We start from the raw sequence: 57,671 nt of genomic DNA on the forward strand, positions 1-57,671 counted from the left end.
GCAGATCAAGTGGCAAACTAAGACAGAAGCGCTCCCCCGTTTTTATTTCCGCCGCGGCAGCGAGAATTTTCTCCGGCGTAATAAGGTTCAGGCGACCTATCTGATCATTTTCTCCAAAATCGCCCCAGTTTGATCCATTCGGTCGTTTCTGCCATCTAGCCATCTTTTTTTTCCTTATGTTATTATTTTCCCGTCAGCATACCTGCAAGACGGTCGCCTGCAAAGCCCTACTGCGACACGAATTGACCTTGGGCGCGCAACCTGCTAGCTCTAATAAAAATAGGTTCGGGCGCGATAAAAATGAAAAACGAAACAACCATCGCCGTCAAGCTCATCACGACACTGTCGATTGTTTATGTCGCGAGCAATTTTTACCGCTCTTCTATCGCCGTAATTGCGCCGAATATGATGGATGAGCTTGGGCTCACTCATGAGGAGCTCGGCGTTGTAGGTGGCACTTTTTTTATTGCGTTTGCCATTTTCCAGGTTCCAGTCGGTATTTTCCTTGACCGCTACGGCCCCCGAAAGACCATATGTGGCTTGATGTTTTTTGCGGTACTGGGATCTGCTGGATTTGCCATGGCCTCGGATTTTCTTGAACTCACCGCGGCCCGCTTCTTTATCGGTGTTGGCTGCGCCCCCGTTCTAATGGGCTCTCTTGTTATCATATCAAGATGGTTATCGGCTGAAAGGTTCGCCTTTTATACGTCACTTATCGTTGGCATAGGCGGGCTTGGCAATATTCTGGCAACAACGCCAACAGCAATCCTGACGGACATGATTGGTTGGCGTGATGTTTTCTGGGTCGCGAGCCTGTTCAGTGCCGTATCCATTATCTTTGGATATTTAATCATCAAGGATGCCCCCGCAGATCATGCTTTCCACTCTAGAAAGGTAGAGAGCATGAAGGACACATTGGGAGGGGTGATTGGCATAATAAGGGATCGCCAGTTTCAGCTCGTTTTTACCATTAATCTTGTTATCTACGGGACGATCATGTCGATTGTCGGTTTGTGGGGTGGAAATTTTCTGCGGGATGTCTACGGGCTCGATTTAACGGCACGCGGCAATATTCTTTTCTGGATGACTGTTGCGGTTATTGGCGGTGCGTTCTTTTATGGCTACTTGGATGGTGTGTGCAAGTCCCGCAAAAAGCTGGTGGCGACTGCAGCGATCACTACAATAATTCTGCTGGTCATACTTGGTTCAATTCCCGTGGTTTCGGTCTGGCAAATATCTGCGCTTTTGATCCTCTTCAGCTTTTTTGGGAACTATGGCGTCCTGATAATGTCCCAAGGCCGTTCCATTTTTCCGGAAAGGCTATTGGGACGCGGTATCGCGACATTGAATACAGCCGTGTTTCTGGGTGTATTCCTGCTACAGTCCATGGGCGGATTTATAATTGGCACCTTTGCCACAGAAGATGGCACCGCACCACTTGAGGCCTACCGGGTTCTCTATTTAAGCCTCGCGGCAATTGTCGGCGTCGCATTGCTGATTTACAGCCGATCGAAGGAATCTAAAACGCCCAAAGAAAAAGCGCCGGAAGCTGCTTGAACAGGCAGGTCCGGCGCCGGTAACTCTAAGCTCAAATGCTCTCTGATCAGTCGCGGTAATTCGCTCCCTTGCGATCGAGAAGACGCAGGAGGCCCGGCCATTCAAGACCTGACTGAGAGGCACTGATTTTAAACTGGGAGGCGGCATGCTCGCAGACTTCACGGGAAGGAAGAATCAATTCGGAGTCCCCCGCAAGCGCCTTGATTTGTGATTCACAAGACTTCTCAAGATAGAAAATCCGGCGGAAAGCTTCTGAAGGCGTTGCCCCAACCGTCAGCAGTCCGTGATTACGCAGGATCATTGCAATGCTGTCACCCATATCGCGAACCAGACGTTCGCGTTCATCGAGATCCAGCGCGATGCCTTCATACCCATGATAGGCCAGACGGCCATAGAACATCATCGAGTGCTGGCTCATTGGCAGCAAACCCTGCTTCTGCGCGGCAACGGCCATACCGGCCGTCGTATGCGTATGGAGAACGCAGCCCACATCCTCGCGCGCGCCGTGGATGGCGCTGTGGATTGTGTATCCCGCGGGGTTAATGAAAAACGGCGTATCATCGAGAATATTTCCGTCGATATCGACCTTGATCAAGCTTGACGCCGTAATTTCGTCGAAGAAGAGGCCATAGGGATTGATCAGGAAGTGATGATCACTGCCCGGGACACGTGCAGAAATATGAGTGAAGACAAGATCACTCATGCCGTAATGAGCGACGAGATGATAGCAGGCCGCGAGATTGACGCGCGTTTCCCATTCCTCATCGCTGACCTTGCCCTGCAGGCTGGGTACCATTTTATTTATCTTATCAACACCCATATCGATATTCCCTTTTTCAGTTTTTAATTTGTATGTGATTTCAGCATGTTGCGAGCGATGACAAGTTGCTGAATTTGCGTTGTCCCTTCATAAAGCCGTAGTAACCGAACATCTCTATAAAAACGTTCAACCTTATATTCCGACATATAGCCTGCGCCACCGTGGATCTGTACCGCCCGGTCCGCGATTTTCCCCGCTGCTTCAGTTGTAAACATCTTGCAGCAGGCTGCCAGCATCGAGATATCTTCATCATTATCATATTTATTGGCTGCATCCAATGTCATTGCTTTGCCTGCGAAAAGTTCTGCCTGGCTATCAGCGAGGAGAGCCTGTACCAATTGGAACTCACCAATCACGGTGCCGAACTGCTTGCGTTCAGCCGCGTATGAAAGACCCTCTTGTAGAATTCGTTCCGATATGCCGGTGGAGACGGAACTTAAATGTAATCTGCCGCGGTCCAAAACTTTCATGGCGGTATAGAACCCCTGCCCCTCAACTCCGCCAAGCAGGGCAGATGCAGGAATACGGGCATCCTCAAAAATAACATCACTGGTTTTTGTGCCCCGCTGTCCCATTTTTTCATCAGCTTTGGCAATCGTGATTCCCGGCGTACTGGGGTCGACGATAAAGGCCGAGATGCCGGATGCCCCTTTTTTTGACGAGTCGGTTCGCGCCATGACGGTCAGCATGCCCGCCCGCAGTGCGTTGGTGATATAACGTTTGGTTCCGTTCAGCACGTAATCATCGCCATCCTTTACGGCAACGGTCCGCAAGGAAGCAGCATCAGAGCCCGCCTCCGGTTCAGTCAGGCAAAAGGAAGACATAATCTCTCCGGAAGCAAGGCGCGGCAGATACTGCTCCTTCTGCGCCTCCGTCCCAGTCATGACAAGGCCCTGGCTACCAATGCCGACAGTAGTCCCGATCACCGAACGAAACGCCAACGACGCATTGCAAAGCTCATGTATAATCTGGCATTCCTGCGCCATACTAAGACCGAGCCCGCCATATTCCTCCGGTATCGACAAACCGAAAAGACCAAGCTCGCGCATTTCCTGAATAATCTCTTCCGGCACGTCATTGGTCTCTTCCACCGTGTCTTCGGCGGGGATAAGTTTCTCTCGAACAAAGCGCGTCACTGCGTCTTTCATTAATTCGAATGTCTCAGTGTCCAGAGCCATCTTCTTTCCTTCTACTTTCTTATTTTTGTTTGCAATTAGTCTATCCCGCACATTACCTCGATGCTTCTTGCCAAACCAACGAGGCGGGGGCCAACTTCTTCCCGCAGGGTCGCTTCTGTTACCAGATAAGCGGAGCCACCGCAATTAAAGGCGACAACGTCGCCTGTTGAATTATCCCGAGCAGCCACGCCAACCGCGTGAAAGCTCGATTGCCAGTCACCAATTGAAAGGCAATAACCAAAATCTGCGTAGTCCTTCAGCGCCGCTTCAAACTCCTTTTTTATTGTTGGCCATTCATCCGCAAATTTCCGCCGAACATGGTCTAGAAGAAAATCTCTCTCTCCTTCCGGGAGTTTACAAAGAAACGCGCGGCCAATTGCAGTTTTCGCAATCGGTAAAAAAGAACCAACCTCTAGTCGAAGCGTGCTTTCATCCGCGCCCCGGGCCGTTTCAACATACATCATATTCAGCTGTACTCGCGTTGCTAGGGCAACTCCAAGTCCAGCCTGTTTTGCAAGATCATGCATCAACGGGCGGGACATCAAGCGAATCTTGTTATTTGCAAGGAATGTATAGCCTAGGGAAAGAACCGCCGGTGAAGGCTCGTATTTGCCGAGACTCTTGCGATAAATCAAGTAGCCAAGCTGTAGCAAGGTACTTGTGAGGCGTGAAACCGTCGAACGCGGCAATCCCGTTCTCTTGGCAAGCTCATTGTTACCAAGCGCGCCCTCCCCTGGACGAAAGGCCTGCAATATTTCAAGGCCACGTGCCAGAGAAGTCACAAAATGCCGATTGTTATCCGGCGTTGACACCCCCCCAACGAATGTATTGTCTTTTAGCATTTTCTAACAATGGTTTAAATTGGATTTCTCAGGAAAAAAACTTGCAGAATTCCATTCCACTATGCAGAATGCGGCCCTATCTGGAAACAAAAAAATCCATATTAAGTTTTCTTGGGAGAAAATAATGAGAATTAAGCTAGGATTGTGCGCGGCTGCAACGGCAGCGGCGTTTACTTTTTCGACTGCGGCATTTGCCGACGACGTAAAACTACCCAGCACAATCGCATGGAGTGCCTATAACACTGGAACCACCGGTTATAACCAGTCGGTTGCCATCGGCAAGGCGTTGAAAGATAAGTATGGCGTCGATCTTCGGGTTGTTCCGGGCAAAAATGATATTTCTCGTATGGGTCCGTTACGCTCAGACAAAGTTCAGTTCGTAGCAAACGGTGCCGGCACTTTTTACGCCTCTGAGGGTGTTTTTAACTTTGCCGCCCCGAGTTGGGGACCTCAGAAGGTACAGGTCCTGATGACCTCCACCTCCAACGCCGGCCTTCTCCAAGCCGCGACGGTCGAATCAGGTGTTAAGTCTTTAGCGGAGCTTAAAGGAAAACCCGTCGGTGTCGTTCGTAGTTCTCCTGCAGTGACAATTGCGACGGAAGCTTATCTTGCATTTGCCGGGCTGACGTTCGACGATGTTGAGGTTGTAGAATTTGGTGGCTATGGCGCCATGTGGAAGGCTATGGAAACCGGGCAGATTGTTTCTGCTTTCGGATCAACCGTGACTGGACCTGCCAAAAAGCTGGAAGCAACGCCAAAAGGTATTTACTGGCTGGAAACACCAGCGGCGGACAAAGAAGGCTGGAAGCGTCTTCAGAAAGTCGCACCCTATATAGTTCCTCATACCATTACTTTGGGCACGGGCAATATCACCAAAGAAACACCAATGGACGGTGCTGCCTATCCCTACCCAATCTTGATCACGCGTGCTGACCAGGATCCGGAGTTGGTATATTCAATGGTGAAAGCCGTACATTCAGAATATGACAACTACAAGGATGCGTTGCCTGCCATGATTGGCTGGGCTCTTGACCGCCAACAGTTTGAATGGGCCGTTCCTTACCATCTTTCCGCTGTAAAGTACTGGAAAGAAGTAGGCGTTTGGACAGACGAAATGGAAGCGCATAACAACAACCTTCTAAAGCGTCAGGACATATTGGCCGAAGCCTGGGCAACCATGGAAGCCAAGAATCTTGACGGTGAAGAGTTCAAGGTCGAATGGATGAAAACCCGTGCGGATGCGCTTGAATCTGCCGGCATGGATCCAATTTTTAAGTGATTGATCACATCAATGAATGATCTCAAGTCAAAAGAGAATGATGCGGTGGCGGCTACTCCGGTAGTCCGCCACCGAAATCTTTCTACCGTGTGGCGGGCAATCCTTATTGCCGTAACACTTATTGTTGTTGGATTAGCAATAAACCAGCTTTTCAATTTTAGGTTCTTCGTCGGCCATACTTGGCTTGATAATGAATATCAATATGCACTTGTAGGACTCCTGGTCCCACTCGTATTTCTAATTTTTCCGGCATCCGGCAAAGCCACATTCGAAAAGGTGCCTTGGTACGATACTGTACTCGCAGCTGCGACCTTTGGCTTGGTTCTCTTCTTCTTCGTCAATGCAGAGAAAATCATTGATAACGGCTGGGAGATGGGTGCGCCAAATAATATTATCATCCCGGGATTTTTCCTTTGGTTGTTAATCCTCGAGGCAACTCGCCGCGCCGGTGGTACAGCATTGGTTGTCATCGTTACCCTGATTTCGCTCTATCCGCTTTATGCCGATATTATGCCTGGTCCAATTTCGGGGTTAAGCAGTTCCCTCTCAGATACCGTCGCATACCACACGCTGAGTGCAGAGAGTATGCTTGGCATCCCCTTGCGGGCGCTCGCGAACCTCGTTATCGGATTTCTGGTTTTTGGTGTTGCTCTCACCCAGACCGGCGGTGGTAAATTCTTCATTGATCTGGCATTTGCGGCGCTTGGACATGTGCGTGGCGGACCGGCAAAGGTTGCTATTTTCTCTTCCGGCCTTATGGGTTCGATGAGCGGTAGTGTGATTTCGAACGTTATCACCACCGGTGTCATGACAATCCCGGCGATGCGGAAAACAGGCTTCCGTCCCTCTTACGCCGCAGGTGTTGAAGCCTGTGCGTCAACGGGCGGTGTTCTAATGCCACCGATCATGGGTTCAACTGCCTTTATTATGGCCGTGTTCCTGAACATCCCATACATCACAATTGCCGTCGCGGCCATCATTCCATCGGTCCTTTACTATCTGGCACTGTTCATACAGATTGATGCCTATGCTGCCCGGCACAACATGCCAGGTCTGCCACGGGATCAACTTCCAAAACTGGGAGAGACCTTCCGTCAAGGGTGGCATTTCGTAGCCGTATTTATTCTGCTTATTGTCATGCTTGTTTACTTGCAGCAGGAAGTACTTGCGCCTTTCTATGCAACGGCATTGCTACTTGTCATCAACCAGATTTTCTCATCAAACCGGTGGGGAATGAATGAGTTCTGGGAATTTGTCCTTGCTACCGGCAAACTGCTCGCAGAGATTGCCGCCATTCTGGTCGGTGTTGGACTGATTGTTGGCGCCTTATCCATTACGGGTATGGCGGGCACATTGGTCAATGATTTGATCTTTATGGCTGGCGGCGACATTCTCGTTCTTCTGTTCATGGGCGCGGTTACGAGCTTCATCATGGGCATCGGTATGACTGTGACTGCCGCTTACATCTTCCTTGCCATTGTCCTTGCTCCTGCTCTTGTGCAGGGCGGCCTGGATCCGCTGTCGGTGCATCTGTTCATCCTCTATTGGGGTATGGTGTCATTCATTACGCCGCCTGTTGCACTGGGAGCCTTTGCGGCTGCGTCTATTGCTGGGGCTAACCCTATGCGCACAGGTTTCGAGGCAATGCGGTTGGGTTCAATCATTTATTTTGTGCCCTTCTTCTTCGTTCTCGATCCGGCCTTTATTTTCCGCGGAGAGTTGAGCCAGACGGCAATATTGTTTGTCTCAGCTGTGGCAGGCGTCGTCCTGATCGCAAGCTCTTTGCAAGGGTATCTTGTATGGATTGGTAATCTGCACCGCCATGCCGTACTGGGCTGGCCAATCAGAGGCCTTATCCTTATCGGAGGTCTGGCACTGGCGACACCAGGCGGGAGCGATCTGATTCCGTTTAGCAATCTGGAATTAGCGCTCTTTGCGTTGGTCACCGCTGGCTCTGGGGCAGCTATGGCTTACTTTATTGATAAGCGCGCAAAAGCGACAACGGCTATTTAGGTAGCCTGTCTAACACGATAAGGCGCCCGCTCAGTTATCTGGGCGGGCGCTTTTTTTATTGCCGTATTGGAAAGTTCGATAAAAGCCTGTAGCGCTTGCGATGCTCCGCGCCTCAGCGTATTGTGCCGCCCAATTATCCATTTACCAGAAACGGTGAGACATATGAGACGTGGCCTGACAATCGCAATGATCGGGATAGTCATACTTTTTTGCGCGGCGATCATCACCGTGTATCTCTCGATTGGATCAGTCATTACCACAACCGTTGAAGATTATGGGTCGGCAATTACGGGAACAAAAGTTTCCGTAACTGAGACAGAATTTTCTCCAACATCAGGTGACGCAGAATTACTCGGGCTGAGAGTAGAAAGCCCGAAACCATATGACGCGCAACCGGCTTTTCTGGCATCCCGCGTCAAAATACAAATCGATCCTAAGACAATCAATAGCGATACCGTCATCATTAAACGCATAGAAATAGAAGCGCCGGAAGTTACCTACGAGATTACAGATACCGGCGACAATCTGAGGGCAATCCGGGCCCATATAACAGAGGCAATGGCTGTCGAAATGAACGGCCCACTCCCAAGCAACCGCCCAAACCGCGCCAAAAAGTTCATCATAAATGAGCTTTATATAACGAATGCGGTTGTCATCGTTCAGGCCGAGGACCTGACCGGAGAAAGAACGACTGCAGTACTTAAAAATATCCATCTCGAAAATCTCGGACGCGAAGAAAAAGGCCTCTATCCAGCTGCTTTACTCGAACAAATATTTAAACCCGTTCTTCAAGCCGCGACACTCGCCGCACTCACAACGGACCTCAACTTTTCGGACCAGGCTCTCAATATCCTGCGCGGCGCCAGCGATCAGACGGAGGAAGTGATCAATCACCTTCAAAAACTACTGGAAAAATAAAGTTGCCGCTAATCGTCGAAGCGGGCATAACAGCAATTGTAACAACTGTTTGTTAGGACCAGTACGTGGCTGAAAATACACGAACACGTGAGGAAGGTCTTCACCGGAGCGATAATCGACGGCAAGAGTTAATGGCGGCAGCGGCGCACCTGTTTAATCAGCGGGGCTATGACGCGACGTCAATGCGGGATATCGCCCGTGAAGCCGGGATGCTGGCGGGCTCCATGTATTATCATTTCTCGTCCAAGGATGACCTGATCATCGCAACCTATGAAGAAGGGAAGCGGCTTATCAGCACAGCGGTCCTGGAGGCAATTGAGGGAGTCGACGAACCATGGGAGCGATTAACTCAGGCTGCAATTGCCCATATGAACACGTTGTTCGGTGGCAATAATTTTTCAATCCTGCTTTGCGCCGATATATCCCGGACAGCCCCGACCCTTCGAAGCCGCCTGATCGAAATAAGAGACAGTTATGATAAGCTGTTCATGGATTTGATCGAGGATCTACCGCTGCCTGACGATATTGACAAAGGGTTGCTGCGTCTAAGCTTGCTGGGATCACTGAACTGGTCGAGCAGCTGGTATCGCCCTGGCGGTCAGACACCTTCTCAAATTGGTGCCTTTTTTGTAAGAGTTATGAAAGAGGGTCTAACATGAGTAAAACGAAAAACTATTTCACATATTATTTATGTGGTTAAATTATTTTACAAAACAAACAAGAAAATAATGTTGCACTCCCCACAAAATTCCCTATATCTAATGTCAGTATGACAGGGATCTTCCCTTTCATATTGTTGAAGGCATGGTAGTGGCAAATTAGCGTCTAGCAATTGTTGTTATTATATAAAATGATAATATAGGCCGTTGATTGCTGGGCCGAAGTATGGCTAAACTAAAGGCATTGGCGGGATTCAGAACGATACTCTCCCCCTCTTTTGCACAACGCGGGTAAGAAAGTTGAACGAACTAAAAATCAAGACGGACCCAGTTCCGAGGAAAGAAATATCTTCTGTCGTTATTCGGTTCGCGGGTGACTCAGGTGATGGCATTCAAATCACCGGCAGCCGGTTTACTGATACAACAGCACTGGCTGGTAACGATCTTGCTACCTTTCCTGATTTCCCAGCTGAAATTCGTGCCCCAATCGGAACGACCTTCGGTGTCTCTGCTTTTCAGATCAATTTCGGCTCACGACGGATTGAAACGGCAGGCGATGACCCCGATGTCCTTGTCGCCCTGAACCCAGCGGCTCTAATGGTCAACATCGCCCGCCTAAAGCCTGGCGGGATGATCATTGTTGATAGTGGCACATTTACGGACCGCAATCTGAAGAAGGCTGGGTATATCAATAATCCGCTCGATGATCACTCTCTGGAAGCTTATACAGTTCTGGATATCAATATCACGAAACTCGTGCTTGAGGCGGTCAAGGAGTTCGGTCTTTCCCAGAAAGAAGGCTTACGCTGTAAAAACTTCTGGGTTCTTGGCCTGGCTTACTGGATTTATGGTCGTGATCGCAGTGACACAATAGACTGGCTCAAGCGTAAATTCGCTAAGCGCCCGGACATTGCGGATGCGAATATCGCCGCGTTGAATGCGGGCCACATTTATGGTGAAGCTTCAGAGGTTGCAGGACTAACGCAACTTTATGCAATCCCTCCCGCAACGATGCCTCACGGTCTCTATCGTACCGTCACTGGCGGCGAAGCTCTTGCCTGGGGATTGGTTGCTGGGGCGGAGCTGGCAAATCTGAAAATATTTTTTGGGTCTTACCCTATTACCCCTGCATCTCCCGTGCTGCATTCACTTGCGAAGATGAAACAATTCGGCGTCAAAACCTTTCAGGCCGAAGATGAAATCGCCGCGATCTGTTCTGCAATTGGTGCCTCCTATGCTGGTTCGCTTGGCATTACGTCTTCTTCTGGCCCGGGCATCGCCCTGAAAGGTGAAGCCATTGGCCTTGCCATTTCAACGGAACTGCCACTGATTATATTGAATTCGCAGCGGGCCGGCCCATCGACCGGCCTCCCGACGAAAACCGAGCAGTCTGATCTTTATCAGGCCGTATATGGTCGCAATGGCGACGCACCACTTGTGGTTTTGGCTACACATGGCCCATCGGACTGTTTTGAAGTCGCGATCGAAGCCTGCCGTCTTGCCACCAAGTACATGACGCCCGTTATGCTGCTAACAGACGGTTATATTGGCAATGCGGCGGAACCCTGGCTGATCCCGAGTATTGAAGATCGGGAGCCATTCCCGGTAACGTTTGAAACGAATGCGGAGGGCTTTGAGCCGTTTAAACGCAACCCCGAGACGCTGGCGCGGCATTGGGCCGTTCCAGGAACGCCCGGGCTTGAGCATCGCATTGGCGGGATTGAGAAAGAAGATGGTTCGGGTAATATATCTTACGAACCCGCCAATCATCAGAAAATGACCGATCTGCGACGGGACAAGATACTTAATATCGCGAATGATATTCCCGAGCAAACTGTTGAAAATGGAGCGTCGAGCGGTAAATTAGCAATTGTCGGATGGGGATCGACATATGGCCCGATTAGCCGCGCTGTCGACAACAAGTTATCGGAAGGCAAGGAAGTCTCGCATATACATTTACGCCACATTTGGCCCCTACCGCGAAACTTAGGCGACCTGCTTCGCGGATTTGATAAGGTTATCGTACCGGAAATGAATGACGGACAACTCAAAACAGTACTGCGCGATCAATATCTGATTGCCGCGCAACCTTTGACCAAGGTAACCGGCCAGCCATTCAAAATTTCTGAAATTGAGCGTGCAATCGATGCGGCGTTGGAGAATTGAGATGAATGTTGCCGTTACAAAAGATAAATTGAAACCCGCAGATTTTGCGTCTGACCAGGAGGTACGCTGGTGCCCCGGTTGTGGCGACTATGCGATCCTGAAAGCAGTTCAAAGAACACTGCCCGATCTAGAAACGCTGAAAGAAAACTACGTTTTTGTCTCTGGTATCGGCTGTTCATCGCGGTTTCCCTATTACATGTCTACCTATGGGTTTCACACGATCCATGGCCGGGCACCTGCATTTGCAACAGGCATTAAAATTGCTAATCCGGAGCTGGACGTCTGGATGATTACCGGTGATGGTGACGGTTTCAGCATTGGCGGAAATCACATGCTGCATGTATTGCGCAGAAATGTCGATTTGCAGATCCTACTTTGCAACAATGAAATTTATGGCCTGACGAAGGGACAATACTCCCCGACATCGGAAGTTGGCCTGCGCACCCCCTCCTCCCCGGACGGATCAGTCGATACGCCGTTAAAGCCGCTCGTATTTACGCTTGGTGCTGGCGCAAGATTTGCAGCTCGCGCCTATGACACGCAAAAGACACTTCCTGAAATACTGAAACGTGCCCATGCTCATAAGGGAACGTCTTTGGTCGAGATTCTACAAAACTGTATTGTTTATAATGACGCAGTTTTTGATAATGTCCTGGCCCGGAATGTCGCCGCTGAAAAGCAACTTCATGTAGAACATGGCAAGCCGATGTTATTTGGCGCTGAAATGAATAAAGGTATCCGGTTGAACACTCAATCCTTGACGTTGGAGGCTGTCACCATCGGCGAAAACGGGATTACGGAGAAAGATATCCTCGTTCATGACGAAACTAACCGGTCGCTCGCGACATTGATCGCTGATATGGACGGCCACGACCTGCCGGTCGCCTTTGGCGTCATTTACTGTAATCCGGCGGCAACATATGAAGCTGGAATAACGCAAAAGATCGAGGCTGCAGAAGCCGAGGGGACGCCATCTCTGGATGCACTTTTGCGCCAAGGCCACACCTGGGAGGCTTAAAACCGGTTCCAGTAATTTTAAAGGCAAAGGCTGGTCTATACTGACCGGCCTTTTCTTTGCATGCGGCTGGATAATGACGTAGCTTGTATTCATGACAGAGAAAAGTCCGAAAGAAAGCCTGCTGGCTCGCCGGGAAAAGTTACTCGCTGTAATGAAATTAAATGCCGATGATAGCCGCCCTGTGGAACTGGACCAGACCCGATTAGGTCGGCTTTCCCGTATGGATGCGCTGCAAGGTCAGGCAATGGCGCAAGAGACAGAGCGACGACGGAAGAACGAACTACAACGGATTGACGCAGCCCTGGTTCGCGTTGAAGAAGGTGACTATGGATATTGCGTCACCTGCGGCGAAGAAATCTCAGAAAAACGCCTTGCCCTAGACCCAAGCACACCGCTTTGCATTGATTGCGCAAGCGGGTAGCGACTTACGATCTAGTCCTGCTTTTTAGAAGAGGAAGACATACTCCGCCGACTTTTCCGCTGAAGATAGTTTAGGCCGAAAACAATCGCCCAGATAGGAATGACAATAACCGCTCCCAGCAGGATATAATCCGCCGCCCAGCGCACAGTATTAAGCGCCGTTGAGTAAATCTGCCCGATAGTTCCCGTCAGATCCTTCAACAGATCAAGCGGTGTAATATCAAACAAGGTTAGTCCCCAACCGACAATAAAAGAGAAGACAACTAATTTTATAATCAGTGAGCCGATATTCTTTGGCATTTAAAATCCTTAAATAAGTCGTACAACGCTCTGTTCAGGGCGTTCCAACATGAGTGATCATATAGTTTACCGCCAGCTCATGACCAGAAATTAATTACTCTTCACGTTAAAACGCCCGAAAATCAAATAATCCTGTATAAGAATACAATCCTATTTTGCACAATTTGTGACTATTGTTATAGTAGTCGGTGTGGTCCCTATCTGGAGACGAGTTCCATGTCCTTAAAGTTTCGTATTCCCGTCGGCGAGAAAATTGTTGTCAATGGCGCTGTTCTGACAAACACCGGCAACAAAGCCATGCATTTTTCGCTGGAAAATGACGCATCTATCATGCGTGAAAGAGACATTCTTCTTCCAGACGATGTCAAAACACCGCTGGAGAATGTTTATCTCTTCGTACAGCTGATGTATATCGAGCCTGGCAGTCACGACACGCATCACAAAAGCTTTCAGGACTCGGCACAGATAGCCTTTCTCTCTACCGCAGATAATGAGGAACGGAACCTGGTTTTTGAAGTAGTGGGCCTTGTTGGCGAGAAAAACTATTATTCAGCCCTCAAACTGCTTCAAAAATATTTTAAAGCCATTGAATCAGCGGCGGAAGAATCTACTAAATAACCCGGCTATATCACACTGATCGGGGCACTGATTCAGTCCTTTTATGCGCTTCAACCGGATAAAATTAGGCGCGCAGCCAAAAACATTCCTTACTTTTTCTAGAATAATCGATCCTTCCCAAGTTGCGGAAAATATCAGTTTTCCGGGCTTTCCGACGTCATATCCAACATCTTTAGAAACATTCACCAAGCTAAATGCAGCTAAAGAAATATGCATTAATCTTTTGTTAGGGTTTCAGAGAGATAGTCGTTTCACGGTTTCGAAGTAGACCGGGGCTCAAAAAGAGCTGATACGTCGCAGATGCGACAACTCTAGAAAGAGGAATTAAATTATGGCTTCTATCAACACAAACTCTTCTTCCATGGCTGCTCTGCGTACTCTCAACATGACGCAGAACTCTCTCGGCAAAGTTCAATCTCAGCTCGAATCCGGCTTGCGCGTCAGCAGCGCTAAAGATGCTCCCGCAACTTTCGTTATTGCCCAGGGCATGCGTGCTGATATCGGCGCTCTGAACGCCATTGATGAAGGTATCTCTTTCGGTCAGGCAACAATCGGCATGGCTATGGCTGGTGCAACGGCCATATCCGAACAGTTGACCACGCTGAAAGGTCTGTTTACTCAGGCTAAGAATGAAGGCCTCGACGGCGCTGTCATCCAGGGTCAGGTTACTGAAATTCTTGCTCAGATTGATGCAATTACCAGCACGTCTGCTTTCAACGGTGTGAACCTTCTGACCGCGACTGCAACAACGCTTACCGTTGCAACAGGTCTTGGGGCGACAGACAACGTTACGTTTACCAACATAGACGTGACGTCAACTACAGGTCTTGCCCTGAATACGATTGATGCAACGGATACTGCAAACCTCGATACACATCTGGCCACCATTGATGCAGCAATTGGTACTATTGGTGGAGCATTGACCAGTATCGGTACTTTCTCCAGCCGCCTTGATGACCAGAGCGAATTTACCCAGCTTCTGGTTGACACCATGAAGGAAGGCCTTGGCGTTCTTGTCGATGCTGATATGGCTGAAGTTTCCGCTGAACTGACAGCGCTTCAGACTAAAGAACAGCTCAACATCCAGTCACTAAGCATTGCGAATTCTGCGCCGCGGACAATTCTGGCATTGTTTCAGTAATAGTGATCTGAACTAAGAAAAGGCGGCCCTTTCGGGTCGCCTTTTTCGTTAACCTCCTGTTCACATTCTATCTGTTAGAATGAACTAATTTAATTCATGAACCATCAGGTGTTGCCATGCAAGTATCTGCAGATAGTTCGCTTCTTTGGTACAAGCTCGCCAATAGCTTAAAAGATTCGCATATGAAAGCGTTCGAGGCGCAGCCTACTACAACGCGCGACATGGCGAAATTCCAGGAACAGATTGGCGACATCAAATCTGTTGATGACTTGATGCAAAATCGCACCGTTCTGACCATGGTTCTTTCTGCATTTCAGCTAGAAGGTGAAGTCGGCAAAACGGCGATGGTCAAGAAGATACTGACCGAGAATCCCGCTGATGAAGATAGTTTAGTCAACAAGCTGGCTGAGCCGCGCTGGTCAAAACTGGCAAGCGCCCTCTATGGCTTGAATAGCGATCCTGACTTCTTTCAGAAACAATCCAATGTCGATGCCATACTCACGGGGTACAAAACCAACGAGTTCGAGAAATTCGAGGGCGAGAATGCAGATGGCGTTCGAGAAGCTCTCTATTTTCAACGCTTGGCTAGCGACATCGAAACGCTACCACAGGTCATGGCAGATTCGACGTTAATGCATGTCGTACGGGTCAGCCTGGGATTGCCAGAGAGCTTTCAAAGTCTAGAGTATTCTCAGCAGAAAGATCGTCTCGAGAAGCAATTCAATGTTGAAGATCTGCAGGACCCGGAGAAGGTCGAGAAAATCATTCAACGGTTTCTGGTCTATACGGAAATCAACAATTCGGATCCCACTGCTAATCCAATGTTAGCTCTATTTAATCCGATCTCAACAAGTAACGAATATGTCGGTCCGACGCCGATCCAGATAGATCTGTTTGTCTAAACTTGTCGACATATGAATACCAGCCTTACCTATCCAAGTAGGGCAGATCTTTCTCATCTAAGAAATTTATGCCTATTCCTGGCAAGATGAGCACCATCCTTTCCTAGTAAAAATTGCAACAACACCACCCGAAACCCGCAGTTTTCTGCGGGTTTTTAAGTTGGCACGACCCTTGCTTCTGTAGTGCTGAGTGAATTTGCGTTTTTGGTGACGCAGGAAACTACAGGAGAGATATAATGACTTCTTTTTCTATTAATACCAACGCGACGGCGATGGCAGCGCTTCGAACATTGTCCCTGACACAGTCAGCGCTAAGCCACACACAGCGCCAGGTCGAAACAGGTTTGAAAGTTGCCGAACCTAAAGACAACCCGGCATCCTTTACAATCGCACAGGCGATGCGCGGCGACATCTCGGCCATGGACGCCATTGAAGAAGGCCTGACTTTCGGACAGGCAACGGTTAGCATGGCAAATGCAGGCGCGCTGCAGATTTCTAATATTGTTATCGATATCAACCAGAAAGTGACTCAAGCTTTTAACGATGGTCTTGATGTTACCGTGCTGCAGGAGGAAGTCGATGCCCTCCTTGCTCAGATTACGGCTGTTGTCGGTTCAAGTGTTTTTAACGGCGTCAACCTGATTGACGGTGTAAGTGCCGACCTAGACGTTTTGACAGGCCTCGGTGGTGTTACACAAACTATTGCCGCACAAGACCTGCGTTTGGCCACTTTGGGCCTGGTCGGGCTTGACCTGACGAACCCGGCGACCGCTCTCGCCGCAGTTGACGCCGCTGAAGTTATCATCGGCGATGTGATTACCACATTAGGTACCGCAGCGAATCGCCTCGACAGTCAGGCAGAATTTACCCAACTTTTAACGGATAAGCTTAAAGAAGGCCTTGGTATCCTGGTTGATGCCAACCTTGCTGAAGCCAGTGCAGAGCTGCAAGCGCTACAGACCAAGGAACAGCTTGGCATCCAGTCACTTTCGATCGCCAACTCACGCCCTCAGTCAATTCTTCAACTTTTTCAGTAATTAGTAAGAGTATCGTAAGGATTTTCGTAAATAGTAGATTTTACTATCGAAAGTATATGAGAAGAAGATATGTCTGTAGCAGCTTACCAAAAAGCCAGTCAGAATTCCGAAGGGCCCCGTCAAACAGAATACCGGGCGTTCGCTATATTCACTCGTGCTATGGAAGAAGCTGACAGTAAAGATGATGCCATGGAAAGAATCCGGGCGGTTGCCAATAACCGACGGCTGTGGCTTACCATGCAAATGGATCTTCTGTCAGAGGAGAATGCTCTCCCCGACGACTTAAAGGGTCGGCTTCTCTCCATTGCATTCTGGGTTGGTCGCTATAGTCTACAGGCCATGAAAGGTGAAGCTTCAGTTGCTCCGCTTATCGCGGTGAACAAGCAGATCATGGACGGCATGAAACCTAAAGATCCGAAAAAAGCCTCGCAACCAAATTCCACGCAGCCCCAGCTGGGGACGAAATTATCCCTCTAGGCCAGCCTCGCTGACATCTCACGAATGGACATCTGCAAAGCCGCAGCCAAATAGTTGTAGTGGAAACAACAGGTTTCTTTAGTCCGGTAAGGTCAAAAATCCGTCATTTGCGCGGTAACACCCACTCAGCTGAACTTTGGCGTTCTTGAACCCTATCTCGATGAACTCACAGCGTCTATACTCCGCAAAAGGTTAAACCTACGCGGGGTACGGAAGATATGAGTTGGGAAAAAGAAGCCGAAGAAATAAAAAGAATGCGCATTGCGGCGAAGGCCCAAGGAGGGGAAGAGGCCATCAAATCCCAGCATGCGAAAGGTCGCCTTACCATCAGGGAGCGGATTAGCGGCATTCTGGATAACGAAAGCTTTCAGGAACAAGGACGGATAGCGGGTTCGGCAGAACGGGACCAAAATGGCAATATCACGGATTTCTCTCCTGCCAACTATATTACCGGCCTAGGGACAATTGACGGCAGACGTGTGGCAATCGGCGGTGAGGATTTTACGCTGAAGGGTGGCTCTCCCAACGCTGCCGGTCTTCGCAAGAGTGTCTTTGCAGAAGAACTAGCCTCCCAGTACAAGGTACCGCTTGTCAGGATGCTGGAAGGCGGCGGTGGCAGTGTTGCCAAAGGCAAAGGCGGCGGTACAGTCGGTAGTCCCGCCTACGAAAAACCAAGATTCCTCTCAATTGCTAAACTGCTTGGCGAAGTCCCGGTCGCCTCCGCCGCTTTAGGGCCCGTGGCCGGTTTCCCCGCAGCGCGTTTCGCCGCCTCGCATTTTTCAGTAATGACACGTGACACAGCCCAGCTTTTGATTGCCGGTCCGGCATTGGTTGAACGCGCGTTAAATATCAAGATTACCAAAGAAGAACTCGGTGGCGCGCAGATCCATAGCCGAAATGCCGTTGCCGCCAATATCGCAACGGATGAAGCGGATGCATTTTCGCAAATCCGGCGCTTCCTAAGCTTCCTTCCCAACAATGTCTGGGAATTGGCGGCACGGCAAAAATCAAATGATCCTGTGGACAGGGTGGAAGAAGAGTTGCTCAGCATTGTCCCGAAGAACCGGCGCCTTCCCTTTAAAATACGAAACCTGATCCAGATGGTCGTTGACCGGGACAGCTTCTTTGAGATGGGCAAGAATTACGGCCGCGGCCTACTTACCGGCTTTGCCCGCCTTAACGGACAATCTGTCGGCGTAATAGCTAACGATAGCCTTTATTATGCTGGCGCCATGGGGGCGGATGCCGCGCAAAAGGTCCGCCGGTTTATCGAACTTTGCGACACTTTCCATATTCCGATCGTCAATTTCACGGACGAGCCAGGTTTTATGATCGGCCCGGATTCTGAAAAGGACGGCACCATCAAGTTCGGCACCTCAGCAGTTGCTGCAGCTGTCATGTCTGTGGTTCCCTGGGCAACAGTAATTGTAAAGAAAGCTTTTGGCGTCGCCGCGGCGGCACATTTCAGCGAGAATGGCTATGTTCTCGCCTGGCCTAGCGCAGAGATGGGACCCCTTCCCGTCGAAGGCGGAGTAGCTGTTGCCTATCGCCGACAACTGGCAGAGGCGGAGAATCCGGAAAAACTGAGAGCTGAACTCGAAGAACAGCTCGCAGCGCAACAATCCCCCTTCCCGCGCGCAGAAAGCTTCAGCGTACATGACATTATTGATCCAAGGGAGACCCGCCCTGCGCTCTGTCAGTGGGTCGACTGGATTCAACCCCAACTCGAATGTCTTAAGGGACCCGTGAGCTTTTCCTTCCGCCCCTAAACCATTTACCTCCGTTGGTGGCTTTGTTAAAATCAGGCGCCCATAGCACAATAAAATGAGGAACGACATATCATGACGGCAGCATTAAAAGTAAAAATCGATGGTTGGGAAAATGGCGGGACTATCCCGGGTAAATTCGCCTTCGGTGTGCCTGCCGCAGAAGGACATGTCGCACTTAGCGATAACAAAAGCCCGGCGATCACCTGGTCCGATGTTCCTGAAGGGACCAAGTCCTTCGCAATCATCTGTCATGATCCGGATGTCCCCTCCTCCGGTGAAGACGTCAATCAGGAAGGAAAGACAGTTCCGGCAGATCTCCCACGTGTTGATTTTTATCACTGGGTTCAGGTTGATATACCTATGGAGTATACTAACCTCGCAGAAGGAGAAATCAGCGACGGGATAACAGCCAAAGGCAAAGCACCCGGCAAGCGCTCCTATGGCGTCACCGGTATCAATAACTATACTGACTGGTTCGCAGACGATCCAGATATGGCGGGGAACTATGGCGGATATGACGGCCCGTGCCCGCCCTGGAATGACAGTATCATTCATCACTATCATTTCACGGTTTATGCGCTGGATGTGGAAAGTCTCGGCCTGTCGGGTATTTTTGGCGGTCCAGAGGCGCTCTCAGCAATGGAAGGTCATATTCTTGCAAGCGGATCTTACGTCGGCACCTATAGCCTTAACCCGGATGTTCCGGCCTAACGCAATATTGCTGTTTACGGCACCTAAACCGGTGCATTCACTTATATTTTTCGCGGTATATCCTTTTAAAATAAAATAGGAAAAGGATTTTCATTGCCTTGAAAGTAGGGTCCTAAAACGGCTTGTTTCGCTTTCCCATGCCAACGCAAGAACTTTTAAACGCGAACAAACTTAGCAAGATGTCTTCGGCGCTTATCTCGGCCCAGCTGCCACCCTGCAACTCATAGAAGGGAAGAAACAGCGCGGTGATGGCGATATCATTAAGGCTGTTATCTGTATTTGCGACCTAAGCGGCTCCAGCACGCTTGCCAACCCACTCTCACAATGGCCAGCCGATAGCAGGACCTGGCCAAGACGCTCAATGCAAGCCTGTTGATATCATCCGCGATTGCTGATCACCTCCCGAATAACTGGCAGCGGTTCCCACAACAAACCGTTCCGGGGCTTAAATATCCGATTGACGTATTTATGCCCGCTCGGTCAACGCAAGACGTATCGCTAGCCCGATAAATATTGTTCCCGATATCCGCGAGACCCATTTGGCTGTTCCCGGCCGTTGCAGCAGAAGCCGCCCCGCGCCGCCGGAAAAGAGGCCAACACCGCCATTACAGAGCAAACCCGTTAAATTGAACAGGAGACCCAAAATCAGAATTTGCAGAGCGATAGAACCTGCGTCGATGGACACAAACTGCGGCAAGAAGGCGATAAAAAAGAGCGCGACTTTGGGATTAATTATATTAGTAAGCATGCCGCGACGAAAAACAATGATCATATCAGCCGTCTTCACATGTGGCCGGCTGAGATCTCCACCGCGCGCCGAAAAGCTGCGGATTCCAATCCACAAGAGATAAGCCGCGCCCGCAAAACGCAGGACATCGAACGCAAGCTCGGATGTCTTGAAAATTGCCGTGACACCAATGATCGCCAGCAGTACATGAACCAAGGAGCCAGCGGAAATACCCAGCGCTGCCACCACACCGGCGCGAGGTCCTTGCTTGAGGCCGCTCGCAGTCGTGAAGAGCATGTCTGGTCCAGGCGTCAGATTAAGCGCCAGCCCGGAAAGAATAAATAAACCCAGCGCTCCCGGCTCAATCAACATTTCAGGTGCCTCGCAAGACGTCCGGCCTAACCACGGCCTGCGCGACAAGCATCTGGTTCTTATTGGGATCAAACGTCGCAGAGGGAGAGCCGTACAGTATATATCCTTCCGCGAGGGCCTTGCTCACCCGAACACAGAAGTCATGCGTATCTTCGCCCGTCAACAATCGGTAGTCAGGTTTTTCTTCAGCCATTCGTCGCCTCACACCTCAATAACTAAATGGTCTTTCTTCGTTCCCTTATCAGGAGAAGAACGCCAAGGCCAAAACATACAACACCAGCAATCAGATAGGGAATTCTCAGGGGCTCTACATTTCGTCGCAGGGAAATCGCCCCGCTAATAACCTTGGCCTTATCCGGTATAATCCGCCAATCCAACACATAATCGCCGGGCGCGGGAACCGCAAATGTTTTAAGAACCTGTTCCAAATTTTTTGTCGCATATTCCGGGGTGTTGTCTTCACGTTTATCCCGTTGCTGCCCCTCTGCTGTGAACGCAGTAAGGCCGCCCGGTCCGGTCAACATTATGGAATAATCGAATGCGGTCGCACTGCCAGCCAAAAGCTCGATTTCATACGTTACACTCAACAGCGCCCGCATCGAATTCAAGGAGGGCTCAAGACTAATGAGATCCGTACTTCCCGCCTCACCTGTCAGTTCAAACCGGGCGAACTCCTCCCCGCTGGTGGAGTAGTCATACCCAACCCAGCCGGTCAGACCCAACCCGAGGAGGATAAGTAAAATGAGAAATTTACGCACGAGGGTTTAGCGTCTTTCATGAAAGGAATGATTTTCCTCAATCTACTTAAACCATCGGGGGGAGAGCAAGAAAATAACACGCCCCCCTAAACCCTCGATGACACCCCTAGCGCCGTTTCGTAAATCCTTGCACATACGCACTTACAGCGCGTTTCTCCGGGACCTTGGCTGGCATTCGTATTCTCATATTGTTGAACGGCATTTCCAGATACCGGTAACTTAAATGCGCCAGGAAAACTGTAAGAAACATGCCTAATAGCAACAACGCGGTACCTAACATTGGGTCCACCAGCAAAAATGGATTACCTGTTTCTGGATCTTCGACCATTTTGTACATGAATATTTTTTCCATTACGAGCGCAATGGCATAATATACGGCCGCATGGATCATATATATTCCATAACTTACAGTGCCGAGAAATACCAGTTTTGGTGCGCTCAAAATCCTCTTTATTATCGAGTCGCCCGACCATAATAACGATAGAAAAATAAAGGAATATGTAAACGGCGTCAGTAAGCTCGAAACAAAATTTCCATAATACCAACATGTAAACATTAAGATAAAACTTAAATAAACATATATCGGCGCCACTTTTATTTTGAAATTACTGTAAACATAAAAAAGCAAAACACCCAAGTAGTAGGAATACATGCATCTGAATATTGCAGTTTGGGTTTCCGGATAAACGCTATTTGTAATATACAGCGTTATCCCCGACGCAATAACCAGCACTATGCTCGTAATAATTCTCAACGACTTGGACGCAAAAAGGAAGAACACCAGTGCAAAAGTGGCATAGCTATAAAACTCGATAGACACTGACCAGCTAGGATAGTTATAGCTAAGGCATTTGTCGAGAATACCGTTAGTTAGAAGTATATTGTTGATAAATTCAGATGCATCAAAGCTGGTAAAACTATGGCTCAGACATACTTTTGCTTCTTCATTGAATGAAAAAAGCTCGGTCCAAACGCCAGAAAAATCAAACTTAGAAAACGCCGACTGACCTTCTGTATTCCCGACGAATAAGTCCTTGATAAACTTAATCAACGGAAATCCGACCGCAAAAACTAAAAATGTTACGATATGGAGTGGGTAAACTCTCAGTAACCTGTTGAACTGAAATACGGCGGCAGAGGAAAAACTATGGATGCGGTCAGCATAGTTGTAGGCAATTACGAATCCGCTCAATTGAAAAAACAGGTCAATTAGCATCCTGCTGTTTTCAAAGAACATGCCTCCCAACAAGAAAGACGTGTGTCCGACAACGTCACCATGAACGAAAACAACTACAAGCGCAAAAATGCCTCGTAAGGGCTCTAGGAATAGAAACTTCTCTTTAGACGCCATAAAAATCTCTTAACACGCGAACGCGGCTCTTCTTGCGGGCACCTCCACCCAGGTTGCAGTAAATGTTATCATAACAAATACATACGATAATCTTAAAAAAAATTTACGATGAGGGAAATTATAGCGACCGGATTCTGGGCGAATGGTGCCGCCGGACAGATTTGAACTGTCGGCCTCTCCCTTACCAAGGGAGTGCTCTACCCCTGAGCTACGGCGGCAAAATGGGTCGACGCGCGGCGGAATATATAGGGATTTCAAACCATGTCAAAGAGTTTCATCCGCAGAGTCAAAAAAGCCTCCCAAAAAAGGGAAGAATGCCCAACTCCAAAATTAATCTCTATGGCGGACTACTGACACAAAACTGAAATCTGCCTTCGGTAACGTAATGCAGCTTGTACGCCGGACCGCCGGATACAGACAGAAACTTAATCTTCCAGGAGCCAGAAATGTCCGCACCAATTACCGATGATATATCCTTTGATGAATTCGATGAAATCCGTTCGCCCAAAAAGGAAGCAACGGATTTTGAGAAAATTTCTCAAACCGTCCTTTCCCGGCGCAGCTTACTCGGTAAAGGCGTTGCCTTTGGTGCCACAGCCTTCGTCATGGGTACAACAGGCCTCTCCCCCATTATGGCGCGAGCTGAAAGCAGCAGCCGTCTTAAATTTGAGCAGGTCGCCGCGAACGATCTTGATACAATCACTGTGCCGAAGGAGTTTGACTGGCATATCGTCAGCACCTGGGGCGAGCCGCTCTGGTCAAACAGCATTCCCTTCGATCAGACGACACGCGGAACTGCCGCCAGTCAGGAGCTTTCCGTCGGGGATAATAACGACGGTATGGCCCTGTTTCAGGATGGCGATAAGAACATTCTCGTCTCAAATAACGAGTATGTTAACCAGTCCATTATTTACGGCAACCGTGAAAGCAGGAAGCCAGAGACGGCAGATGATGTAAATAAGGGCATGGCAGGGCATGGCATGACGGTCACCGAAATTGCCTTGCATGACGGTAAATGGGCCATTGTTGTCGACAGTCCGTACAACCGCCGGATCACCGCCAATACGCCAATTGAAATTTCCGGACCCGCCCGCGGTCATGCGATGATGAAGACAGCCGCTGACCCTGAAGGTGTACTCGCTCTTGGTACCTGGAACAACTGCGGCAACGGCCGGACACCTTGGGGGACTTATCTTACCTGTGAGGAAAACTTCAATGGGTACTTCTCCTCCAGCGATGAAAATTACCAGCCGTCCGCCGACTTAAAGCGGTATGGCGTCGGCAATAAAGACTGGGGGTATGCCTGGGCCACCGTCGATGATCGTTTTGATATCAGCAAAAATCCGACGGAACCAAACCGCTTTGGCTATGTTGTCGAATTTGATCCGTCCAACCCGAAATCGGCTCTCAAAAAGCGCACGGCCCTTGGCCGCTTCAAGCATGAAAATGCGGAACTGGTTGTTGCAGATAATGGCCAGGTTGTCGTTTACCTCGGCGATGATGAACGTGGTGAGTTCCTCTATAAATTTATTTCTGCTGCAAAATTCATCGAAGGAGGCGACAACAGCAGCCTTCTTGATGACGGCACGCTTTATGTCGCGAAATTCGATGACGACATGACCGGCAAATGGCTGCCCATGACGCCAGAGACGACTGGCATGACCCGGGCGGAAATCAGCATCCTGACACGGCAGGCTGCCTCAAAGGTCGGCGCCACAACCATGGACAGGCCGGAATGGGTCGCGGTTAATCCAAACAAAACCGAAGCCTTTGTCGCACTGACCAACAACAAGAATCGCGGCAAGAAGCCGAATGCGGGCGGGGATGAAGCTCCTGTTGGCGGCCCGAACCCACGCGCAGAAAACCAATATGGGCAGATCGTTCGCTGGACACCAGCGAACGCAGATCATACGGCCGACAGCTTCGAGTGGGATCTCTTTGTTGTCGCGGGAAATCCAGCCGTGCATGGCGATGCCTATGCCGGATCAAAGAATATAACTGCAGAAAATATGTTCAACTCCCCGGATGGGTTGGCTTTCGATGCAAGCGGACTTCTCTGGATTCAGACAGATGGCAACTATTCCAACAAGAAGGATTTTGCCGGCATGGGAAATAACCAGATGCTTCTCGCTGATCCAGAAACCGGAGACATCAAGCGCTTCATGGTAGGGCCGAAAGAATGCGAAGTAACAGGCTTTGCCTGGAGCGCTGACCGGAAGACCGTCTTCGTCGCCATCCAGCATCCCGGCGAAAAAGGGAATAGCCACTATCCCGAAGGCGGCACAACGGTACCGCGGTCAACTGTGATTGGCATTTCCCGAAAAGATGGCGACGCCATCAGCTAAACTAAATAATAACAAAATCAAAATACAACTGGGGAGCCTATTGGCTCCCTTTTTTGATGATTTGCGTTAAAGGGAAATACGGTTTATTGACTTAAGATTGATAGAATCTGGTGCAAATGACATAGCGAAATGACCGATAAAAAAGCGGATAACAAAAGCCTCAAGGAACAACAGCAAGCAGAGAAAAACGAGCGGCTTGCCTCAGCTTTGAGGAACAATTTACGCAAACGCAAAGATTTGCAGCGTAATCGCGGCGCGACCGCACCAGACGCGATCAAGAACCGTGACCGGCTAACCGATTAACATTCGAGCATTTAATCTTGGCCCGCGGTGCCACAATCTATAGTATGCCGGTCGAGTTAGGCTGTTTTAGCGGAGAAAATTTGTATGTCCATTCTGTCCGATAAATGGATCAGATCAAAGACCCTGGAAACAGGAATGATTGAACCTTTTGTGGAAAGCCAGAAACGTGAAGGAACCATTTCCTATGGTCTTTCTTCATATGGCTATGACGCGCGGGTTTCTGATGAATTCAAGATATTCACCAATATCGATTCGGCAACCGTAGATCCAAAGGCCTTCTCCAGCTCAAGTTTTGTTGACAGGAAGACAGACGTTTGTGTTATTCCGCCAAATTCTTTTGTTCTTGCGCGAACTGTCGAATATTTTCGAATCCCACGTGATGTCCTGGTAATTTGTCTGGGCAAATCTACTTACGCCCGCTGTGGAATTATTGTTAATGTGACACCGCTGGAGCCTGAATGGGAGGGACATGTCACTCTCGAGTTTTCAAATACAACGCCTTTGCCTGCCAAAATTTATGCGAACGAAGGGGCCTGCCAGTTCCTTTTCCTTAAAGGCAACGAGCCTTGTGAAGTCTCCTATAAAGATCGCGCAGGAAAATACATGAGGCAAGAAGGCGTTACACTTCCAAAACTATAGTCTCGCGCCTCAGATCTCCTATTGAAACGCTCGAATATCAACTTTTAGAAGAATAATCACCTGCCAAATTCTTTTCATTATTGTGAAAAATGAGATAATAGCCGCTCTTTCGACAAATTTTCATGGTCGAGTCATTGCGAATTGGAACTTGACCCGCCGTAAGCGGTTAGAAAGATAAAAGAGTAATTTAATATGGATAGCATACGCATCAGAGGCGGCAAACCGCTTCAGGGTAAGATTGAAATCAGCGGCGCTAAGAATGCGGCCTTGCCGCTGATGGTTGCAAGCCTGTTGACGGAGGATACCCTTACCCTTTCCAACCTGCCCCATGTGGCGGACATCTCGACCCTGACCACATTGCTCTGTCAGCACGGTGCAACTGCGGTAATGAACGGGGAAAGTACCAACGGTGGCGGAAGCGACGGACGATCGTTGGCGATCACCGCGAAATCGATTACCAGCACGGAAGCGCCTTATGATATCGTGCGTAAAATGCGCGCTGGTGCCCTGGTCATGGGGCCGCTTTTAGCCCGTATTGGCAAAGCCCGGGTCTCGCTACCCGGCGGCTGCGCCATCGGCACGCGGCCAATGAACCTGCATGTCGATGGGCTTGAACAGATGGGCGCAAAAATTTCTATCGTCGGTGGTTACATGGAAGCAGAGGCACCAGACGGTTTGAAAGGAGCAGAAATACGCTTCGAGACTGTCTCCGTTGGTGCAACCGAGAATTTGCTGATGGCTGCTACCCTTGCAAAAGGGACAACGATCCTCGAAAACGCTGCGAAAGAGCCAGAAATTACCGATCTTGTCAGGCTCCTCTGTCAGATGGGTGCAGAAATAGAAGGCGAAGGCACCGAGAAGCTGGTCATACATGGGGTCGATAAACTCCATGGCACGAATTACCGGGTGATGCCCGACAGAATCGAAACCGGTACCTATGCTATTGCGGCTGTCATTACAGGCGGAAAGATTGAACTTACCAATACGCAGGCTGACTTGATCCGATCCGTGCTGGACGCCCTGACTGAAGCCGGTGCAGAAGTTGAGGAAACAGAGAACGGGTTTATCATTTCCCGTAAAGCTGAAACTGTTCGTGGCGTTGACATCATGACTCTGCCCTATCCCGGCTATCCCACGGATATGCAGGCGCAGTTCATGGCACTGATGACAATTGCCGATGGTGCCGCCATGATCACGGAGACCATTTTCGAGAATCGCTTCATGCATGTACCGGAACTGGCGCGCCTCGGTGCCAATATAACGGTTCACGGACATTCCGCCCTTATCCGAGGGGCGGATCATCTCGTCGGAGCGCCGGTTATGGCAACCGATCTGCGCGCATCCGTCTCATTAGTGCTTGCGGGCTTGGCAGCAGAAGGAGAAACCGTTATCAATCGTGTATACCATCTTGACCGGGGCTATGAGCGGCTGGAGGAGAAACTGGCTGCTTGTGGTGCAGAAATTGAGCGTATTCATGCGAGTTGATTAAAAAGCAACAACAGGACGAAGAAATGCCCAAGGCCCTGAAACTTATTGCTGCTGAAGCTGAGGATATGGAGATCCTCTCTGCAGCATTGGAAGGGATGATCACAAGCCCTGGAGAGATGAGCTATCTCAAATCAATGCGGGCTTTTACGGTTATGGGCTCCCGCTTTAAATGGGAAGATGCAACAGGCCCCTCGAAGAGTGATAAAAATTGGTTCCGTATTCGCACAGGAATATTTTTCGGCGATGTGATGAGCATCAAATCCGCCGGTATTACGCAGGCTAATCCAAAGGAAGTACTTGAACTTCTCAGTCTTTCGACACATGTCGGTGAAGATGCGCAAGCGGAAATAAGACTTAATTTTGCGGGCGGGGGTACTCTTTCTCTTGCGACAGAATGCATTAATGTAACCCTGACCGATACGGGCGAGCCTTGGACCACCGAGCTAAAGCCCGGGCATGATGACGCCCCTTCGGCGGAATAGGAAAACTGAAAGAGAATGGAGCGATCGCGTGCCATCGAGTGAAGAGTTGGTTATTGCCCTGCCTAAGGGCCGGATACTGAAAGAAGTGATGCCATTGATCCGAGCGGCCGGTATTGAGCCTGAACCGGCGTTCGACGATCCGGCAAGCCGCCTGTTGCAGTTCCGGACAAACCATCCCAATATTTCGATTATCCGTGTCCGTTCCTTCGATGTAGCAACATTCGTCGCCTTTGGCGCCGCTCAGCTTGGCGTTGCCGGCAATGATGTCTTGCTGGAGTTCGACTATCCAGAGATTTATGCGCCCGTCGACCTGGATATCGGGCACTGCCATATCGCCGTCGCTCAACCAAAAGAACTGGAAGAGGACCGGGATCCCAGCCGCTGGAGCCATATTCGTATCGCAACAAAATACCCGAATCTGACCCATAAATTCTTCGCCGAGGCGGGCATTCAGGCAGAATGTATCAAACTCTCCGGCGCCATGGAGCTCGCGCCGGGCCTCGGGCTCTGCCGACGCATCGTTGATCTTGTCTCGACAGGCGCAACGCTGGAAGCCAACGGACTTGTTGAGGTCGAGAGAATTCTCGATATAAGCTCCCGTCTCGTTGTTAATCGGGCGGCCCTTAAAACACGGTCTGTCGAATTGAATGGCTGGATAGAAAAGTTTAGAGAGGTCGTCAATGCCGCTTAAACTAAATTCGAAAAGTGCGGGGTTTGAGGAAGCGTTCAAAGCCCTGCTTAATCAAAAGCGGGATGAAGACAGAAATGTCGATATGGTTGCTGCCGACATCCTTACTGATGTTCGCAAACGCGGCGATGCTGCACTCCTTGACTATACTCGAAAATTTGATCGGCTGGTCCTCAGCGATACCACTAAACTACGCGTGACAGCAGCAGAAATTAAGAATGCGGTTACCTCTTGTGACGCGACGACACTCGAAGCCCTGAAAGTCGCTGCTGCCCGCATTGAGGATTATCATCGCCGGCAACTGCCTGAAGATCAGATGTACAAGGATACAGCGGGCGTTTCCCTTGGGTATCGCTGGACGGCAATTGAGAACGTTGGCCTTTATGTGCCAGGTGGCAGGGCGACCTATCCTTCCTCTGTCCTGATGAACGCTATCCCCGCGAAAGTCGCCGGTGCTAAACGCCTCGTCATGGTCGTCCCCATGCCGGACGGCATAATCAATCCGATGGTATTGGCCGCAGCCGATCTATGCGGCGTTAACGAAATCTATCGTATTGGCGGCGCGCAGGCTGTTGGCGCGCTTGCTTATGGCACTGAAACAATTGCCCCAGTTGATAAAATTGTTGGACCAGGGAATGCCTATGTCGCCAGCGCCAAGAAGCAGGTCTTCGGCACAGTTGGTATTGATATGATCGCGGGTCCTTCTGAAATTCTGGTGGTTGCCGATGGGCAGAATGACCCAGCCTGGATTGCCGCCGATCTTTTAAGCCAGGCGGAACATGACCCGGTCGCGCAAAGTATCCTTATTACAGATGATGAGGATTTTGCCAAAGCCGTTGAAGCCGCCATTGAAAGCCATCTTGAAAATCTCAACCGCGCGGAGATCGCACGAGCGAGCTGGCAGGATTATGGAGCCGTGATCATTGTGAAGGATCTTGAAGATGCTCCTTCCCTGGTTGATCAAATCGCACCGGAACATCTGGAACTCTGTGTCGATAATCCGGAAAGCCTCGCGGCTAGCATCCATCACGCGGGGGCTATTTTTCTCGGCCGCTATAGTCCTGAAGCCATCGGTGATTATGTAGCTGGGCCAAACCATGTTCTCCCGACCTCGCGGACAGCACGGTTTTCCTCGGGGCTATCGACATTAGATTTCGTAAAGCGTACATCGTTGATGAAATTGGATGCAGATAGTCTCCACAGGATTGGGCCGGCCGCCGTGGCGCTTGCGGAATCGGAGGGATTAGACGCCCACGCCCTTTCCGTCTCAATTCGGTTAAACTAGGAAACTGTGTAAAGGAGCCGCAACGCCATGCCCGACACACAGCATATCGCTAAAATTGCGCTCGACGAAAAAACAGTTGTCCGCCGCAACGCGGATATTGAGCATGAACGAAAGGTTGCCATTTTCGATATTCTCGACCAGAACAGCTTTGTTGTGATTGGTTATGAGAACCAAGGCCCCTATTCCTTACACCTGAGCATTGAAGATAACCGATTAATTTTTGATATCCGAACAGAAGATGATGCGGCCGAACTCGTTCGCATTCCACTGCCCGTAATATCCTTCCGCCGCATAATTAAAGATTATTTCCATGTTTGTGAGAGCTATTTTGACGCTATCAAAACGGCATCACCCTCAAAGATTGAGGCAATCGATATGGGTCGGCGCGGCCTTCACAATGAAGGCTCTGAACTATTGAAAGAGAGGCTAAAGGAAAAAGCAGAAACCGATTTTGATACTGCACGGCGACTGTTTACCCTGATGTGTATCCTTCACATAAAGGGTTAGCGATGAAAACCGCCAACATTTTTCCTATGCACGCCAGTATTGCGGGCCATAAAATTAAATGAGCGCCCTTCCCTACAGCGATGTCCTGCCAGGCAGCGTCCTTTTTGCCTGCACCCATAACAGTATTCGTTCTGTAATGGCGGAAAACATCATGAAGAGCCTGTACGGGCATGCTGTCTATGTGGACAGCATCGGGGTTCGCGCGAAAAATGTCGATGGCTTCGCAATTGAGGTTCTGGATGAAATTGGTCTGGATGCCTCCAACCATGTCGCCAAAAATTTCGATGATTTAGAAGTTAGCTCCTTCGATATGATCATCTCGCTGTCGCGTGAAGCCCATAAAAAAGCGGAAGCGATGACACGCACCACTGCCTGCGAAACGGAGTTCTGGAATATTATCGATCCGTCCCTCACAGAAGGGAATCGAGAAATGCGCCTAAATGCCTTCCGGCATGTACGAGATGACCTTTATGAGAAGATTAAGGCGAGGTTTAGAACAGCGCCGGCACCGAGAGTATAAGAAGCTCTGGCCTATTCTGTTGCTGTTTCGCCCTTATAGGCCTGTCTATTCTATATTCTTGTCGCCAATTTAAAGGAAAAGCTTGCATTTTAGTTACAGTGCCCTCTATTTTGCAGCTTCCGAAACAATTGGAATAGGATTTTATGGCGAAAGAAGAACTATTGGAATTTGAAGGAACTGTTACGGAGTTATTGCCTAACGCAATGTTCCGCGTCGTTCTTGAAAATGATCACGAAGTATTGGCCCATACTGCGGGCAAGATGCGGAAGCATCGCATTCGTGTATTGGCGGGCGACAAAGTCACCGTCGAAATGACCCCTTATGACCTGACAAAAGGCCGCATTACCTTCCGCTACAAGTAAGGTATTGCTTATGGGTGATCGAACAAACCTCCCGAGGTCTGCCGGGACGGCAGCAGAACGGGATAACGAAATAAACCCGCCTTTACGTCAACCCCTTTCTCTTATTCTAGCCTCCGCTTCGCCCCGGCGTCTTTCACTGCTCAAGCAGATTGACGTTTTCCCCGATGCCGTGGACCCGGCGGATATAGATGAAACCGCAAATGTACAAGAGCGGCCCCGCGATCTGGCCCAGCGTCTTGCAAAAGAAAAAGCTGAAGCAGTCGCTAGACGGCATAAAAATGTGTTTCTACTTTCCGCTGACACTGTTGTCGCCGTTGGTCGTCGGGCGCTGGGTAAAGCGGAAACGGAAGACGACGCGTACGCATATCTTAAGTTGTTGTCTGGACGGCGCCATCACGTGTATACGGGCGTTACCCTGATTACCCCCGCCGGAGAAGCAGTTTCTCGCGTTGCTTCCACTGCGGTTATTTTTAAGCCGCTGGATATATCTGAAATCCGCGCCTACATCTCATCCGGCGAATGGCACGGCAAGGCAGGCGGCTATGCCATTCAGGGGCGCGCCGCGGCGCTTATCCGGCAAATACAGGGCTCTTACAGTAATGTTGTCGGCCTCCCTCTGTTCGAAGTTGCCAATATGCTGAAAGGCAAGGGATATCCGCTTGGTGCGGAAAGAGGTTGATGAACGAGACGCTTCTAATAGAGGATGGCCTGTTTGAAACTCGCGCGGCGTTAAAACAAAACAACCAGATTGTTGAGTTACAGATCGAACGACCTGAAAACATCTCCCGTATAGGTGATTTTTACCATGGCCGTATTGCGAAAATCCTGCCGGATATGAACCTCGCTTTCGTCGACCTGGGGTCTCCAGATGATGGTTTCTTGCAGCTTGATGATATACCAACTGATGCGATAAATATAAGCTCCGCTGTGCATGAGGGAGAGAAGCTGCTTGTTCAGGTCATCAAGGATAAAAAAGGCGATAAAGGTCTTCAGCTTGGATGTCGTGTGGCACTCTCCGGACCAAACCTTATTTACCGTCCCCTTGCAAAAGGCCTCACGGTATCAAAAAGTATCAAGGCTAAAGACAATCGCAACCGGCTTGAAAAGCTACTTTCCCCGAGCTGCCAAACGAGCGGAATTACAGTCCGCACCTCTGCTCAAAATGTGACCGATGAGGACCTTTCCCGAGAAGTCCAGGCCTTACAAAACGAATGGGCTGAAATTCAAGCCGCGCAAGCCGCGGCGAAAAAACCAGGTCCGATTGGGCGCCCTAAAACCCCGCTGACCAGTATCCTGAAAAATCTTTTCACGACAAACACGGATGTGATTGTCAATAACACCGCCACGCTCATCGCGACAAAAGAATATGTCTTGCGCCATGCTCCTGGCGTTCAACCAAAGATCACTTTATGGGACAAGCAAGCTCCTCTTTTTGAGGTTATGGAGGTTGAGGCCGAGCTGGATACCGCCCTGCAAAAATATGTTTCCCTTCCATCTGGCGGAAATATCACGATCGAACCCACAGAGGCTGCCATCATTATTGATGTAAATTCAGCCGGGAATACCCGCGCAGCAGGCCTGCAGTCTGCCGCCCTCACGACCAATATTGAAGCGGCACATGAAATCTGTCGCCAGATACGACTTCGTAATCTTAGCGGCATCATCATCATCGATTTTATCCAGATGAATGGTAAGGGGGAAGTTGGCCGTCTCACCGATACTTTACGGAAGAACCTGGACCAGGATCCACGACCAACCCGGCTGATCGGCATGACGGAGCTGGGGTTAATGCAAATAACCCGTAAGCGCGATCGCCCGGCTTTACAGGAGATTATGAACAAACCCTGTGCCGCCTGTGATGGAGACGGACACCTTCAAAATGATATTGCCACCCTCGCAGGGCTTATTCGCGCCCTCCAGAACCAAGCAAGATTCTCGCACTCTGCCACATTGAATGTCGAGGCCGGCGTCGAGCTTGCCTTAACACTTCGAAAGCATCACACTCTCATTGAAAAGGAACTCGCGCGACGGATCGCCGTCTCAACAAACGCCCAGCTTGCGGATTTCGAGTACAGAATAGGCTAGAAACAATGAAGAACGTCCAAACCCCAACAAAACCCTGCCCCCAATGTGGTAAAAAGGCAGAGGTAAAATTTCGGCCCTTTTGCTCGGCCCGCTGTAAACAAGTGGACCTTGGCAAGTGGTTTAATGAGGCCTATGTAATTCCCGGAGAAGAAACTATCCCTGCCAATGACGAGGACGGGGAATAGCGGCTCATTTCCATATGCTTAGAACAGAAGTAAGAGTGTAAAAGACCTTCCAGAGTCTTTTCTGAATTTTTAGATCAAGAACTCTGGACAGCCCCGATTATTTCTTTTATAAACCTGCTTCCTCGCCTATATGGCGACGCGTCAAACGCGATATGCCCAGGTAGCTCAGTTGGTAGAGCAGCGGACTGAAAATCCGCGTGTCGGTGGTTCGAATCCGCCCCTGGGCACCATTTTTCTGGTATTCATAATGTCTATACAGCACTGGTCCTAAAATCGGGGGTCTAGTGCTCAAAAATTCCACCGCTGCTGACGTGCAAGATTTTATAGATGAAATACTTGAAGAGAACTCTCGTGGGCTTTGTCAGAGGAAAGTGCTTGAGCTAGCATGATGTGGAATTTACGATCATGTCATGAAAAATCCATTTCGTTATTTCAAGACTTCACCTGATATCATTCGTCTAGCGGTGATGATGTATGTCCGATATCCATTGTCACTGCGTCAGGTTGAAGATCTCCTGCATGAGCGGGGAATTGATGTGAGTTATGAAACGATACGCGCTTGGTGGAACAGGTTCGGTCCTATATTTGCTGCAGAAATTAGAAAGACTAGATCAGCTTCAACGCGAAAAATACTACAATGGAAATGGCATCTGGACGAAGTATTCGTCCGGATCAATTGGTGAAATACACTATCTGTGGCGTGCCGTCGACCAAGAAGGAGAAGTTCTGGAGGCCTATGTCACTAAGAAACGAGATCGCAAGGCCGCGCTGAAGTTCTTGAAGAAAGCCATGAAGCGATATGGCCGTCCAAGACCGATCGTAACGGATAAACTCCGCTCCTACTGCGCTGCAATGAAGATAATTGGCAACGAGGCTCGTCAAGACACTGGGCGTTGGCTAAACAATCGAGCTGAGAATTCTCATCAACCATTCCGCCGTCGAGAACGAGCGATGATCAAATTTCGAAGCACAAAATCACTACAGAAATTCGTCTCAATTCATTCATCAATCCAAAACCATTTTAATCAAGAACGCCACCTCATCAACCGCAAAGACTTCGAACTCAAACGCAAATTGGCTCTTGTCGAGTGGCGCCAACTGGCCGCTTAACCGGCAGCACTTCACTTCTTTTCACTGCCTACCAACTTTCCTCTGACAAAGCCCTCACGTGAACTTGAGTCACTTGTCGTGCTTTATGGGGGAGGTAAAGCGCAGTGTTCCCTGAAGGAAAAGCTATTTTATGTAACAAAACATTCACGAGATTTTCTCACCAGTAACTCATAAAGTCCTCCAGCAATGTAATTTGGAAACCGCCAAACAGTATTTGCAATTAAGTTATTGATAATATGGAGGAAATAGATGGCTCTGAAATGGCTCGGCAAAATTCTTGCCGTTGCTGCCCTGACGGTTACAGCGTCTACTGGTGCGCAGGCAGCGTTCACACTTGATTCCCGTTTTACTGACAATGATGGAAACCTGACTGCAGATACACCGACAGATCCGGCGCAGCAAGTCGACCCTGACACGCTTATTTTTGCCTATACTCCTGTTGAAGACCCTGCGGTTTACGCCAAGGTTTGGGACGGCTTCCTGAAGCATATGGAAGAAGTTACAGGCAAAAAGGTACAATTCTTCCCGGTTCAGTCAAATGCTGCCCAGTTGGAAGCCATGCGTGCAGGCCGGTTGCATGTTGCCGGCTTCAACACCGGATCTAACCCGATCGCTGTTGCCTGCGCAGGCTTTAAATCCTTCGCCATGATGGCTCGTGAAGATGACAGCTTTGGCTATGAGATGGAAATCATCACCTACCCAGGCTCCGGAATTGAAAAGGTGGAAGATATCAAAGGCAAGGAACTGGCCTTTACGTCCGAAACGTCAAATTCCGGTTTCAAGGCACCGTCTGCCCTTCTCGCGAGCGAGTTCAACATGAAAGCGGGCGAAGACTTCGAAGCCGCTTTCTCAGGCAAACATGATAATTCTATCCTTGGCGTCGCTAATAAAGACTACCCAGCCGCAGCAATTGCTAACTCCGTGTTGAGTCGTATGATCCAGCGCGACGTGATCAAAGCTGATCAAGTCAAGACGATCTATAAATCCCAGACGTTCCCGACAACCGGTTACGGTTTGGTCTACAACCTCAAGCCAGAACTGCAGGAAAAAATCAAGTCGGCATTCTTCAGCTATAACTGGGAAGGCTCCGCCCTCAAGGAAGAGTTTTCCAAGTCCGGTGAAGCGAAATTCATCCCAATCACCTTTAAGGAACACTGGGACGTCATTCGCAAGATCGACGACGCTAACGGCGTTTCTTATGACTGCCAGTAGTGGCACTCCAAGTGTAACAAGTATGAGGTAGTATATGCTCCGCGTAGATAATTTGCGGAAGCGTTATCGGACGGGAGACGAGGCGCTAAAAGGCGTCTCGTTTTCTGTGCCCGATGGCGAAGTTGTCGGGCTGATCGGCCCGTCCGGCGCAGGAAAATCAACTCTTATTCGATGCATCAATCGCCTGGTCGAACCGAATGATGGCGATGTTTTCCTAAATGAACTGAATGTCACGAAGCTCGGTCGAGGCGACCTGAAGCGTGCTCGTCGCCGTATCGGCATGATTTTTCAGGAGTATGCGCTTGTGGAACGTCTGAGCGTGATGGAAAATGTCCTCTCGGGCCGTTTGGGCTATGTCTCCTTTTGGCAAAGTTTCACGCGCCGCTTTCCTCAATCCGATGTAGACAAGGCTTTTTCCTTGCTGGAACGTGTTGGACTGACCGATCATGCAGATAAACGCGCGGATGCTCTCTCTGGTGGACAACGCCAACGTGTTGGCATTGCCCGAGCCCTCGAACAGGACCCCGAATTGCTATTGATCGATGAACCTACGGCCAGCCTCGATCCGAAGACATCACGGCAGATAATGCGCTTGATTACCGAAATCTGTCGAGAACGCAATCTGCCGGCGATAATAAATATTCATGATGTGCCGCTGGCGCAGGCTTTTGTCGATCGTATTGTCGGCTTGCAAGAAGGCGAGGTTGTTTTTGATGGGCCACCGTCCGATCTAACCGAGGATGTTCTGACCCGTATTTATGGGGAAGAGGACTGGACAACAATGCACGGCGATCAGGATGAACCTGAAGACACACATCCCCACCCTGCCCGAAATGATCCAACGGCTGAACTTGTATGACGACTGATCAGATATCTACCACAACGACGTATGTATGGCGCAAGCAGCCCTTCATCAAAAGCCCCGTTACTCGCTGGGGCCTGTATATCGGCGCTCTGGCCTATCTATTACTGGCCGCTTTCTCTGTGCCGGTGAATTGGGCACGCGTTTGGGAAGGGCTTGACCGCGGCTGGCGCTTTGTCGAAGGTTTTCTGGTGCCCGACTTCGCCTCGCGCTGGGGAGACATCGTGATCGGTATGCAGGAAAGCCTGACGATGACCGTAACGTCAACAGTTGTGGGAATCCTCATCTCGATACCCATTGGCATCGGCGCGGCGCGAAACATCGCCCCGGCGCCTGTATATGCAATTTGCCGCGGGGTTATTGCACTTTCCCGCAGCTTTCAGGAAATCATTATCGCAATTTTGTTCGTCGCGATGTTCGGTTTCGGCCCATTCGCGGGTTTTCTAACCCTAAGCTTCGCAACTATCGGCTTCCTCTCCAAACTACTGGCGGAGGATATCGAAGATATTGACGAATCCCAAACAGAGGCAATCCGTTCAACGGGGGGCGGATGGTGGCAAATCGTCAATTACGCAATCCAGCCGCAGGTTATGCCGCGCCTGATCGGCCTATCCTTATATCGTCTGGACATCAATTTCCGGGAATCCGCTGTGATCGGAATTGTCGGCGCGGGCGGCATCGGCGCAACACTCAACACCGCCATCGACCGATATGAATACGATACTGCGGGAGCAATTCTCATTGTCATAATCCTAATCGTCATGGTCGCGGAATACTCATCGGGCTATGTACGAAAATGGGCACAATAATATGCCGATAACGAAATCAGAAAATGGTGCAGCCGTCTGGACACATCGCACACCGAAAGCAAGAATCGTCATGTGGGTGGGTTGGTTACTGCTCGTTGCACTGTTCATTTTTTGCTGGCAAGTGATGACCGAAGGTACCATTTGGTTCTTCGTCTATGATGCCCCACGACAGGCCGCAGATATTGGTTCGCGCATGTTCCCTCCGAAATGGAGCTATATGGACGAGCTCTGGTGGCCACTTTGGGACACCATCAATATCGCGACATTGGGAACACTTCTCGCGGTTATCATGGCGGTGCCGGTCGCCTTCCTAGCCGCCCGCAATACAACACCCAGCACAAAATTCGTCCGGCCTGTCGCCTTGTTCATCATAGTGGCGTCACGATCGATCAACGCACTCATCTGGGGTCTGTTACTGGTGGCGATAATTGGCCCCGGCGTGTTTGCCGGAATTATTGCGATTGCACTCCGTTCCATCGGCTTTATCGCCAAGCTACTCTATGAAGCGATTGAAGAAATAGACGAAACACAGATCGAGGCTATCAACGCGACAGGCGCCTCCGCAATGCAGCGTCTTGATTATGGTATCACGCCGCAAATTACCCCTGCCTTTGCCGGGATCACCCTATTCCGATGGGATATCAACATCCGGGAATCCACTGTCCTTGGACTCGTCGGAGCAGGTGGGCTCGGCCTTAAACTCCAGGCTTCCATCAATGTCCTAGCCTGGGGACAGGTAACAACTATCTTCATTGTTATCCTCGCGACAGTATTGGTCAGTGAATGGGTCTCCGCCAAGGTGCGCCATAGCCTGATATAAGACGAGCAATGGATTGCTCCTAAGATAAAGCTTTAGTCGTCAGTCGCGCTTATTCATCAAAACCGTTAATGGTGGCAACCTCCTCCACCGATCGTCGGGTTGAAACTAAGGTGTTTACAGGAAAACTGTCGTCCGGACACCCCATGGCAATGGCAGCTTGAATGACATGGCTCTCCGGAAACCCGGCATGCTCACTCACCACCGGAGATTACTTGATTCCCTGATTATTAAAGGCCGCGCCGACCCCCCGGCTCCATGCGGCGTTCCGCGTCACGCTGCTCAACCCCCATTACTTCAAAAAGCTGCACCGCAATCTTAATCTGGCGATCGCGATGAACGCCTTCATACTTGCCCTCAACCCTAAATTCCCTCGATGGCGAAACACCAGCTAGATTTCGCTCGATATTTCCCTCGCGAATCCGGCCCCACGGTTCCTCGTCATAGAGTATCAACAATCAGATAAAAAACGGTAGATTGTGGATATACGGTAAATGGAGAATGTGAATATTTGCAATTTATGATACAACAGCATTTCAAGATGCAAATCTGCAACAAAAGAAAGTTGTGTTGCGTGGATCTAAATATCCACATTATTGACAACGCAAGAAATTGCATCTCGGTGAACAGGAGCTCTGTCAGATGGCAGCCCATCGCACTCAAAGACAACTCGCAGCGATTATGTCTGTCGATGTCGTCGGCTTTTCCCGGCTGATGGGCTTGAACGAAGAGGGCACGTTAGAAGCCCTAAAGTGCTTGCAGAAAACTGTAGTCTCGCCGCAAGTGTCTCGCCATCAAGGCCGCATTGTGAAATTGTTGGGCGATGGTGCAATTATCATCTTTTCCAGCGTCGTCGATGCCGTCTCAGCCGGAATTGCCATTCAACAGGCAATGACCAGTTTTAACGATGGAATTACCTTTGAACATATCATCACCATGCGCATTGGGATCAATTTGGGTGACGTTATTCTGGAAGGCAAAGATATTTACGGTGACGGCGTGAATGTCGCAGCCCGCATCCAAGAAGTGTGTACTCCCGGCGGCTTGGCGCTCAGTGCTACCGCTTTTGAGCACGTAAACGGCAAAGTGAACGCGGATTTTGTAGACGCAGGCGAACGGGTTTTGAAGAACATCGACCGCAAGGTACGTGTATTTCGCTGGCCTGACACAAGAACATCAGATGCTCCACAGCGGCTATCGTTACCCGACAAACCATCCATTGCCGTGCTCCCTTTTGACAACATGTCCAGCGATCCGGACCAAGAGTATTTTGCCGATGGTGTGGTCGAAAGTTTGACTGCTGCCTTGTCCCGGATACGGTCATTCTTTGTCATCGCTCGCAATTCAGCTTTTGCATATAAAGGCCGCCAAATGAACGTCATCGATATTGGTCGCGAATTGGGTGTTGGCTATTTGCTTGAAGGGTCGGTTCAAAGGGCTGGCGGTAAACTGCGGATCACCGTTCAGCTTATCGAGTCCACAACAGGCGCCCATCTTTGGGCCGAAAAATATGATGGTGTAGACAGCGAGCTTTTTGACCTTCAGGACCGGATAACCGAGCAAGTTGCTGGCGCATTACAACCGTCGATCCAAAAAGCAGAAATTGACCGTGCAACGCGCAAGCGACCCCATGATATGGGAGCTTATGATTATGCCATGCGTGCGATCCGCCACGTCTGGATGCAAGATCAAGAAGATTCCGCCATTGCGCTGAAATTGCTCGAACAATCGCTTGCCATTGACCCGGACTATCCTCTTGCGCTGGCGCTGTCAGGTTGGTGTTGGGCTCAACATTCAGTTTACAACTGGACGGATGATATCGAAAGCGCAAAGACCCGTGCACTTCAACTAGCAGAGAAGGCAGCTGCTTTCTCGACCGATGATCCATTAATCCTTTCAGTACTGGGTGTTGTCCATACGTTTGCCCGTAACCACGGGACCGCACGTATCTTGCTGGAGCGCGCAATTACGCTTGATCCTAATTCAGCATGGGCTCTTAGCAGATTGGGCTGGCTCGAAGTATATGCTGACCGCCCCGAAGCCGCCTTTCAGCATTTCGAGCACGCAATACGCCTCAGTCCACTTGATCCAATGAATTTCAATAATTTTGTCGGTATCGCGAGCGCACATCAGATATCCGGCGACTATAGTGAGTCTGCCGATCTCTTCGAGCGAGCTCTAATGGAACGACCGAATGCGTTTTGGATCTACCGTAATCTTGCACCGGCTTTATTGGCGGCGGGCCGCCGCGAAGACGCTGAGGCCGCGAAGAATCTTATGCTGAAAGCATATCCAGCCATGACGATTAAACGGTTCAAAGATGCATTGGTTTTTTCTCCAAAATCTCTTGAAAGTATGGCTGCCTATTTTCGCGAAATGGGTATTCCTGAAGAATAAATCACATACGGACCTTTTGACAACTCGGGCAATCCAATTAAACCCCAACTATTTCAAAACCGGCGAACAACAAGAAGGTGTTAGTGCTGCGGTTAATATGCGAACCTTCCTCTCCGAAATTGGATGCTTGCCGGTTTCAGCGATGGTACATATCCCCAAAGCTCAAGAGGTTCTCGACGAGAATGGTCTCTGGATTAATGAGGGAGAACGGTGGGATGGCTATGTAGGTCGGGCGATTTCACAACTTGAATGGTGGGGAGAAGCGGCGCGTCACCAGCGCTCTGGGGGAGATGTCAACAAGACAGAAGCCTTCCAGAAAGACCCCTCTCAGAGAAACGCTCCTTAAGTAAGGGCAGATGGAGTTCCCTGATTTCATTCTAGAATGATTTACTTAGGTTAAATCTGTTGAGACTGAANGAACTTGATTTTGCGCACAAGCCGTTTCGACCCAAATCTAATCGGAAAATTGAGAAAACCGATAACCCAAAAGTTTACTACCTCAGTAGTCGGTGCAGAGAGTGTAGTTAAAAATGAGTAGCACTCGATACAAAGCATAGAGTGCAATAAAGCTATCCATAGAAATATAGTCCACGCGGACTGAAAATCCGCGTGTCGGTGGTTCGAATCCGCCCCTGGGCACCATTTCTTCGGGGGTCCATATTGGACACACAGGTTACATATTATACTGGAGACATGGGCAACAGTTTTGCAGCGAAAGGGTTTGCTGCGGGTTTCAATCTGCATGTCTCTTCATCATAGTACCCTAGATCATATTTCATAAAGCTGACCATAAAGATACCGTTGCTGACCTCTTTGATGCCGACTTTCTGTCCGGCAAAGACGACACAGAGATTTACCTTCTTCTTTCTATAACATATTCGGCCGGATGTTGTGACCATCTTGGACTTGTCGTGGAACGGGTACTCTTGTTCAGACAAGCCGCAGTATGTCCGTTTTGAGGGTTCACAGACTTCGCCTGGATATCGCATATTCATTGCCTGATGTGGCCTGTCGTTGTTGTAGCAATCAATGAAGTCATCAAACTTCGCTTGTTGCTGCAGGAAGTGTGCGCCTGCTGGTTTGCAGGTTTCTTTCTTGAAGGTCAGATGCATACGTTCATGCCTGCCATTCTGTTCCGGGTGGCCGGGCTTGATCCGCTCGATCTCAATGCCGAGCCGTAGCCACCAGACGCTGAGTTTCGACAGCCTGAAAAAGGCATTCGGACTTGCAAAGGGGACGCCGTTACCGGTACGGATTGCCTTTGGTAGGCCGAACTCCTCGAAAATACGCTCAAAAACAGAGAAGGCGTAGAACTCTTTTGTTGTCTCCAGCGCTTCTACGACAAACAGATAACGGCTCTTATAGTCAGTAATGGTGAGCGGATAGCAGTATCGCCTGTCCGCCAGCATGAATTCGCCTTTATAGTCTGCGCACCACAGTTCATTGGGGCTAGAGGCATATCTGAGTTCTGTTCCTTCTGTCCTGTATCTACGCTTCTTGCGACGGTTGACCAGGCCGTTGTGAACCAGCATAGCATGAACGAGTACTGGTCGCAGGAAGCGGGATGTCCGGAAAGCGGAGCAACTGTTGGACAGTTCATCGGACTGGCAGACGAATACTTTACTGTAGTGCATTCTCTCCTTTCCCAAGTTAGCTGGACGAGCGTGGTGTCTTCCGTTCCAGCACGTCTTTGTGTAATTCTTGCCGTTGAGATGTACTTGAACGCTTTTCTCGTTCTCCACGAAATCAACAATAAACAGTTGCGTGGATTGCAGCACGATCTTGCACAGCGGACAACTATGGTGTCCGAAAAAGGTCTTCGCCTCCGAGCTAGGACGGAGGCTCACCTTCAGAAAATCCACGATCAGCGCGAGTATCTCAACGTACGATATGGCTCAGAGCAGGTAGGCGAGTTGTCAGAACTCAATCGAATGTTCGCCACCTTGAAAGAGGTCAGCACCAAGGTAAGGACTGCGATCCTGAAACAACTCTACGACCCCACCGATCGGCGTTTCAAGAAATACTGGTGATAAAGAATGAGGCTCCACCTCGGACTGGTGACAATCAGTGGCGCGCGAGAATGCCAACTTTCATTGGAAACCGCAAACGATCCGCAAACCGGGTATCGAGCTTGCCGGATATCTCGTCGAAATAGGCGCGATCATCTTCGACAACAGACAAGATTGTCTGCGTTTGAGCGGCAAGCGATACGATCAGCCGCTCAAGCGGAACGCGGAGAGGTGCCGCCTTCTTGTGCGATAAGACCGCCGCGTGCGCGGCTTTTGCAGCCCAATTTGAGAGAGCTAGGTATTCCAACACACGTCGCTGCTCGGACTCGTCCTGCTCGACAGTCAGATTCTGCAATGCTCGTGTAGCGCCGAAATGCTGTAGCAGCAAGCGACCGATCAGACGCGGCCAGTCGTGACCTTCTGCCGTGTACACTGGAAGGATTTGCGATGGTGAGAACGATCCGTCGATAGGCTGGGCGTGAGAAAGAACGATCTGCATAAGAGCGCGCAGCCTGACCATTTCTGATGTCGTGATCTTCTTTTCGACGAGCGCCTTGCAACGGGTTTCGAAAGCGGTGACAGCCTCTTGGAATTTCTTGGCCGTCGCGCAGCTTTGAGCGGAAAGTGTCCCACTCTTCGGCACGGTGTCGGCACGTGTATCGCCGCTTTCGTTATCGTCTGCGGACTGTAACTCCGTGGTTCGGAAATCTATCGCGCCGAGCGCATCAATATCCTCGTCTTCCATGCGCCTCAGATCTGGACCAACCAGCCCGATCATTTGATTGAGGCAAGCGCTCATCATACTAGCAGCGCTGTCATTGCGGCTGTTCAGATAAAGCCCGAAGGATTCTCCATGCGCATTGGCATGGGTGCGCGCGCGCGTGAAATCGTCATAGGAAAGAACTTCATATACAGGTGGCGCAGCATCAGCGACTTGTGGATTAGCTCTCGGGGTTGGATCGAGCCGACTTGCACGATCCTCTTCCTCCAAGGCTTCGAGCTGATTGAGCGTTTCGATCAGAACCAAATCTTCGTGGATGGATTCCAAAAGAGTATCCATCAAGCGCCGCTTGCGTCCCCGTTGTGCGGGCAAAGTCGTCACCGCGAGATAATCGAGATCCACGATCTGCACAGGCGCTGACATCGCACCGTCCGTGAATATCAAGATTCCGTATTTGGGGCGCTGCGCATCGGGCAAAACGGTATAGATCGCCGAACGACCCTCTAGTTCTATCTCTGCCAAGCCGAGTCCATCTCGATCATAGAGATGGATCGTCGCCGGCGCCGCCGGCGACGACGCCGGAGCGGTCCATGACAGCTTGCTCGACTGCAATATCAATGTGCCGCCATCGATAGTTGGCTCAGCGGTCTTGGCCTCTTCAAATGATTGTTGAAGGTTAGCGAGTTGCGCGCCCTCAATGCGGGCATCTTGATAATCTACTAGCCCGAGCGCTTCCAACGCAACACCGCGGGCCACGCGCTTGTAGATTCCCGCCTCCGCATTTCCGTGGGTCATCGGCCCCATCAAGGCCGGAAAGGTGCAATTCATGCTGCCGGAGATCACATGATCCCAGTGTTGGCCCTGAGCGATGATGAGCTTCGCGTGCAGAAACCGGCTCTCGGCGTGCGAGCTGACATCGAACAAAGAGATGTTCGAGATTCCCGATAGCGCGCTCGAGGGAAAGCCGTTCGCATCGCTCTCGATCAGAATATCGATGACGGGATTTTTGAGCGCGGCGCAGAGCCGCGCCAGACCTTCAAGCCGGACATCCCAATAGGGTGATATGACGATGAGACGCTCGATCAGATCTTCACCGATTGATGCGGCGATCTGATCGAGGAAATTGATATCGGGACGGTCGAAGAGAAGATTAAGGTCCGCCGTCCCGTTCACATTGAATGCGTGATCGAAATCATCATCGCGCAGCCACGGTGCGGATCGCATCGCCCGTTGCAAGCTAATGGGAAACCATTGATCGTCCTGCGGCACGTATCGCCGCAGATAGCCGAGCGCACTGATGAAGAACTTGGCGCTATCGGGCGCGTCTGGCGAATAAGAGATGCTAGCAATCTGCTCCTTGTTACCGCCGAGGCCGAGAGCCGTCAGGTTCGCGGACCCTACAATCAACCGGCCTTTCGCTTCACCAATCAGCATCGTAATTTTGGGATGGAACGCACCAGGCGCATCGGCCTTGACGAGATGATAGCTGGTTCCGGCAAATCGTGGTGGGCCGAACTCGGAAAAGTCCTGATTGACCATCGCCCGGTCGGCAAGCACCGTGATGTTACGACAACCAGCTCCTCTTAGTTTGGGAAACGGTATGTCTTCGAAGGCGAGCGATCCGAATGCATATGTCGTCATGAACGCGGTGTGGAACCCGCCTTCGCCGAAGGCTTCAAAGTATCTCATGCCGCCGCCATTTCCGCGCGGCCGAGTTGCGTGATTCCATCTTCATCAATCAGGCCGATATCACGCAGGAATCGGACGGCCTGATCGAGACGCGGGCTGCTGGGCGAAACGCGAAAATGGTTGCGGTAGCGAAGCCGACCTTCTTCGGGTTCCATATGGAAGGTGTAGGCTTTTTGGTTGCGGAATTTGCGCGATGCGACCCAGAGATGCCGTTTCACAACCCGCTCGCGAACCATATCCGCGACCACAAGGCGCGCCGGAGCAGAACTCGCGCGATCGAGGAACTGCACCTCCGTCCGCAGCGACTGGAAATAATCGGCCCCGCTGATAGCCTCTTCAATCAATTTGCTCGCATCCGATGCCCTGACAAAGAGGATTGCGATGAGAGACACAGCAAGGCGCACCTGCTCGGCTGTTTCGCCTTCGTGCATAGCGTCTAGCATGGCTAGCGCATGTTCTCGCGCCGCATTCGCTGATCCATCGGCGAGACCAAGCGAAACATTTTCCCATGTTTGATCCTCGACGACTTCAGCAAAGCTGACCAACTCGTCAGTGAGATCGGAAAGCGACATCCGCCGCCGTGGCGCTGTTTCCAACAGGGTCAGCGCAGCCGAGAGGATCACCTCATAGGCAAGTCGCATGAGGTCACACGCTTGATATAGAAACCAGAGATGCGGAACCTCGTGGGCATTTCCGTCCTGCAATTCCGGCACATTTTCAAACCAATACCATTTCACCTGCTCAGCGCGCGGGATCGAACGCAATGCTGCAGTTACGTCGAGAAGCATCTGAAGCGTGCTACGCCGCATCAGGTCTGTCTCGCTGCGTGTGTCGGATTTGCCGAGCAAAATATCTGTCAGCAAAATATGCTCGCCGCTGCCGCGTCTGAGCCGATTGGGTTTCATCGCCTCGAACGATTCCAGCGATGACAGAGCGACTTTTCCCGCCGCCACCACTTCAAAAAACTCGTCTGCCGTTGCTCCCAACTCCCGCGATAAGGCATCGGCCAACTTCAAGGCCGCATCGGAACATACGGGATTGGGGTTGGGATCACCGGCTTCGGGAAAATGGATCAGGCCCATTTCCGACATCTGCGTCGCATAGATTGCGCCAAATGCACCTCCCTTGTTCCGCAGGTAACGCAGACTGTCATCGGCATCGGGATCGGCGCCGATGCTGAAATCTATGATCGCCGTTTCGTTGGACTGCGCGCGCGCGTCATTCAGCGTCCGGCCCGCCCAATCCGAACCTGTAATGCCTAGCTCCGGTTCGCCATGTGTGCAGATCAGCGCGAAGAGCGCTTCGCACCGGCGCTGGAAAGCGCGGAACGTGTCTGGATCGGGATGTCGGATGTGTTCTTCGTAGTGCTTGAGAATAAACGGAAAGAACGAATAGTAGCGATAGCGAAGCGTGATCGTGCTGATTCCGGGCACAATCGATTGGTAGATAGCTTCGATTGGTCTCTGCATTCCAAGTGGATCGAAGCCACTATCCTGCCCTAACTCGGTCCATTCGGGAAATCCCTGCCCTAAGTCCATTCAAACATCGCTCTTTTTATTCTCCGTTAGATCGCTAAACTATGGCGTTTGCATGGGAAATCACAACCGCTTTTTGTTATAGATTGTGCCAGTGGGCGAGGAGACTGACTCGGGTCAGGATTTTCGCCGCTTCTCGCTCAAACGGTTCGGTCCACCACCTCGGACCTTTTCGTAAACAATGCCCTCATAGGGCTATGGCGTAAACGTAGAGATCATCACTATCGGTCGCGGCCCGCCAGTTACCCGTTGGTCCATTCCGGACACAGGGGGCTACATTTTGTACAGGAGACTTGGATTACACTTTTGGTCCCAAAGGGTTTTGAAGCGATTCCAACCTGAAGATTCTACTCCTCAAGCAATCATCCTATCAATGATTTTACTTACATACTGGTCGTTTTGATCTTCCATAAAGAGGACGTGCATATCCTCCAATTCTTGAATCGTCTTTCCCCAATTCAACCTGCCAAAGCGAGTCGGCGTAACGATAAAACTGTTCAGAACAACATTATCGCTGGCGAGCCGTGCCTGTATATCCTTGATGACCCGGTGGAATTCGATCTTCTTGTGACCAGGGCCTTCATGCTGAAGGCCGTGCGGTTCAACGAAGGAAAGATGTTGTTTTCCGCCCTTCACTAACCACAGAAGGAAGTCAGGATAGAAGTTACCGGCTTCGAAGAAGCCCACACCACGACCGCGGCTCTCATTGCGAAGTAGGAATAGCTCTATTCCTTCCGATGAAAGCCTCGCGTACTCGCGTTCAATATAGATCCGCAAGTCATCGAGGAACCGAAACTCACTTTCGTTCAAGGACACGGGCGCAATCTGAATCCGGCTTCCCTTGGTGACATGAAGCACTGGCTCATAAAGATGAGTGCCGAAGAGGCAACCTTTCAAATCTCCAGCACGGAGAACCCCAGCCTTCCGGGCCGTAATATCACGTGTCAAACTTTGGATGTCGTTCATGAGGGCTGCTTCACTCGCATCGACGATCAGCTGATATTCATCAGCTTCTGGCAGGCTTCCGTCGCCGGCCTCTATCTCACGAAGCTCAAGCCTCGGCTCGATGAACTCTGCCTTGCAGTAGTTGTAATACTCTTCCGAGAATTTCTGCAAAAGCTCGGCCGCCATCTCCTGCCAGAGAGTAGCATTCGAAAAATCGGAGAACTCCATCTTTCCATATGGTACTACGACCTTGTACCAAGTCCGGTCTTCAAGGAGCGTCTTCATCATTGGCTTGGAGATATTCAGGTTGTGCCAAGTACGCTCGCGCTTGAACTTCTCAAGCCTGAAGAACAGGTCATCGTAGTCCAGGAAGGCAAGGTGACTGTCACCAAAAACGGTCTCTTCCTTGCCGCCAAGCTTGGTGCCTTTTTTAGATTCGAGGGATTGGATGCGGGGATACCAGTCTATCTCGACAACCTTCTGGCGGATCTTGTCAGGCACCAAGGTCAGCGCCGGAACAGCTCCGTCTCGCTTGAAATCGTACTCCCGTCCATCACCACGCTTCTTGCGAGGACGCAGCACTTTCAGGCGCTGACCGAAGTTGTAGGTAATGGTCAGCGGAACCGTGAACACCTGCTTCTGGTCGTTGCGCGGCAGCTCCTCTTCTTCAAGGAACTTTCGGAAGCGTTCCATGAAGTCAGCCTCGATGCCGAAGACGTTCAGAGTCTCGACGTACTGGATCAACGCCGGCTGATTGGTGGGAGTGGCGAAGCCGCTACGCTGGAGCGACCAATCATAACCTTTAAGACGTACGCCGCGCCCGAATAACTGGATGATCTGCGCGCCTTCGCTCTTCCCGACATGCATGAGGCCAAGCGTACTTACACGCCAGCAATCCCAGCCTTCAACGAATCGCTTCGAGCCAATAAGCAGGTTTACCGGGGAGTTTGACTGGTTGATCTGTCCAAACATGGTCTCCGCAAATTCGGATTCCAAAACCGCGACGTTGTCGAAGCTTTGCTCTGCGATATGGCTTGCCAAGCCCGATGCATCGCCCACGTTGATGAGGCCGAATGGTTTTTCGGCCTGCCCCACGCGAAGCATGATCTCATTCTCGTCTCCCTTTATCCGGGCTATCGACAATTCACCACCCGCCTTATTCTGAAACAGTTTGTCGAGGATATCGCGGAACAGGTCGCTGGGTTTCCAGCCTTCTCGTAGCAAAAGCTGCTGGAGGTAAACGAAACCGCCAGCGAAAATATCGCCACCGTCCTCGTCGAGCAGACCAGTCTGCTGCGCGTTTCCGGAAAGGATGTGCTCAATTTCAGATCCGGATATCACCTCGCTATTCAGAAACTTCGCAATAAAGGCAAGAATCTTACCGACATCGGAAACCGTCGCCTTCTCGGCTTTTGAACCAGTCGCCTTGGTGACGCTAGAGCCCACGAATACCCAGAGCGGCTTCTCGATGTTATAGGGCGCATAGAGGCTATGATTGTCTTCATAAAGCTTCAGCTGCTGATAGAAACTCAGAAGGCATGCAGTTAGGTAAGAGAATTCAAGTTCGGCGAAGGTTCGTGGCAGGTTGAAGATGCGGTAGTCCTTGCCGTAGCCGTCCTCATAGAAATATCGATAGGAATAATCAAACAGGATCGTCTTAGCGTAAGACGCTTCGATTTCAGGGCGCTTGGCGGCTGTGACCGCTTCCTTCAAGGTCGCGGAATACTCGAAGACGAAACCTTTCTCGGAAAGGCGCGAACGGCTTCTGAACCAGCCACGTTCTTCCTGGCTGCCCATGCCACGGTGCGCCTCATCAACCAACAGCAGGTTTTGGTCGCCCAGATTCCGTGTCGCGATTACGTTCGGTCCGTCAGTGTCGCCGAGCTTGGTGACTTCTGTGAAATCTATCTGATGTAAGCCATTTTTGCCGGAGGACAACAGATCACTATTATCCGTTAAAAGGCGAGAGGCGACAATGTTACTGCCTTTCATCTCACGGGCGTGCTGAAGGGAGAGTCCTTCGTTTGGAGTGATCAGCACCGTCCGTGTCAAGTCGTGCTTGAAGCGAGACTTCGAAGAATAATGCCGGAATTGCAGGAAATTAACATGCATTAACAGCGTCTTACCTGATCCCGTCGCGTTTTGGAGGCAGAGCTTGTTCAAGTCGTCGAGCTCGTAATATGTGATCCCAGTCTCGTAGCCTTCTCCGGTCCAATAGATATTGAAGTCGGTAACATATGCATTAAGTGCTTCCAACAGCGCTTCGCGGTCCGCAAAGAAGCGGTCGAGATAGATTTCCGCGAACAGGAGAGAGAGCCACTGGTAGCCCTTCCAGACAATCGGCTGGTCACGTTTCTCGTTTATGGCTAGCGTGTGGCTGACGATGTTGTGCTCGTAGCGCAGCAAGTCCGACCGTGTGATCTCAGCCATCGCCCGAAGGTTGATATCAAGCGCCTTATAGAAGTGATGTAGGTTCTCGGGCGTCATGCCCTCCTGTGCGTCTTTCACTCTTTTCGCCAGCGGCTGCATGGGTCGTAACGTGCGCTTGCCATCCTTGTGGTCTTTTAGCGGATCGAACCCAAAAAGACTGACTATCCACTGATTGAGCACCAGCTTGTGGCCAAACGGAAGCTGCTTGTGCTTCGAAGTTTTAGCCATTGGACTTCTCCGCCACAAGCTTGTCCGCAAACAAATCGTTGCCAACATCCCGAAAGACTTCATAGGCTCGAATTGAGCGATCAATCTTATTCATCAAATCGTCTTTGATGCTTTGAAACCGCTTATGGTGCTCATCGCTCCACTCATCAAAATTATCCCAGTACATCGTGTAGACGTTACCATTCGCGTGATGCGGGAAAAGCTTCAATGGTAGGAAGTCGTACAGTTCACCAAGTGAATCGGAAAGCTCATTCTCAAGTGGCGTAAGCTTCCGGTGTAAATATTTCGGCATGCATTTGCGAATAGTTGTCAATACCTCGTATCCCTTTACAACGCCATCCACAGCAATACTTCCAATAGTACTGAGTGGTATCTCTCTGAAATAGTGAAGGTGTTCCGGATTTACTGCATTAATGACAGCTTGGTAACGCTCCCTATCCTGCTTGTAGGGTAGCCTTGATTCCCGCCACCAATCAAAAGCAGTTTTCCCAAACCACCCGAGTGCCGCGACAAGGGCAGTAGCAACAACCACCCAAATCTCCACTGGCAGGATGTTCAATAATGGGTTGACAGCATCCACCGCATTCTGGCTTGCATCCGCAATCGGCTGTGCCGTTTCTGTAGTGATCTCCACCAATGTTAATCCTCCTCATCCCACATGGCCTGATGAAAGGCTTCCTCGATCAGGCGCACTTTCCAGGTTTCCCCTTCTTGCCGAAGATTGGGCAGATTATTGGAGCCGTTCACAAAGATCACATTAAACTCAGTGTCCTGTGCGGAGAGGCGGTACTTCCGGAACCACTCGTCCAGCATTAGATTGTCTTGCTCCAGGTCGCCGGTCAGCTTGCGCCACACGACCAGCGCCCTCTCGCGGTCGTTCTGGTTGCCGGGGGTGCGTAGCATGTATCCCTCGACCTTGCGGAAACGCCAAGCACCTTCGTCCGTCTCCTTCAGAGCGCCGTCGAGCGTCAGCCGGGTGTTTGTGTCGTCGAGCAATTCTGGATCGACCTCACGCTTGAAGGCTGCGTCATAGCCGCGCCAGCGATCCAGATGCTCAACATGCAGGCCGATCAGCCAGTTGAATGTCTCGACAAGATCGATTGCCTTCTCGACATACTCGTCCGAACCCGGCTTCTTGATTTTCAGCTTGTAGGCTGTCGGATCGTCGAACCACTCGATGTTTAGGAGCGACGGACTACCCTTAGTCTCGAAGTCGAGCCAATAGCGAAGCATATAGTCACGCGCGAAGTCCTTGGTGACATGCGCCATATCGGCGCTTGGTCTCAAAGCGAGATTGTTGAGGGCGTCTTCGTAGGACTCCAATCGTATGTAGGAAAACAACGAACTTAGGTGATCGTTGGAGGAAGGAATGCCCTTTTTCCAATCATTGCAATAAAGTGACTTCTTCACACGAGGCAATGTTACACGGTCGAAGTAATCGCCCATCTCCACTAGAAAGAATGTTCTAGACCCGCCGTCCAACCTGTTAAGGTTCATCGTTGCGTGGGCTGTAGTTCCGGACCCTCCAAAAAAGTCGAGGACGATCGAATCCCGCTTAGCACCGCACGCTCTTAAGCAATCCTCGACAAGGTGAATTGATTTCGGAAAGGAAAAATCGGCGATTCTTCCAAACATAGAAGTCAAATAGTTAGTGCCGTACTGCGTCGCCGAGTATTCCTTTTTGTCCCACCACGTAACGGGCATCATGCCTTCCTGATTCACGCGGGCCTTCATATAGACGCCAACTTGGCCAGATTGATCGTTTTTTTGCGTAGAAGTTGGAATAATCGGCTCTCACACTTTCTATACCCCACTTCCACCGACGCTCCGTTCCGTCGGCGGAAATCGGAAGTACTGCAACCTCCTCCGTTCCGAGTTTCTCCAAAACGTCCCATGCCTGCACCTCGGCGTTCCAAGACATTTCGGGCAGACGTATGCTGTCGCCGGAGACATAGATTGGATAAAACATTTTTGGCCGAGCCTGGCGACTGGCCTCAACGCCGCCGTGTTTTCGAAAGTTCACCCATTCAAAAGCACCTATTTCGTCAGATTCCGCGTATCGGGCGATCTGTTTTTCGGTTCTTGGCATCCTTCCAACAGAAGCTAGTTCGCTGGCACCCGCAAATAGGGTATAATCGTGCGCTTCAGAGAAGCCATTTGGAGTGGATCGCCCAGACGGATTACTTCTTACGACTGCGACCCCTAGCATGTTTTCCTGACCGAATTTGTCTTCCATCAGTTGCCGCAGCCTGCTGAACTCAATATCATCAATCGCGACAGCTATTACGGAGGAACCGCGCATAAGTCGTTGAGCTTCGCGCAGTCTATTCTCCATAAGGCTTATCCATGAAGAATCTTTGTAGTTGTTTTTATAGACGATCGAAGATGCGTCGGTATTGTAGGGTGGATCTATATATATGCAGTCCACTGAACTCCGAAGCGTTGCACTGAGAGCCCGAAGAGCCTGAAAATTCTCCGAATGCACAAGAGTACCGGTTTTCTCATTGGTGAGAAGCTGAATTTCCGCGAGGACATTCTCCTTGAATGACTCATTGAAGCTTCCCGTATCTAGGGGCAGCGAAGTATTTTCTTTTAGAAAATCGACCAATAGTGGTTCTGAATAGCCTTCAAACTTATCAATTGCGAAAAGCTCGACCCACTCCTGACGTTGCGTCTCATTGGCTGCGATCTCCGGGTAGAACTCCTCCGGGATTCGGTCGATCGTGATGCAATACTGCGTATCCACCACGAACTTCTTCTTCAGCCAGAGCTTCTTCTGGAAGTCCTCGAGCTGGGCGAGGAAGTCAATCAGATGCTGCGCGATACGGCGCAGCACCTTGACTTTCGCCAGGTAGGTTTCCACCCGTGGCGCATCAGCGGACTCGATGTCGTCCAGCCGCATAACCTCGTTCTTGATGTAGAAGTCCAGCTCGCGCCGCAGGAACCCTCCTAGGTCTTTATGGATAAAGTAGTCCATGGTGTTTCGGGCTGTGTACTGCGCCAGATACTTTTCCAGCAGTGTCCGATCCTTCACGGATTCGGTCGGCGCTGGCGTCATCAGAGCGGTCACATAGTCGCTCGCTCCTTCAAGGCCCGAGAGAAGCTCCTTCACCTTCACAGCCGCCTCAGCGAGGCGCTTCTTCCGCCATGGCCCCTCCTTACCGGTCTTCTCTGGGTCAGCGCGATATTGAAATTGGATAACTAGCTCGGCCGAACCGGTTATGCCCATCTCTAGCTTCACCGGCTCAGCGTCGTGGATTATGAAGAAACGTTCCGTCTGCTCGGTCGCCTTGACGTTATTGTACTCACCTTCGCTGGCCGACAGGATACGGCAATTCACCTTGATGGGCTTGTTCTTAAACAGGCCGCCGTGACGCTCCTTGAACTCCTTCGCCTGCGTCGGATCAAAGGTAAAATTAGAGAGATACTCAGAAGTCTTGATATAATATTGGTCACGGTTAGCCCAATGCAGATAGACCTCGCGTCCGTCATATGGCACTGCGTAGGGAGCCGCTTTACCGTCCGTCTCCCGTGCGAAATAGCGGCGGCTCATGAAGTCGCCGTTGTCGTAATAGCGCTCGAAGAAGCGGTAAAGATGGTCGTAAACGTCGCCCTCGTTGCTGCCGCTGTCCTTGGCGGCGTCCCACGCGGCCTTGGCCTTCTTGACTGGCTCGGTTGTGTCCGGATCGGGTGCGCCATAATCAACGGCATGCTTTCTGGCAGCCTCATAGGTGGCACGCGCCTCCGCGATGCGGGCTTCGTCCACTTCTCCGAATGCCTCACGGATGATCCCAAGCAGGTCGTCTTCGAGAAACTTTGTCACCTGCCCGGCCTTAGCGTGCATGATGCGGTAGAAGCCGAAGTCAAGATCAGGTTGGTCCAACTGGAACAGCTCTTTTAAAAGACTGATTAGACGTTCTCTTTGTTTTTGTGATTTACTCATACTTTCAATCTTCTCTAATCCGATTTCCCATTCTGTGTCGAACTCGACTCATTAAATTCTCAATGTAGTCAAGGTGGCCCAACTCAAAGCTGTCTCAATTCCTAACCGTCAAATTCTGTAGCCTTAAGTGTTATCACACGGAAAAATACCTGTGGTTTCCATACCTAGCATAACTGATGGATGGTGACCCCCAATAATTCAGAGATACCAAACTCCACTTTACAGATTATCTTGGAAACCTTCATCGATAAAAATGGGAGGATAGATTGTGCCTCGAAAGCGAAATATTTCACATGATCTCCAATATCTCGAATACCTATTTGAAATAGAAAACTGGACGACAGATTATCTGTTCAGCATTGGTAAGGGTTATACAGAGAACCTGCCTTATACCGAGTACCTGGATATGGCGATTCAGGCCAAGATGATTTCACCTGAAAAATATGCCAATGGGTATGTTCGTTTGACGATCCTTGGCAATAGAGATATCGATCACATATTGGATGACCCTGAAAGCGCACATTACGAACCGCAATCCGTCGGTACTTTAACACTGAGAGGAGATCGACGTGAGTATCTTGGCTCTCTGCCCTCGTCAGCGCTGCGCCATATAATATCGCGACTAGAAGGAAATCGGGTTAGGTTTATCTTATTACACGGCCAAAAGCTGCGATATGGGTCAGCTCCAATAGACAGCATTGCCTTCAAAGAAAATTACGATCCTGAGAATTACTAGTTTTGAATTCTTCTGACATTCCGAGCATGAGGATCGAAGTATAGGTTCTGAAGTTTATCGGCTGTGATTTATGGACAGGGCGCAATTTTTAAGGGCGGTAAACTTATAGTTTCCTTCTCCCAGCCAACCTTACTTTCTAAAGTATAAGGTTGCGTTCCGGTAACCGTTAAATCTGGCAGCAAACCCCAGAGAACACATAAAGAATTCCTAGGACTTCAATTTTAAGCCTGCAACGTTTAACTTTAGTCCGCATTGTTACCAATACATAAAATCCCCCTGATCTAAAAGCGAGCGCATCCCGCGGCAACTAGGGCTTCATATGTACATTCAAAGCTCTCTGGGAGTCGCGTAGAGTCGCTTTGGTCCCCTTTTGGCATATACACCACCAAACCAGCCCTGGAACGCGTCAGGAGGACTCTATAGGCGTTTAAACGATATTGCTTTTCTTCAGGGTTGCGAGACACGGACCAGTTTGGCGCCCGCATCTTTCTCGGAACCCACTCGTCATTTTGCCAAATTAGATCATTTCCCCAACAAAGACCGACATAATCGATCTCCAAGCCCTGGCAAACGAACTCCGATAGAGGTGTCTCCAAAGCATTTGACGAACGGTAATCCCCTGTGGGCCGTAAGAACCAATGGATCACGTCTTGGAGCTCGTTAGAACGCGGCGACGGTGCTATTCCTTCGGCGACCAATCTCACAGCCCCAGAGCTTGCTAAAAGCCCGACACGGTGCTCTCCGCGTCTTCTCTCTCGCAGCCATGTCTTGAGCGTTGTTAAATCTCGCGTAATTAGAGCCGGAGGGCTTTCCATCTTATCTGCTGTTGCTTTTGCCTCGTCAATTTTTCCCGCAAGTAAGGCCTCTACCCACTTTCCGTGCAGCTCATTTCGAAAGGCACGCAGGTTCGTTTTTTTTCAGACGGCTCCACAAGGATCAACATGTCGGAGGCCCCATCCTGAAGAATTTTATTTGAATGATCTTTAATGCGAAAGCGACGTTCGACTAAACCAACTCCCTTCCGTGATGTTTCCCGCTTTCCTAAAATTTCCATCTCCACATAAATTGTGTCGCCAATCAGGATCGGTACATGAAAATTCCAGTCTTTAACATTCAACATAGCAACGGCAGATTCTTCAAATATTCCCCATTGCGTCATTGCGCCAGTAATTAGTGAAAGCCCAAATAGCCCAGGTACAATTCGTTCCCCAAATTGTGATTTTTCCGCATATTCCTTGTTAACGTGAATAGGATTCCAGTCACCTGACAACATGCAAAAATTTGTCAAGTCAGCTTCAGTCGCCGTTCTGCCGCCACTACAGAAAATGCTACCTACCTCAATATCATGATAATATAGTGATCCCATACTTCTCTCTGTTTTCAGATTTATTCTGCAGCTCTCAGTCAACTCAACCGTAATGTCGCAGAAAAATGCAACTTAGCGGTCAGAGATAACCACATAGTCGAAAGTTTAAAAAAAAGTTCGGCGAGAAGAGATGGGCGGACACCCTACCGTCCATCTCATTCTAAGTTATTGACCGAGCGATTTGGCGTCGACCTTGGATAGCACTTCGTTGTAAAGCATGTCCGACATCGCCGCGTTGTCATCTTTGATGGGTTCGAATTTTTCTTCCCATTTCTTAATCAACTCGACCATCTTGTTCATCAATGGTTCCGGATCTTCAATCTTATACTTGGTTTTGCCTTGCTCAATGATGACGTCCCAATCCGCCTTCTTAAATTCTTCAATAGAATTCTTGACCTCAGCTGATGGCTCAATTAACTCAACTTCCTTTTCTTCAAGCATCGCCAACACTTCATCGTCTTTTTTCTGATATCCGTATGAAGTATCAATCAGGCCTATCGCGGCATTCTTCATCAGGATCGTCCTTTGATCATCTGTCAAACCATTCCAATGCTTAGCACTGATTGAAAAGACCCCCCAGGGCCGGAAGCTTGCAATGTCGATCATTGTCACTTTCTTTGCAATATCCCAAAGACTGTGGCTTTTCATCGCGCCGAGCGGATTGACGACAACATCAACCTGCCCCCGAGAAAGAGCTTCATACATTTCACTGGAAGGAATGGAGACCGGTACGGCGCCAACCGAGGTCGCCCAGCGAGCGTATAGTCCGCCTGGTGTGCGGATCTTTTTACCCTCGAGAGACGCAAGCGTGCTCAAATCCGACTTACTCATCAACTGAAAGGCCGTCGCACTCGCGCCACCAAGTACAACAATACCGTTTCTCTTGTAGTCGTCAAGGCAGCCATCGCAATGCAGCATCATAAACTCGGTCGTCGCAGCC

General features: G+C 50.2%; 56 protein-coding genes, 3 tRNA genes and 3 pseudogenes (2 of these 62 running past the window's edge). 40 read left to right on the forward strand and 22 right to left on the reverse strand.

What is annotated here, in order from left to right; translation table 11 throughout:
• Nucleotides 1-163, reverse strand: partial view of a cyclase family protein gene (locus GQE98_RS12285; protein ID WP_161315917.1) — the 5' end (the start) only. The gene continues 851 nt to the left of window position 1, outside the view; only the first 163 of its 1,014 coding nucleotides appear in the window; its start codon is at nt 161-163; the stop codon falls past the left edge of the window.
• A 137-nt stretch (nt 164-300) separates the two neighbouring features.
• Here GQE98_RS12285 and GQE98_RS12290 point away from each other — a divergent pair, with 137 nt between their 5' ends.
• Nucleotides 301-1,557, forward strand: a complete 1,257-nt coding sequence (locus GQE98_RS12290; RefSeq protein ID WP_161315918.1) for an MFS transporter — start codon at nt 301-303, stop codon at nt 1,555-1,557.
• 46 nt (nt 1,558-1,603) lie between these two features.
• Here the strand turns inward: GQE98_RS12290 and GQE98_RS12295 are convergent, their stop codons facing one another.
• Genes GQE98_RS12295 through GQE98_RS12305 form a run of 3 tightly spaced genes read right to left on the reverse strand, consistent with a single transcriptional unit; the run spans nt 1,604 to nt 4,397 of the window.
• Nucleotides 1,604-2,377, reverse strand: a complete 774-nt coding sequence (locus GQE98_RS12295; RefSeq protein ID WP_202526258.1) for a class II aldolase/adducin family protein — start codon at nt 2,375-2,377, stop codon at nt 1,604-1,606.
• Nucleotides 2,378-2,400: 23 nt separating this feature from the next.
• Nucleotides 2,401-3,555, reverse strand: coding sequence for an acyl-CoA dehydrogenase family protein (locus GQE98_RS12300; protein WP_161315919.1), 1,155 nt, complete (start codon nt 3,553-3,555; stop codon nt 2,401-2,403).
• Nucleotides 3,556-3,590: 35 nt separating this feature from the next.
• Nucleotides 3,591-4,397 carry an IclR family transcriptional regulator gene (locus GQE98_RS12305; RefSeq protein WP_161315920.1) on the reverse strand — a complete coding sequence of 269 codons (807 nt, stop codon included), beginning with the start codon at nt 4,395-4,397 and terminating at the stop codon, nt 3,591-3,593.
• Between the two features lie 124 nt (nt 4,398-4,521).
• Between GQE98_RS12305 and GQE98_RS12310 the strand changes: the two genes are divergently transcribed.
• From GQE98_RS12310 to GQE98_RS12340, 7 genes are all read left to right on the forward strand, one after another.
• The gene (locus GQE98_RS12310; protein WP_161315921.1) at nt 4,522-5,676 is read left to right on the forward strand and encodes a TAXI family TRAP transporter solute-binding subunit; all 1,155 of its coding nucleotides are present in this window, start codon (nt 4,522-4,524) and stop codon (nt 5,674-5,676) included.
• A 12-nt stretch (nt 5,677-5,688) separates the two neighbouring features.
• Nucleotides 5,689-7,689: a TRAP transporter permease gene (locus GQE98_RS12315; protein ID WP_161315922.1), complete on the forward strand. Its 2,001-nt coding sequence runs from the start codon at nt 5,689-5,691 to the stop codon at nt 7,687-7,689.
• Between the two features lie 162 nt (nt 7,690-7,851).
• Nucleotides 7,852-8,607, forward strand: a complete 756-nt coding sequence (locus GQE98_RS12320) for an AsmA family protein (protein ID WP_161315923.1) — start codon at nt 7,852-7,854, stop codon at nt 8,605-8,607.
• Nucleotides 8,608-8,672: 65 nt separating this feature from the next.
• A complete protein-coding gene (locus GQE98_RS12325) occupies nt 8,673-9,266 on the forward strand; it encodes a TetR family transcriptional regulator (protein ID WP_161315924.1) in 594 nt (197 codons plus the stop codon).
• A gap of 300 nt (nt 9,267-9,566) precedes the next feature.
• Nucleotides 9,567-11,432, forward strand: a complete 1,866-nt coding sequence (locus GQE98_RS12330) for a 2-oxoacid:acceptor oxidoreductase subunit alpha (RefSeq protein ID WP_161315925.1) — start codon at nt 9,567-9,569, stop codon at nt 11,430-11,432.
• 1 nt (nt 11,433) lies between these two features.
• Nucleotides 11,434-12,450: a 2-oxoacid:ferredoxin oxidoreductase subunit beta gene (locus GQE98_RS12335; protein ID WP_161315926.1), complete on the forward strand. Its 1,017-nt coding sequence runs from the start codon at nt 11,434-11,436 to the stop codon at nt 12,448-12,450.
• A 91-nt stretch (nt 12,451-12,541) separates the two neighbouring features.
• Nucleotides 12,542-12,871, forward strand: a complete 330-nt coding sequence (locus GQE98_RS12340; protein ID WP_161315927.1) for a TraR/DksA family transcriptional regulator — start codon at nt 12,542-12,544, stop codon at nt 12,869-12,871.
• An 11-nt stretch (nt 12,872-12,882) separates the two neighbouring features.
• Here the strand turns inward: GQE98_RS12340 and GQE98_RS12345 are convergent, their stop codons facing one another.
• Nucleotides 12,883-13,170, reverse strand: coding sequence for a DUF6460 domain-containing protein (locus GQE98_RS12345; RefSeq protein ID WP_161315928.1), 288 nt, complete (start codon nt 13,168-13,170; stop codon nt 12,883-12,885).
• Between the two features lie 216 nt (nt 13,171-13,386).
• Between GQE98_RS12345 and GQE98_RS12350 the strand changes: the two genes are divergently transcribed.
• From GQE98_RS12350 to GQE98_RS12380, 7 genes are all read left to right on the forward strand, one after another.
• Entirely contained in the window at nt 13,387-13,788 is a 402-nt protein-coding gene (locus GQE98_RS12350; protein ID WP_161315929.1) for a flagellar biosynthesis repressor FlbT, read from the forward strand.
• Between the two features lie 331 nt (nt 13,789-14,119).
• A complete protein-coding gene (locus GQE98_RS12355) occupies nt 14,120-14,929 on the forward strand; it encodes a flagellin (protein ID WP_161315930.1) in 810 nt (269 codons plus the stop codon).
• 116 nt (nt 14,930-15,045) lie between these two features.
• Nucleotides 15,046-15,831, forward strand: coding sequence for a DUF1217 domain-containing protein (locus GQE98_RS12360; RefSeq protein WP_161315931.1), 786 nt, complete (start codon nt 15,046-15,048; stop codon nt 15,829-15,831).
• A gap of 236 nt (nt 15,832-16,067) precedes the next feature.
• Nucleotides 16,068-16,868, forward strand: a complete 801-nt coding sequence (locus tag GQE98_RS12365) for a flagellin (protein WP_161315932.1) — start codon at nt 16,068-16,070, stop codon at nt 16,866-16,868.
• Nucleotides 16,869-16,937: 69 nt separating this feature from the next.
• A complete protein-coding gene (gene flaF / locus GQE98_RS12370) occupies nt 16,938-17,345 on the forward strand; it encodes a flagellar biosynthesis regulator FlaF (RefSeq protein ID WP_161315933.1) in 408 nt (135 codons plus the stop codon).
• Between the two features lie 218 nt (nt 17,346-17,563).
• Nucleotides 17,564-19,114 (forward strand): acyl-CoA carboxylase subunit beta, encoded by a 1,551-nt coding sequence (locus tag GQE98_RS12375; RefSeq protein WP_161315934.1) that lies wholly within the window; start codon nt 17,564-17,566, stop codon nt 19,112-19,114.
• Nucleotides 19,115-19,186: 72 nt separating this feature from the next.
• Nucleotides 19,187-19,825, forward strand: a complete 639-nt coding sequence (locus GQE98_RS12380; protein ID WP_161315935.1) for a YbhB/YbcL family Raf kinase inhibitor-like protein — start codon at nt 19,187-19,189, stop codon at nt 19,823-19,825.
• Nucleotides 19,826-20,291: 466 nt separating this feature from the next.
• Here GQE98_RS12380 and GQE98_RS12385 read toward each other — a convergent pair whose 3' ends face one another.
• The 5 genes from GQE98_RS12385 to GQE98_RS12405 all read right to left on the reverse strand — a co-directional run bounded on the left by GQE98_RS12385 (nt 20,292) and on the right by GQE98_RS12405 (nt 23,251).
• Nucleotides 20,292-20,924, reverse strand: coding sequence for a LysE family translocator (locus GQE98_RS12385; protein WP_161315936.1), 633 nt, complete (start codon nt 20,922-20,924; stop codon nt 20,292-20,294).
• A 1-nt stretch (nt 20,925) separates the two neighbouring features.
• Entirely contained in the window at nt 20,926-21,117 is a 192-nt protein-coding gene (locus GQE98_RS12390) for a DUF1737 domain-containing protein (RefSeq protein ID WP_161315937.1), read from the reverse strand.
• Nucleotides 21,118-21,139: 22 nt separating this feature from the next.
• Nucleotides 21,140-21,682, reverse strand: a complete 543-nt coding sequence (locus tag GQE98_RS12395; RefSeq protein ID WP_161315938.1) for a hypothetical protein — start codon at nt 21,680-21,682, stop codon at nt 21,140-21,142.
• 106 nt (nt 21,683-21,788) lie between these two features.
• Nucleotides 21,789-23,033: an acyltransferase family protein gene (locus GQE98_RS12400; RefSeq protein WP_161315939.1), complete on the reverse strand. Its 1,245-nt coding sequence runs from the start codon at nt 23,031-23,033 to the stop codon at nt 21,789-21,791.
• 143 nt (nt 23,034-23,176) lie between these two features.
• A tRNA-Thr gene (locus tag GQE98_RS12405) sits at nt 23,177-23,251 on the reverse strand.
• A gap of 228 nt (nt 23,252-23,479) precedes the next feature.
• Between GQE98_RS12405 and GQE98_RS12410 the strand changes: the two genes are divergently transcribed.
• The 19 genes and pseudogenes from GQE98_RS12410 (at nt 23,480) to phnE (GQE98_RS12495) (ending at nt 38,735) form a co-directional block, all read left to right on the forward strand.
• Nucleotides 23,480-25,378 (forward strand): PhoX family protein, encoded by a 1,899-nt coding sequence (locus GQE98_RS12410; RefSeq protein WP_161315940.1) that lies wholly within the window; start codon nt 23,480-23,482, stop codon nt 25,376-25,378.
• A gap of 129 nt (nt 25,379-25,507) precedes the next feature.
• Nucleotides 25,508-25,681 (forward strand): hypothetical protein, encoded by a 174-nt coding sequence (locus tag GQE98_RS18010; RefSeq protein ID WP_202526259.1) that lies wholly within the window; start codon nt 25,508-25,510, stop codon nt 25,679-25,681.
• Between the two features lie 84 nt (nt 25,682-25,765).
• Nucleotides 25,766-26,320, forward strand: a complete 555-nt coding sequence (gene dcd / locus GQE98_RS12415) for a dCTP deaminase (protein WP_161315941.1) — start codon at nt 25,766-25,768, stop codon at nt 26,318-26,320.
• A gap of 192 nt (nt 26,321-26,512) precedes the next feature.
• The gene (gene murA / locus GQE98_RS12420; protein WP_161315942.1) at nt 26,513-27,805 is read left to right on the forward strand and encodes a UDP-N-acetylglucosamine 1-carboxyvinyltransferase; all 1,293 of its coding nucleotides are present in this window, start codon (nt 26,513-26,515) and stop codon (nt 27,803-27,805) included.
• A gap of 26 nt (nt 27,806-27,831) precedes the next feature.
• Nucleotides 27,832-28,290, forward strand: a complete 459-nt coding sequence (locus GQE98_RS12425; protein WP_161315943.1) for a DUF2948 family protein — start codon at nt 27,832-27,834, stop codon at nt 28,288-28,290.
• Nucleotides 28,268-28,981, forward strand: coding sequence for an ATP phosphoribosyltransferase (gene hisG, locus GQE98_RS12430; protein WP_281351297.1), 714 nt, complete (start codon nt 28,268-28,270; stop codon nt 28,979-28,981). Before GQE98_RS12425 ends, hisG begins: the two co-directional genes overlap by 23 nt.
• A complete protein-coding gene (hisD, locus tag GQE98_RS12435) occupies nt 28,971-30,263 on the forward strand; it encodes a histidinol dehydrogenase (protein WP_161315945.1) in 1,293 nt (430 codons plus the stop codon). The genes hisG and hisD overlap by 11 nt, the downstream gene beginning before the upstream one ends.
• 27 nt (nt 30,264-30,290) lie before the next feature.
• Nucleotides 30,291-30,770, forward strand: a complete 480-nt coding sequence (locus GQE98_RS12440; RefSeq protein ID WP_161315946.1) for a UPF0262 family protein — start codon at nt 30,291-30,293, stop codon at nt 30,768-30,770.
• A 58-nt stretch (nt 30,771-30,828) separates the two neighbouring features.
• Nucleotides 30,829-31,290: an arsenate-mycothiol transferase ArsC gene (locus GQE98_RS12445; RefSeq protein ID WP_161315947.1), complete on the forward strand. Its 462-nt coding sequence runs from the start codon at nt 30,829-30,831 to the stop codon at nt 31,288-31,290.
• Nucleotides 31,291-31,433: 143 nt separating this feature from the next.
• Complete coding sequence (gene infA, locus GQE98_RS12450) at nt 31,434-31,652, forward strand: translation initiation factor IF-1 (RefSeq protein WP_161315948.1); 219 nt, start codon at nt 31,434-31,436, stop codon at nt 31,650-31,652.
• 10 nt (nt 31,653-31,662) lie between these two features.
• Complete coding sequence (locus GQE98_RS12455) at nt 31,663-32,331, forward strand: Maf family protein (RefSeq protein WP_161315949.1); 669 nt, start codon at nt 31,663-31,665, stop codon at nt 32,329-32,331.
• Nucleotides 32,331-33,737, forward strand: coding sequence for an Rne/Rng family ribonuclease (locus GQE98_RS12460; protein WP_161315950.1), 1,407 nt, complete (start codon nt 32,331-32,333; stop codon nt 33,735-33,737). The genes GQE98_RS12455 and GQE98_RS12460 overlap by 1 nt, the downstream gene beginning before the upstream one ends.
• A 5-nt stretch (nt 33,738-33,742) precedes the next feature.
• On the forward strand, nt 33,743-33,922 hold the full coding sequence (locus tag GQE98_RS18455; protein ID WP_161315951.1) for a DNA gyrase inhibitor YacG: 180 nt from the start codon (nt 33,743-33,745) through the stop codon (nt 33,920-33,922).
• Between the two features lie 154 nt (nt 33,923-34,076).
• Nucleotides 34,077-34,152 (forward strand) — tRNA-Phe (locus GQE98_RS12470).
• A gap of 180 nt (nt 34,153-34,332) precedes the next feature.
• Nucleotides 34,333-35,032: pseudogene (locus GQE98_RS12475) on the forward strand (IS6 family transposase).
• A 249-nt stretch (nt 35,033-35,281) separates the two neighbouring features.
• A complete protein-coding gene (gene phnD, locus GQE98_RS12480; protein ID WP_161315952.1) occupies nt 35,282-36,244 on the forward strand; it encodes a phosphate/phosphite/phosphonate ABC transporter substrate-binding protein in 963 nt (320 codons plus the stop codon).
• 34 nt (nt 36,245-36,278) lie between these two features.
• Nucleotides 36,279-37,103, forward strand: coding sequence for a phosphonate ABC transporter ATP-binding protein (gene phnC / locus GQE98_RS12485; protein ID WP_161315953.1), 825 nt, complete (start codon nt 36,279-36,281; stop codon nt 37,101-37,103).
• The gene (gene phnE, locus GQE98_RS12490; RefSeq protein ID WP_161315954.1) at nt 37,100-37,915 is read left to right on the forward strand and encodes a phosphonate ABC transporter, permease protein PhnE; all 816 of its coding nucleotides are present in this window, start codon (nt 37,100-37,102) and stop codon (nt 37,913-37,915) included. The genes phnC and phnE (GQE98_RS12490) overlap by 4 nt, the downstream gene beginning before the upstream one ends.
• A gap of 1 nt (nt 37,916) precedes the next feature.
• The gene (gene phnE, locus GQE98_RS12495; protein ID WP_161315955.1) at nt 37,917-38,735 is read left to right on the forward strand and encodes a phosphonate ABC transporter, permease protein PhnE; all 819 of its coding nucleotides are present in this window, start codon (nt 37,917-37,919) and stop codon (nt 38,733-38,735) included.
• Nucleotides 38,736-38,962: 227 nt separating this feature from the next.
• Here phnE (GQE98_RS12495) and GQE98_RS12500 read toward each other — a convergent pair whose 3' ends face one another.
• The gene (locus tag GQE98_RS12500) at nt 38,963-39,190 is read right to left on the reverse strand and encodes a hypothetical protein (RefSeq protein WP_161315956.1); all 228 of its coding nucleotides are present in this window, start codon (nt 39,188-39,190) and stop codon (nt 38,963-38,965) included.
• Between the two features lie 184 nt (nt 39,191-39,374).
• Here GQE98_RS12500 and GQE98_RS12505 point away from each other — a divergent pair, with 184 nt between their 5' ends.
• From GQE98_RS12505 to GQE98_RS12515, 3 genes and pseudogenes are all read left to right on the forward strand, one after another.
• Entirely contained in the window at nt 39,375-41,129 is a 1,755-nt protein-coding gene (locus GQE98_RS12505) for an adenylate/guanylate cyclase domain-containing protein (protein ID WP_161315957.1), read from the forward strand.
• A 67-nt stretch (nt 41,130-41,196) separates the two neighbouring features.
• Nucleotides 41,197-41,475 (forward strand): annotated as a pseudogene (locus GQE98_RS12510) (NADPH-dependent oxidoreductase); the annotation flags it as partial.
• Between the two features lie 174 nt (nt 41,476-41,649).
• A tRNA-OTHER gene (locus GQE98_RS12515) sits at nt 41,650-41,771 on the forward strand.
• Nucleotides 41,772-41,809: 38 nt separating this feature from the next.
• Here the strand turns inward: GQE98_RS12515 and GQE98_RS12520 are convergent.
• On the reverse strand, nt 41,810-42,763 hold the full coding sequence (locus GQE98_RS12520; protein WP_202526261.1) for an integrase core domain-containing protein: 954 nt from the start codon (nt 42,761-42,763) through the stop codon (nt 41,810-41,812).
• Between the two features lie 33 nt (nt 42,764-42,796).
• On the opposite strand from GQE98_RS12520, the gene GQE98_RS12525 reads away from it, so the two are divergent.
• Entirely contained in the window at nt 42,797-43,159 is a 363-nt protein-coding gene (locus tag GQE98_RS12525; RefSeq protein ID WP_202526262.1) for a hypothetical protein, read from the forward strand.
• A gap of 34 nt (nt 43,160-43,193) precedes the next feature.
• Here GQE98_RS12525 and GQE98_RS12530 read toward each other — a convergent pair whose 3' ends face one another.
• A complete protein-coding gene (locus GQE98_RS12530; protein WP_161315960.1) occupies nt 43,194-45,083 on the reverse strand; it encodes a phospholipase D family protein in 1,890 nt (629 codons plus the stop codon).
• A 222-nt stretch (nt 45,084-45,305) separates the two neighbouring features.
• Here GQE98_RS12530 and GQE98_RS12535 point away from each other — a divergent pair, with 222 nt between their 5' ends.
• Nucleotides 45,306-45,446: a hypothetical protein gene (locus GQE98_RS12535; RefSeq protein WP_161315961.1), complete on the forward strand. Its 141-nt coding sequence runs from the start codon at nt 45,306-45,308 to the stop codon at nt 45,444-45,446.
• A gap of 98 nt (nt 45,447-45,544) precedes the next feature.
• On the opposite strand, the gene GQE98_RS12540 is transcribed toward GQE98_RS12535, so the two are convergent.
• From GQE98_RS12540 to GQE98_RS12560, 6 genes and pseudogenes are all read right to left on the reverse strand, one after another.
• Entirely contained in the window at nt 45,545-47,017 is a 1,473-nt protein-coding gene (locus tag GQE98_RS12540) for a hypothetical protein (protein WP_161315962.1), read from the reverse strand.
• Nucleotides 47,018-47,437: 420 nt separating this feature from the next.
• The gene (locus GQE98_RS12545) at nt 47,438-50,686 is read right to left on the reverse strand and encodes a DEAD/DEAH box helicase (RefSeq protein ID WP_161315963.1); all 3,249 of its coding nucleotides are present in this window, start codon (nt 50,684-50,686) and stop codon (nt 47,438-47,440) included.
• Entirely contained in the window at nt 50,679-51,323 is a 645-nt protein-coding gene (locus GQE98_RS12550) for a hypothetical protein (protein ID WP_161315964.1), read from the reverse strand. The genes GQE98_RS12545 and GQE98_RS12550 overlap by 8 nt, the downstream gene beginning before the upstream one ends.
• A 2-nt stretch (nt 51,324-51,325) precedes the next feature.
• Nucleotides 51,326-52,183: a hypothetical protein gene (locus tag GQE98_RS12555; RefSeq protein ID WP_246157260.1), complete on the reverse strand. Its 858-nt coding sequence runs from the start codon at nt 52,181-52,183 to the stop codon at nt 51,326-51,328.
• A 45-nt stretch (nt 52,184-52,228) separates the two neighbouring features.
• Nucleotides 52,229-52,420 (reverse strand): annotated as a pseudogene (locus GQE98_RS18460) (hypothetical protein); the annotation flags it as partial.
• Entirely contained in the window at nt 52,335-54,629 is a 2,295-nt protein-coding gene (locus tag GQE98_RS12560) for a DNA methyltransferase (RefSeq protein ID WP_161315966.1), read from the reverse strand. The pseudogene GQE98_RS18460 and the gene GQE98_RS12560, both read right to left, overlap by 86 nt.
• 268 nt (nt 54,630-54,897) lie before the next feature.
• On the opposite strand from GQE98_RS12560, the gene GQE98_RS12565 reads away from it, so the two are divergent.
• Complete coding sequence (locus GQE98_RS12565) at nt 54,898-55,365, forward strand: hypothetical protein (protein ID WP_161315967.1); 468 nt, start codon at nt 54,898-54,900, stop codon at nt 55,363-55,365.
• A gap of 281 nt (nt 55,366-55,646) precedes the next feature.
• On the opposite strand, the gene GQE98_RS18570 is transcribed toward GQE98_RS12565, so the two are convergent.
• The 3 genes from GQE98_RS18570 to GQE98_RS12580 form a co-directional block, all read right to left on the reverse strand.
• Nucleotides 55,647-56,270, reverse strand: a complete 624-nt coding sequence (locus GQE98_RS18570; RefSeq protein WP_161316298.1) for a DNA/RNA helicase domain-containing protein — start codon at nt 56,268-56,270, stop codon at nt 55,647-55,649.
• On the reverse strand, nt 56,231-56,731 hold the full coding sequence (locus tag GQE98_RS12575; protein WP_161315968.1) for a MaoC/PaaZ C-terminal domain-containing protein: 501 nt from the start codon (nt 56,729-56,731) through the stop codon (nt 56,231-56,233). The genes GQE98_RS18570 and GQE98_RS12575 overlap by 40 nt, the downstream gene beginning before the upstream one ends.
• 165 nt (nt 56,732-56,896) lie before the next feature.
• Nucleotides 56,897-57,671, reverse strand: partial view of a C4-dicarboxylate TRAP transporter substrate-binding protein gene (locus tag GQE98_RS12580; RefSeq protein ID WP_161315969.1) — the 3' portion only. 365 nt of this gene lie beyond the right edge of the window; the window shows 775 of its 1,140 coding nt (coding positions 366-1,140); the start codon falls outside the window, past its right edge; the stop codon is at nt 56,897-56,899.

It is taken from the genome of Sneathiella litorea, from assembly GCF_009882915.1.
Classification (GTDB): domain Bacteria; phylum Pseudomonadota; class Alphaproteobacteria; order Sneathiellales; family Sneathiellaceae; genus Sneathiella; species Sneathiella litorea.

Bases quoted from the DNA above. Each gene is read 5' to 3' on its own strand.
- GQE98_RS12290 (WP_161315918.1), top strand. From the start codon at position 301: ATGAAAAACGAAACAACCATCGCCGTCAAGCTCATCACGACACTGTCG.
- GQE98_RS12295 (WP_202526258.1), bottom strand. From the start codon at position 2,377: ATGGGTGTTGATAAGATAAATAAAATGGTACCCAGCCTGCAGGGCAAG.
- GQE98_RS12300 (WP_161315919.1), bottom strand. From the start codon at position 3,555: ATGGCTCTGGACACTGAGACATTCGAATTAATGAAAGACGCAGTGACG.
- GQE98_RS12305 (WP_161315920.1), bottom strand. From the start codon at position 4,397: ATGCTAAAAGACAATACATTCGTTGGGGGGGTGTCAACGCCGGATAAC.
- GQE98_RS12310 (WP_161315921.1), top strand. From the start codon at position 4,522: ATGAGAATTAAGCTAGGATTGTGCGCGGCTGCAACGGCAGCGGCGTTT.
- GQE98_RS12315 (WP_161315922.1), top strand. From the start codon at position 5,689: ATGAATGATCTCAAGTCAAAAGAGAATGATGCGGTGGCGGCTACTCCG.
- GQE98_RS12320 (WP_161315923.1), top strand. From the start codon at position 7,852: ATGAGACGTGGCCTGACAATCGCAATGATCGGGATAGTCATACTTTTT.
- GQE98_RS12335 (WP_161315926.1), top strand. From the start codon at position 11,434: ATGAATGTTGCCGTTACAAAAGATAAATTGAAACCCGCAGATTTTGCG.
- GQE98_RS12340 (WP_161315927.1), top strand. From the start codon at position 12,542: ATGACAGAGAAAAGTCCGAAAGAAAGCCTGCTGGCTCGCCGGGAAAAG.
- GQE98_RS12345 (WP_161315928.1), bottom strand. From the start codon at position 13,170: ATGCCAAAGAATATCGGCTCACTGATTATAAAATTAGTTGTCTTCTCT.
- GQE98_RS12350 (WP_161315929.1), top strand. From the start codon at position 13,387: ATGTCCTTAAAGTTTCGTATTCCCGTCGGCGAGAAAATTGTTGTCAAT.
- GQE98_RS12355 (WP_161315930.1), top strand. From the start codon at position 14,120: ATGGCTTCTATCAACACAAACTCTTCTTCCATGGCTGCTCTGCGTACT.
- GQE98_RS12360 (WP_161315931.1), top strand. From the start codon at position 15,046: ATGCAAGTATCTGCAGATAGTTCGCTTCTTTGGTACAAGCTCGCCAAT.
- GQE98_RS12365 (WP_161315932.1), top strand. From the start codon at position 16,068: ATGACTTCTTTTTCTATTAATACCAACGCGACGGCGATGGCAGCGCTT.
- flaF (WP_161315933.1), top strand. From the start codon at position 16,938: ATGTCTGTAGCAGCTTACCAAAAAGCCAGTCAGAATTCCGAAGGGCCC.
- GQE98_RS12375 (WP_161315934.1), top strand. From the start codon at position 17,564: ATGAGTTGGGAAAAAGAAGCCGAAGAAATAAAAAGAATGCGCATTGCG.
- GQE98_RS12380 (WP_161315935.1), top strand. From the start codon at position 19,187: ATGACGGCAGCATTAAAAGTAAAAATCGATGGTTGGGAAAATGGCGGG.
- GQE98_RS12385 (WP_161315936.1), bottom strand. From the start codon at position 20,924: ATGTTGATTGAGCCGGGAGCGCTGGGTTTATTTATTCTTTCCGGGCTG.
- GQE98_RS12390 (WP_161315937.1), bottom strand. From the start codon at position 21,117: ATGGCTGAAGAAAAACCTGACTACCGATTGTTGACGGGCGAAGATACG.
- GQE98_RS12400 (WP_161315939.1), bottom strand. From the start codon at position 23,033: ATGGCGTCTAAAGAGAAGTTTCTATTCCTAGAGCCCTTACGAGGCATT.
- GQE98_RS12410 (WP_161315940.1), top strand. From the start codon at position 23,480: ATGTCCGCACCAATTACCGATGATATATCCTTTGATGAATTCGATGAA.
- GQE98_RS18010 (WP_202526259.1), top strand. From the start codon at position 25,508: ATGACCGATAAAAAAGCGGATAACAAAAGCCTCAAGGAACAACAGCAA.
- dcd (WP_161315941.1), top strand. From the start codon at position 25,766: ATGTCCATTCTGTCCGATAAATGGATCAGATCAAAGACCCTGGAAACA.
- murA (WP_161315942.1), top strand. From the start codon at position 26,513: ATGGATAGCATACGCATCAGAGGCGGCAAACCGCTTCAGGGTAAGATT.
- GQE98_RS12425 (WP_161315943.1), top strand. From the start codon at position 27,832: ATGCCCAAGGCCCTGAAACTTATTGCTGCTGAAGCTGAGGATATGGAG.
- hisG (WP_281351297.1), top strand. From the start codon at position 28,268: ATGACGCCCCTTCGGCGGAATAGGAAAACTGAAAGAGAATGGAGCGAT.
- hisD (WP_161315945.1), top strand. From the start codon at position 28,971: ATGCCGCTTAAACTAAATTCGAAAAGTGCGGGGTTTGAGGAAGCGTTC.
- GQE98_RS12440 (WP_161315946.1), top strand. From the start codon at position 30,291: ATGCCCGACACACAGCATATCGCTAAAATTGCGCTCGACGAAAAAACA.
- GQE98_RS12445 (WP_161315947.1), top strand. From the start codon at position 30,829: ATGAGCGCCCTTCCCTACAGCGATGTCCTGCCAGGCAGCGTCCTTTTT.
- infA (WP_161315948.1), top strand. From the start codon at position 31,434: ATGGCGAAAGAAGAACTATTGGAATTTGAAGGAACTGTTACGGAGTTA.
- GQE98_RS12455 (WP_161315949.1), top strand. From the start codon at position 31,663: ATGGGTGATCGAACAAACCTCCCGAGGTCTGCCGGGACGGCAGCAGAA.
- GQE98_RS12460 (WP_161315950.1), top strand. From the start codon at position 32,331: ATGAACGAGACGCTTCTAATAGAGGATGGCCTGTTTGAAACTCGCGCG.
- GQE98_RS18455 (WP_161315951.1), top strand. From the start codon at position 33,743: ATGAAGAACGTCCAAACCCCAACAAAACCCTGCCCCCAATGTGGTAAA.
- phnD (WP_161315952.1), top strand. From the start codon at position 35,282: ATGGCTCTGAAATGGCTCGGCAAAATTCTTGCCGTTGCTGCCCTGACG.
- phnC (WP_161315953.1), top strand. From the start codon at position 36,279: ATGCTCCGCGTAGATAATTTGCGGAAGCGTTATCGGACGGGAGACGAG.
- phnE (WP_161315954.1), top strand. From the start codon at position 37,100: ATGACGACTGATCAGATATCTACCACAACGACGTATGTATGGCGCAAG.
- phnE (WP_161315955.1), top strand. From the start codon at position 37,917: ATGCCGATAACGAAATCAGAAAATGGTGCAGCCGTCTGGACACATCGC.
- GQE98_RS12505 (WP_161315957.1), top strand. From the start codon at position 39,375: ATGGCAGCCCATCGCACTCAAAGACAACTCGCAGCGATTATGTCTGTC.
- GQE98_RS12520 (WP_202526261.1), bottom strand. From the start codon at position 42,763: ATGCACTACAGTAAAGTATTCGTCTGCCAGTCCGATGAACTGTCCAAC.
- GQE98_RS12530 (WP_161315960.1), bottom strand. From the start codon at position 45,083: ATGCGATCCGCACCGTGGCTGCGCGATGATGATTTCGATCACGCATTC.
- GQE98_RS12535 (WP_161315961.1), top strand. From the start codon at position 45,306: ATGGAACGCACCAGGCGCATCGGCCTTGACGAGATGATAGCTGGTTCC.
- GQE98_RS12540 (WP_161315962.1), bottom strand. From the start codon at position 47,017: ATGCAGAGACCAATCGAAGCTATCTACCAATCGATTGTGCCCGGAATC.
- GQE98_RS12545 (WP_161315963.1), bottom strand. From the start codon at position 50,686: ATGGCTAAAACTTCGAAGCACAAGCAGCTTCCGTTTGGCCACAAGCTG.
- GQE98_RS12555 (WP_246157260.1), bottom strand. From the start codon at position 52,183: ATGAACCTTAACAGGTTGGACGGCGGGTCTAGAACATTCTTTCTAGTG.
- GQE98_RS12560 (WP_161315966.1), bottom strand. From the start codon at position 54,629: ATGAGTAAATCACAAAAACAAAGAGAACGTCTAATCAGTCTTTTAAAA.
- GQE98_RS12575 (WP_161315968.1), bottom strand. From the start codon at position 56,731: ATGGGATCACTATATTATCATGATATTGAGGTAGGTAGCATTTTCTGT.